The sequence below is a fragment of the Ruegeria sp. BA12 genome (assembly GCF_056539625.1).
In genome coordinates, this window is sequence record NZ_JBQFVF010000014.1 from 1 (window position 1) to 57,671 (window position 57,671).

Sequence of the window (57,671 nt, forward strand, 5' to 3'; positions counted from 1 at the left end):
TCCGCCTGGGCTCGCCCGCCGGCACCACCCGCGGCTTTGGCGAGGTCGAATTCCGCCAGATCGCCGACTGGATCATCGAAGTGGTCGACGGGCTGGCCGCCAATGGCGAAGACGGCAACAGCGCCGTCGAAGCCAAGGTCAAAGCCGAGGTCGCAGACCTCTGCGCGCGCTTCCCTCTCTATCCGAACCTGTAAGACGAAGGACCCTTACCCATGAGCTTTCATAACATCGACCAAGCCCCTGCTCGCCTGAACCGCAGCGAACTGGCCGTTCCGGGCAGCCAACCCGGAATGTTCGAAAAGGCCGCACAATCAGATGTAGATGTGATCTTCCTCGATCTGGAAGACGCGGTCGCGCCTGATGAAAAGGAACAGGCCCGCAAGAACATCATCGAGGCGCTGAACGATATCGACTGGGGCAACAAAACCATGTCGGTGCGGATCAACGGGTTGGATACGCATTATATGTATCGCGATGTGGTGGATGTGGTCGAACAGGCTGGCGAACGGCTGGACCTGATCATGATCCCCAAGGTTGGCACCGCTGCAGACGTCTATGCTGTCGATATGCTGGTAACGCAGATTGAGGACGCCAAAGGCTACAAGAAACGGATCGGGTTCGAACACATCATTGAAACCGCGCTTGGGATGCAGAATGTCAGCGAGATTGCGGCAGCTTCCAAACGCAATGAAAGCCTGCATTTCGGAGTGGCTGACTATGCGGCCTCGACCCGCGCACGAACCACGATCATCGGCGGCGTGAACCCCGATTATTCCGTGTTGACCGACGCAGATGCCGATGGTGACCGTCTGACCCATTGGGGTGACATGTGGCACTATGCGCTGGCGCGCATGGTGGTTGCGGCACGCGCCAACGGACTGCGTCCAATCGATGGGCCATTTGGCGACTTTCAGGATCCCGACGGCTATCGAGCGGCTGCCAAACGCGCGGCGGTTCTGGGATGTGAAGGCAAATGGGCCATCCACCCCAGCCAAATTGCCCTGGCCAATGAGGTCATGTCGCCATCCGAGGCCGAAGTCACCAAGGCACAGCGCATTCTTGTCGCCATGGCCGAGGCTGAATCGGCGGGCAAAGGCGCTGTGTCTCTGGATGGCCGTCTGATCGACTATGCCTCAATCCGTCAGGCCGAAGTGCTGGTCGAAAAAGCAGGCCAGATCGCAGCGGCTTGATCCGAAGGGCTTAGGCTACCTAAATAGGACAGCGCCAAACGGTTTTGTGGATCGGCCACTGGTACAGTTTGGCGCTGCGTTTTTCTGGTCACTTAGCGAGAAGACTTGAAAGTTTGTCCGCGCCCTGCCGCAGTGTTTCCAGAAACGACATCAGGCTGCCGACATCATGGCGTTGGGTCGGGGCGTGAACCGATAGCGTCCCTACCAACCTGCCCTGCCCGTCCTGAACAGGCACCGCAAGTGCGGACATTCCGGTCATGAATTCCTCATCATCGGTAGAATACTGATTGTCGGAAATGCGTTGGACTTCAGCCTTTACTGCCTTGGGGTCCGTCAGCGAACGCTCGGTCTGCGGCTGCAATTTTCCGGCCGAAAGAAACCCGTCCAGCGTTTTCTGACGCAGCGTGGACAGGTACATTTTTCCACTGGCCGTGCAGTGAAACGGAACCTGCGTGCCCACGGGCAACTGAATGCGCAGGGGCCATTTGGTTTCGACCCGGTCCAGATAGATCATCCCCTCGCGGTCGGGAATGGCGAGGTTGCATGTCTCTCCTACCTCCTCGGCCACGCTGCGCAATATGGCCAGGCGTGCAGTCCGCAAATGTTCGGCAGACATGGTGTTGACAGAAAGCAGTCGTAAACGACGGCCAGGGCCATAAGACCGGCCGTCGAGATCGCGTTGCAGAAACCCCTCGGCCTCGGCCGTTTGCAGCAGGCGGTGGACGGTGGGTTTTGCCAGACCCAATGCATCGATCAGGTCTGACGGTTTAACAGCTACCCCGCGCCGAGCCACCTCTTCAAGGATCAGCAACAGGCGCAGGTTCGTTGGGATCTGAGTTTCTTTTTCTTGTGTTTCCGTCTCGGCCATCCCGCAACATTCTAGTTATTTGGCAGCAGGATCAAGGCCAGATCGGGCACCAGCGACACCAAAATCCAGACCGACAACAGAGCCACCAGATAAGGCACCGTATACCGCAGCAGCCGGAAATAAGGCACGCCCGTCACACCCGACGCCACATACAGGTTCAGCCCGTAAGGTGGCGTGATGAACCCGATAGAAGCACCCACAAGGAAAATCACCGAGAAATGGATCGGATCAATGCCAACCGAGGCGGCAATCGGCGCCAAGATCGGGGCGAGAATGATCGTGACCGGAAGGCTTTCCAGTACCATGCCCGAGAAGAAGACGATCACCATCGAGGTGAACAGCACCGCATGATAACCACCCATCGAGGTCACAAAGTTCCCGATGGTCTCTTGCGCGCCGAGCAGCGACAAGATTTGCTGCATCACAACCGAAATTGCGATCAGCGGTGCAAGGATGCCAGTGATCTGGGCCGAGCGGATCACGATCGAGGGGATCTCGGGGATCGTGAAGCCTTCGACCACGAACATCTCAGCATAGCTTTTTTCGGTCGGCGGAATGTCATTGCGTGCGCCCATGACACGGTTGATCGGATAGCTGACCAGCCCTGCGATGACGCAGAAGCCTACGGTCACACCGGCCGCCTCGGTTGGTGAAAACTTGCCCGTGTAGATGCCCCACAACACCAATCCGATGGCGAAAAAGCCCAGCCACGCACCAAACGCGGTTTTCAGCACCCGGTTTAGTTGCAACGGGATCAAATATCCCCAGCCGTTGATCCGGCAGATTATCCAGCAGGCAAATTGCATGCCAAACACCATCAACGCGCCGGGCAGGATACCCGCCACAAACAGCTCGGAAATCGGGAGGTTCATCAGGAACCCGTAAACGATGAAGATGATCGACGGTGGGATGATGATCCCAACTGTACCACCCGCCGCTGCTGTTGCGGCGCTGAAGCGTTCATCATAACCGCCCTTGACCATCTCAGGGTGCAGCATCGACCCGATGGTCGCGGTTGTTGCCGAGTTTGACCCCGAGATCGCTGCGAAAAGCCCGCAAGCCCCCAGCGATGCCATTGCCAGCCCGCCGCGTATCCAGCCCAGACAGGCATATGCAAAATCACTAAGCCGCCGCGCGATGCCGGATTTGTTGATCAGGTCGCCAGTCAGGATAAACAGCGGCATCGCCAGCAGGGCGAAGCCTTTGTTGAACACATTCAGCAGCTCGGCCCCCATATTGTCCAGCGTCAGGCCCAGCACAAACGAACAGCCAATAACCCAATAGCCAATGACCAGAAGCACTGGCACGCCCAGCATGAACAGAAAGGTGACCCCAAGCGAGATCAGTGTGACCATGGTTCCGTCTGTCATCAGTCTGCTCCAATCACGGCCTGCTTGATAAGCGGCTCACCTGTTTTCCAGTTGTGCAGATCGTCGGCGAGGTTCTGAAACACCCGCCCAACCATCAAAAAGAACGACAGCGGCGCGGCCAACAGGAACCACCACTGCATGATGTTGTCAGTACCCAGAACGATCTGAAAGTTCGATGCCGACAGCGCCACCAACCGAGTGGTGGTCACAATGACGATCACTGCGAAGATGAACCAAAGGACAGCATCTAGGAACAGGCAAGCCAGTTGCCCGCCGCGCGGCATAGAGGTGCGAAATTCGCTAAAGCTTAGATGCGTGCGTAGCCGCACGTTATAAGACGCGCCGAACCACGCCATCACCATGAACAGCAGTGGCGGGATCGTTGTTGACCAAGGCTCCTGATCGTTGAACACGAACCGGTCAATCACGCCCCAAAAGATGATGAAGGCAATCGCAAGGTAGGAATAAACCATCACGGCACGTTCAAAGTGGCGTTCGACAAACGGCACTTTTTGGTAAATCCACATGATGAGGAGCCCACCCAGGGCCGAGACGATTGCGCCTACGACCCATGTTGCGTCGGATTCCAGCGCGGATTGAATCTCGAATGAATCGAAGGTGAGTAAAGCACTGAATATCGCGCCGACATCTGCCCAAAATGACATGAACCCCGTCCTCCCAGTCGGTGTTTAGTGGAACCGGCCCACCCGGGCCGGTTCGTATTAAGCTTAGGTTAGGCTTCGCCTCTCCACCAACGGCGTGGCTCGACGTTTTCCGCAATTGTATCAGCGGGAATCTCACGCGCGATGTCGTAGATCTCCTGATATGTGTCGATACCACCGGCCCATTTGTTAATGCGCTCGCGCCATTGTGCCCAAGGCTCGGGGTTGTAATTGGGGGCACACATTTCTTCGGCCAGTTTAATTTGGTCGTCCGCCAGGAAGGCCGGGCGTACGCCGTTTTCGGCGAAGATCGTATGCGGCAATTGCGGTTCCGAGAAACCCACGGTGTTCAACAGCGCGGCTTCGTTCGCACCTTGGATCAGCGCCTGCGTGAAGTATGAAGACTCCATCACCGCATCCTGCAACTCACCGCCCAGACTGTCGAAGACCTTCGAAGACATGGACGTATGCTCGGTACCGCAGAAGAATTTCAGGTTCACCGATTGTGACACCACAGGCGCCATGTTGGCGTAGGCCACAGCCGATGCCCAAGTTTCGGCGCCGTCGATCAGGCCGGTTTTCAGCGCGTCCAGCGTTTCCTCCCACGCGACAGGTACCGGATTCAGGTTCAGCAGTTGCATGGCGATACGGCCAAGTTGCGTACCCGTCACACGGTTCTTGGTGCCAAATAGTTCTTCCAGCTTTGTGACGGTTGGCTTGTCGGCAAAGTTCGCGCCCATTTGCAGACCGCGCAGTTCACAATGGGTGAACAGGAATTTCAGACCGTGCCGTTTTTCCAGCGGATCGCGCAGGATGCGCTGGCTCGCCGGGCTGTAGAAGAAGTGGTACTGCGCCGCGCGGCTGGGGAACATATAGGCATAATCCAGCACGTTCAGATACGGCGCACCACCGGCCGAGTTCTGGGTCGAGGCAGCATAGATATCGACAATGCCCTGCTGGGTTTTCTCTACACAGCTCAGCTGACCACAGATCTGGTTGTCGCCGATGAACTCGATGCGAATCTCGCCATCGGTGCGCTCTTCCAGGTCACGCGCAAATTCGATTGCACCCGCACGCTCGATCAGCAGGTTGCGGGTATTAAAGCCCGATGCGCCGAATTTCAACGTGTGTTTTGGCTCTTTCGAAAAGCGCTTTTCGTAGGTTGATTCGGCAGCCTGCGCCAGATTCGCCAGGCTCATCGCCCCACCGAACCCACCCGCAGCCAGCAGAGTTGAGCTCATACCGTAACGGCCTGCCACGCGGAAAAAATCCCGCCGTGAAATACCACTTAGTTTCCGTCCGATCTCCATTGCTTACCTCCCTGATCGCAAATAATGAGACGTTTTGTATCAAAAAAGGCTAGTATATTTCTCATCGTTTGGCTAGAACTTTTTGAAACCAGTTTCAGGGAGGTGATCATGGAAGTAGACTATGCAGTTGTCGGGGCCGGGTCTTCGGGCTGTGTTATCGCCAATCGCCTGAGCGCCGACCCCAACGTGACCGTTGCTTTGCTCGAGGCCGGCGGTCGCGACACCAATCCATGGATTCACATCCCGGTGGGATATTTCAAAACCATGCATAACCCCTTGGTCGATTGGTGTTATCGTACTGAACCTGATCCAGGGCTGAATGGGCGCTCTATCGACTGGCCGCGTGGCAAGGTGCTGGGCGGGTCTTCGTCGCTGAATGGGTTGCTGTACGTGCGCGGCCAGAAAGAGGATTACGACCGCTGGCGTCAGATGGGCAACGAAGGTTGGGGGTGGGACGACGTACTGCCCCTGTTCAAACGTTGCGAGGATCAGGAGCGTGGCGAGGATGAATTCCACGGCGTCGGCGGGCCATTGTCGGTGTCAAACATGCGCATCCAACGGCCAATCTGTGACGCCTGGGTCGCAGCCGCGCAGGCCGCAGGGTATCCGTTTAATCCAGACTACAATGGGGCTGAGCAAGAGGGTGTGGGGTATTTCCAGCTAACCACGCGCAATGGCCGCCGCTGTAGCGCTGCCGTGGCGTATCTCAAACCCATCCGCGACCGACAGAACCTAAACATCATTACGAAGGCCCTGGTGACACGGATCACGTTAGAGGGCAAAAAGGCAACCGGATTGGTCTATCGGGATCGTTCGGGCACCGAGCAAATCCTGAAAGTTCGTCGCGAAATCATCCTGTCCGGTGGTGCGATTAACTCGCCCCAAATCTTGATGCTGTCGGGGATCGGCGACCCGGACCACCTGAAGGAAAACGGCATCGAACCGCTGCACGCCCTTCCCGGTGTCGGCAAGGGATTGCAGGACCATTTGCAGGCAAGACTGGTGTTCAAATGCAATGAACCCACGTTGAATGATGAGGTCCGCAGCCTGTTCAATCAGGCGCGTATTGCCCTGAAATACGCTTTGTTCCGTGCTGGCCCGATGACCATGGCTGCCAGCCTGGCGACGGGGTTCATGAAGACCCGCCCCGACGTTGAAACTCCGGACATTCAGTTCCACGTCCAACCATGGTCCGCCGACAGCCCCGGCGAGGGTGTGCATCCGTTTTCGGCCTTTACCATGTCCGTCTGTCAGCTGCGGCCGGAAAGCCGGGGTGAGCTGCGCCTGAACGGGCCAGACCCTTCAAAGTACGTCAAAATAATCCCGAATTACCTGTCGACCGAAACGGATTGTCGAACCATCGTCGACGGCGTGAACATCGCCCGCGGGATTGCTAAGCAGAACCCGTTGCATTCGAAGATTTCCGAGGAATTCAGGCCCTCGGCGGATCTGAGCTGTGACGATTACGAAGGCACGCTGGATTGGGCCCGGTCAAATTCGACCTCGATCTATCACCCGACCGGCACCTGCGCGATGGGCAACTCTGAGGCATCGGTTGTCGACGCAAAGCTAAGAGTCCACGGAATTGCCAATCTGCGGGTGGCGGATTGTTCGATTATGCCCGAGATCGTCAGCGGTAATACGAACGCTCCTGCGATCATGATTGGAGAAAAGGCCAGCGATTTGTTGGCAGCGGATGCCTAGACGGCAGCACGAACTGCTTTGTAAAGCGCGCGAAACCGGCCAAGCCGGTCCGACAATGCGCCCATTTCCTCAGGATCGAACCTGACAGATCCTGCGGGCTGGATGGCAAGGTCCTCAATAGTCAGCGCTTTGTCACCGCAAGCCGCCAATCGAGCCGCGCCATAGGCTGGGCCGGAATCCGCCCCTTCGGATCGAAGGATGGGTTTGCCTGTCACCGTTGCAATCAACCCAAGCAGCAGGTCGGACCGGCTGCCGCCGCCGATAGCGGCCAAATCCGACAGGCCGTCTATCGAGTCGCCAAAACTCTGGGCGGCGTCGGCGAAACAAAACGCGATGGCCTCGACCACCGAGCGACAAATTTCTGCACGCGTTGTCGCGTCTTCCAGTCCAAAGAAACAGGCGCGTATATGCGGGTCGCCGTGAGGGCTGCGTTCGCCTGTCAGATAAGGCAGGAAAATCGGCACACGGTTTTGCGGGGCTGTTTCGGCCATTGCGATGACTTCCGTCGCGGACAATCCAAGCTGCCCGCCGATCCACGCGATTGGCCTGGCGCCGTTTAGCATTGCCGCCATCTGGAACCAGCGATCAGGGAGTGTATGCGCAAACGCATGCACATATCGTTTCGGGTTTGGCTTATATACGCGATCCGCAACGAATAGCTGACCGGAAGTGCCCAGCGAAATAAACCCTCGCCCCGGTTCGGTTGCTCCCAGCGACACTGCGCCGGTGGCCGCATCCCCACCTCCTGCTACAACAGGTACGCCGGGCTTCAGTCCGGTCTGGTTGGCCGCATCTGCCGAAATTGTGCCCACAACTTCGTGCCCATCGGAAATTTGCGGCAGCCAGTGGGTCGCAACATGGGTCGCCTCGGCGATCCCGCTGTGCCACTGCCGCGCGGTTTGATCCAGCCAAAGGGTGCCCGCCGCATCACAGGGATCCGTCGCGAGGACCCCGTGCAGGCGCAGCCCTATATAATCCTTCGGCAACAGGATATGAGCGATGCGGTCATAGTTTTCAGGCTCATGCCGCTTCAGCCATGTAATCTTAGGTGCGGTAAAACCTGGCAGCGGCAGAACACCCGCGATCTGGCCGATCTGTGGTAGCGCATCGCGAAGTTCACCGCATTCCTGCGCCGAACGGCTGTCATTCCACAAAATGGCCGGACGGATTGGGCACAAGTCCTGGTCGAGCAGTACGGCTCCGTGCATCTGACCCGACAGACCAACGGCCCGAACGTCCGCCAAAGTAATCTGTTCCCCCAGCTTGCGTAGTGCGTTGCAGGTGGCGCGCCACCAAAGATCAGGATGCTGTTCCGACCATCCAGGCTGAGGCGAAGAGGTTTGCATTTCAACCGAAGCCGTTGCCATTATCCGCGCCGTGTCGGCGCAGACAACCTTGACCGCTGATGTGCCGATGTCGATCCCGAGATACATTTACAACCCTTGCCCTGCGTCCGAGGCGCGGCACATGTCCGGCTATTGATTTTTTAGCGCGCGCAAAGAATATGTAAAGCTATGATAAGATCAAAGCGGCAAAGATCCGCAGGTAGATTGGCATGACCAAGATTAAAAACATGGAAGAGTTCGCGGCCCTCAGCGGGATATCCCGGCCGACGGTTTCGAAATATTTCCACGACCCGGACAGCGTGCGGCCCACAACGCGGGCGCGCATCGAAGAGGCGTTAGAGCGTTTTGACTATCGCCCTAATATTTACGCCATAAATCAGAACCGGAAGCTGACCAAGAATATTGGTATCGTCGTGCCCTATCTGGCTGATCCCTTTTTTGCCGAGATCGCGCGCTATCTGGAGCAATCCTGTATCGCGGCGGGGTATCGCCCGTCTCTGTTCAGCTCACATGGCGAGCAAAAACTGGAGAATGAGATACTCGACAGCTTACGGTCGCTGAAACCAGCAGGTGTTCTGTTAGCACCGCTGGGCCGCGCGTCGGATCAGTCAGCGATTGAAAAATTCTGCGCCGATGTTCCAACGGTTCTATTCGACAGTAACCTTGATGGTATGGGGGCTGCTTTCATCGGTTCGGACAATTTCAGCTTTGTGTCACAAACCGTGGAATACATGACCCGCACCGGGGAACCACCATCGTTCTTTGAAATGCGCACCCCAGCCAACCCAAATGCCAACAAGCGGCGCATAGCCTATGTCGACGTTATGGAGCGTTTGGGGTTTGAACCGCATATCATCAAGATTGACGGCACAGGATGGGCCTTTGAAGAGATCGGTCGGCAAGGTGCGCGAAAAGTGCTGGAAGAACGCAGCCTGCGGACCGACTCGGTGCTGTGCAGCAATGACCGTCTCGCCATCGGATTCCTGGCGGCCTGCTACGAACAGGGGATTCGGGTTGGGCGCAAGGAAGATTGCACATTACGATTAGCCTCAAATGACGATCATCCCTTCGCAAAATTCACATGTCCGTCCCTGACAACGGCGGCGCATGACTATGACAATGTGGCTGCCCGCAGTGTTGAAACACTGTTCGAACTTATTGAAAGCGGTGGGAAATTTGAAAAACGAACAGAAACTTTGTTTCCCGCAAGACTTGTTTTACGCGAGTCCGCCTGAACACTAAATTTAACGCGCGTAAAGTTTTTATTGACGCCGCGACAATTTATGAACTAGGCTTCCTGCACAGCATCCAAGCTCAGGGAGGACAAGGATGTATCTGAAAAACGCACTTCGTGCGGCGACGGCGTTGACATTCGTCGCCACGGCAGCGGCCCACGCGCAATCCATCACCATAGCGACCGTGAACAACGGCGACATGATCCGGATGCAGGGCTATACCGACAAATTCACCGAGGCGACCGGCATCGATGTCGAATGGGTGACGCTAGAAGAAAACGTGTTGCGCCAGCGCGTGACCACCGACATCACCACCAAAGGTGGCCAGTTCGACATCATGACCATCGGTATGTACGAAACCCCGATCTGGGGCGCCAATGGTTGGCTGGTGCCGCTGGAAGGAATGTCTGCTGAATATGATGTGGATGACATCCTGCCCGCGATGCGCAACGGGTTGAGCCATGAGGGGACGCTGTTCGCGGCTCCGTTCTATGGCGAAAGCTCGATGATCATGTATCGCACTGATCTGATGGAGAAAGCCGGTCTGGAAATGCCTGATGCGCCGACCTGGCAGTTCATCCGAGAGGCGGCTGCGGCGATGACGGATCGAGACAACGACATCAACGGTATTTGCCTGCGTGGCAAAGCCGGTTGGGGTGAAGGTGGCGCGTTCATTACCGTGACCGGAAATTCCTTTGGTGCCCGCTGGTTCGACGAAGACTGGAAGCCCCAGTTTGATCAGCCGGAATGGAACGAAGCGCTGACTTTCTTCGTCGACATGATGAGTGAATCCGGCCCCGCGGGTTACGCTACTAACGGGTTCAACGAAAACCTGTCGCTGTTCCAGCAGGGCAAGTGCGGCATGTGGATCGACGCCACTGTCGCGGCATCGTTTGTAACCAATCCTGACGACTCGACTGTGGCCGACAATGTCGGCTTCGCGTTGGCTCCGAATTCGGAAGGCGTTGACAAGCGCTCCAACTGGCTTTGGGCATGGGCGCTGGCCATCCCTGCAGGCACCGAACAGGCGGATGCTGCCAAGCAGTTCATCGAATGGGCAACCTCGAAAGACTACATTGAGCTGGTAGCCGAAAACGAAGGTTGGGCCAACGTCCCGCCGGGTGCGCGTACATCACTGTACGAGAACCCCGAGTATCAGAAGGTTCCGTTCGCCCAGATGACACTGGATTCGATCCTGTCGGCTGATCCAAATGATCCGACGGTGAAACCGGTGCCTTATGTCGGCATCCAGTTTGCTGCGATCCCTGAATTTGCAGGCATTGCTACGCAAGTAAGCCAGGAATTCTCGGCCGTCTACGCCGGACAGCAATCGGTGGAAGAGGCGCTTGAAAAAGCGCAGGCCTTCACCGCAGAAGAGATGGAAGCCGCAGGTTACTGACGTCTTCTAATTGCGGGTGGGCAGAGGTCTGCCCCCCGCCCTACCCTTCCACAATCCACGTTTTTCTCGCAGGCTGATATGCGCCTGAACAGAGAGGTCTTGCGCCATGGCAACCCAACATTCCCGATCAGTGGCCCGCCTAATGATGGCACCCGCCGTGGTCCTGCTGCTTGGCTGGATGCTCGTGCCGCTGACAATGACGCTGTATTTTTCCTTCAAAAAGTACCTGCCCCTACGCGGTGGTGATCTGGGCTGGGTCGGCTTTGACAACTACGTCCGGTTTGTGTCCTCCAGCTCGTTTTGGCCTGCCGTGCAGGCGACACTGATGATCGTTGGTGGTGTACTGGTGATCACCGTGATTTTGGGCATCCTGCTGGCCATTCTGCTGGATCAACCAATGTGGGGTCAGGGTGTTGTCCGCATCCTTGTGATTGCACCTTTCTTTGTGATGCCTACGGTCTCTGCGCTGGTCTGGAAGAACATGTTCATGGACCCGGTGAACGGTCTTCTGGCGCATCTGTGGCGCTTTTTTGGGGCCGAGCCGATTTCATGGCTGTCCGAGGCCTCGATGACGTCTATCATCATGATCGTGTCGTGGCAGTGGCTACCCTTCGCCACGCTGATCCTGCTGACTGCCATCCAGTCGCTGGACAGCGAACAGCTGGAAGCAGCTGAGATGGACGGCGCGCCAGTTCTGAAGCGCTTTTACCATATCGTCTTGCCGCATCTGAGCCGCGCAATCACGATTGTGATCCTGATCCAGACGATCTTTCTATTGTCGATCTTCGCCGAGATTTTCGTGACCACCGGCGGTGCATTCGGCACCCGCACACTCACCTACCTGATCTTCCAGCGCGTGTTGGAAAGCCAAAACGTTGGCCTTGGATCAGCCGGAGGTGTCTACGCCATCATCCTTGCCAATATCGTTGCCATCTTCCTGATGCGCATCGTTGGCAAAAACCTGGACGCGTGAGGAGATAAGACCCATGGCCCGCACCGTCACACCCCGCCGCAAATCGCTGAACACCGCCCTTGCCTGGGCCGTTGGACTGCTGATCTTTTTCCCGATCCTCTGGACCATTCTGACCAGTTTCAAGACCGAGGCACAGGCGATTGCCAGCCCGCCCCTGTTCCTGAACTTCGACTGGACACTTGAGAACTATGCCATCGTGCAAGAACGGTCAGACTATATGCGGTTCCTGTGGAATTCCGTCATCATCGCAGGCGGATCGACCATTCTTGGCGTAATCATCGCGGTCCCCGCCGCATGGGCGATGGCCTTTGTACCGTCCAAGCGCACAAAGGACATCCTGTTGTGGATGCTCTCCACCAAAATGCTACCTGCCGTTGGCGTATTGTATCCGATCTACCTGCTGTTCATCCGTCTGGGACTGCTAGACACACGCGGTGGACTGGTCGTGGTGCTGATGCTGATCAACCTGCCGATCATCGTCTGGATGCTCTACACATATTTCCGCGAAATCCCCGGTGAAATTCTGGAAGCCGCACGGATGGACGGGGCGACACTGAAAGAAGAAATCCTTTACGTATTGACGCCCATGGCCATCCCCGGCATCGCCTCGACAGTTCTCCTGAACTTCATTCTGGCGTGGAACGAAGCGTTCTGGACCCTCAACCTGACCGCCGTCGACGCGGCACCGCTAACTGCCTTCATTGCCAGCTACTCCAGCCCCGAGGGCCTGTTCTTTGCCAAGCTCAGCGCGGCCTCGACCATGGCGATCGCACCAATCCTCATCCTTGGCTGGTTCAGCCAGAAACAACTTGTCCGCGGCCTGACCTTCGGCGCTGTGAAATAAGGAAGACGACGTATGGGACGTATTCAACTTAAATCCGTGACCAAAAGCTTCGGCGACGTGCAGGTCATTCCGCCTCTGGATCTGACCATCGAGGACGGCGAGTTCACGGTCTTTGTCGGCCCTTCGGGGTGTGGCAAGTCCACCTTGCTGCGCTTGATCGCGGGGTTGGAGGATATCACCTCGGGCTCTATCGATATTGACGGGGCAGATGCCACTGACGTGCCCCCCGCCAAACGTGGCCTGGCGATGGTGTTCCAATCTTACGCTCTGTACCCGCATATGACGGTGCGCAAGAATATCGCATTCCCGCTGCGCATGGCCAAACTGGATCAGGCGGAAATCGACAAGCGCGTCGAAGGCGCTGCAGGTGTACTGAACCTTGCAGACTATCTGGATCGTCGACCTGGCCAGTTGTCTGGTGGGCAGCGTCAGCGCGTTGCCATTGGCCGCGCCATTGTGCGTGAACCTGCGGCGTTTCTGTTCGACGAACCGCTGTCCAATCTCGATGCGGCGTTGCGGGTGGGCATGCGGCTTGAGATCAGCGAGTTGCACGAACGTCTGGCCACAACAATGATCTACGTGACTCACGATCAGGTCGAGGCGATGACCATGGCCGATAAGATCGTGGTGCTTCAGGCCGGTGTCATCGAACAGGTCGGCAGCCCACTAGAGCTGTACCGCACTCCGCGCAATTTGTTTGTTGCAGGCTTCATCGGCTCGCCCAAAATGAATTTTATCGAGGGTGAAGAGGCCGCGAAACACGGGGCCCACACCATTGGTGTGCGCCCTGAACATATCACGGTATCCGAAAGCGACGGGCCATGGTCTGGTGTCGTTGGCGTATCCGAACATCTGGGGTCGGACACCTTCTTTCATATCCACGAAACCGGGTTGGCCGAAACCATCACCGTGCGCGCGGATGGAGAGGTCGGCTTCCGTCATGGAGATCGTGTCCATCTGGCCCCACGTGCAGATGTCATTCATCGGTTTGACGCACAGGGATTGCGCATCGAATGACGCGTTTGGCCGGCAAAACAACCCTAATTACGGGGGCCGCGCGTGGTATCGGCCTAGCCTTTGCCAAAGCCTATGTTGCCGAGGGCGCGCGTGTTGCGATTGCCGATGTCGACATTACCCGTGCGCGAAAGGCCGCAGCCGAAATCGGTGATCCTGCGCTAGCCATCGAGATGGACGTAACCAACCAGTCCAGCATCGACCAAGCAGTCGCGCAAACACTCGCGCATTTCGGACCCATCGACATTCTGATCAACAACGCCGCGATATTCACTGCCGCCCCGATCACCGAGATCGAGCGCGCCGATTTCAACCGCGTTTTTGACATCAACGTCGCCGGAACCCTTTTCACCATGCAGGCGGTTGCACGACACATGATCGCGCACGGGGTCAAAGGCCGCATCATAAACATGGCCTCTCAGGCCGGACGGCGTGGTGAACCTCTGGTTTCGGTCTATTGCGCCAGCAAGGCGGCGATTATCTCGCTGACGCAATCGGCAGGGCTGAACCTGATCCAACACGGGATTAACGTGAACGCCATCGCACCGGGCGTTGTTGACGGCGAACACTGGGACGGTGTTGATGCGTTCTTTGCCAAACACGAAGGCAAAGCCCCCGGGCAGAAAAAGCGCGAAGTGGCGGCGGCTGTTCCCTATGGCCGTATGGGCCGCGCCGAAGATTTGACCGGAATGGCCGTTTTTCTGGCTTCGGACGAGGCCAAATACATCGTCGCGCAAACCTATAATGTCGATGGCGGAAACTGGATGAGCTGATGGATCCTCTGGCGAACGCAAAACCTCCGGTACCGCTGGGTCGTAATGCCCTTACGGACTTGCCCGCAGCAGTCAGAAGGCCATCGTATTGCCACGCTGAATTGCGACCGGGTATCGTGCATATCGGTCTTGGCAATTTCCACCGCGCACATCAGGCCTGGTACATCCACCGTTTGATGCAGCAGGGCCTGGCAAAGGACTGGGCGATTATCGGCGCAGGGGTTCGGGCCTATGATGCCGGGATGCGGGAAAAGCTGGTCAGCCAGGATTGTCTGACAACGCTGATCGAACTTGACCCGTCCGGCATGTCCGCTGAAATCATTGCCCCGATGATTGACTATCTGCCGATCGAACCCGGGAACGCGCCGTTGATCCAACAAATGTCCGATCCAGCGATCCGCATCGTGTCCCTGACCATCACCGAAGGGGGGTATTTTCTGGACGCCAATACCGGGGCGCTAGACACTACCCACCAAGATATCCGCCACGATGCGCAAAACCCTGACCAACCTTGTACAGCTTTCGGCGCCATCGTTGCGGCGCTTGGGCAACGTCGAGCGCATGGCTTAAAACCTTTTACCGCGCTCAGCTGCGATAATCTGCAAGGCAACGGAACGATCCTGCGTAACTGTATCGTCGGATTGGCGCGGTTGTCTGACCCTGATCTGGCCAACTGGATCGAACAGAACGGGGCATTTCCGAATTCGATGGTGGATTGCATCGTGCCGGCCACAACACATCAGGTGATCTCGCAATGCCGCGCCCTGGGTATCGAAGACCGCGCCCCGGTTTCGCATGAGAATTTTCGCCAATGGGTGATCGAGGATGATTTCTGCGCTGATCGTCCCGCGCTTGAAAAGGTTGGTGTGACACTGACCCGCAATGTACATACGTACGAGGCCATGAAGCTGCGTGTTCTGAATGGCGGCCATCAACTGCTTGCGAATGTTGGGGAAATACTGAATGTCCCGACGATTGCCGACTGTATGCAGGACGACGATATCACAGCCTTTTTCAAAAAGGTTCAGGCTGAGGGTATATTACCTCATGTCGCGCCGGTGCCTGGAACACCACCTGCTGACTATCTTGAACTGGTCGCGAGACGTTTTGCGAATACTGCCATTCACGACACGACACGCCGGGTTGCCTTTGACGGCTCGTCCCGCCATCCCGGATTTTTGCTGCCATCGCTGCGTGACGCACTGGCGTCAGGATCGCCAGTAGACGGGCTCGCCCTGGCCGAGGCGTTCTGGTGCCGGATGTGCGCGGGCCTTCGCGAAGACGGAAGCGAAATCGCGGAAAATGACCCCTTTTGGACCGAATTGCATGACGCTGCTCTAGCCGCGAAATCGGACCCCTTGATCTGGATCGCACAAAGCAAATTCTACGGAGATATCGGCCAGGAAGAAGGTTTTGCAACAGCGTTTTCCCAATGGCTCAGGACCATATGGCAACGGGGAAGCCGGGCGGCAATTGCGCGATACCTCGGGTAATCCGGTGGCTGGCCTTCGGCTTTCGAGGTCAAATACTCGCGATAAATTTTGAATATCGGGCAAATTCGGGCAAAAATACTGGCAATGTCTGCAAATAGGTTTCATCGGGTAACCTATGTTGCGCTCGGAGGTTGGCTTGAAACCCACAATTTCGCAGGAAACCATCGCCAAATGGCAGCGGATCGTCGATCTGATTGCCCGGGTTGCCGATGTCCCTGCAAGTCTCGTGATGCGGACACATGCGCCTCATCATTCTGTTTTTGTCACAAGCAGAAGTAACAACAACCCCTATGAGGTGGGATGCGGTTTTACCCTGAGTGAGAAACTTTATTGCTATGGCGTTCTGAAACGCGATGGCGAACTGACGGTCGAAAATGCAACCCAAGACCCGGAATGGTGTGACAATGACGACCTAGAACACGGGATGAGTTTCTATATCGGCTATCCGCTCAAATGGCCCGACGGTACGATTTTTGGAACAATTTGCGTTTTGGATTCGCGCCGTAACCAACGCGCAATGCTGTTCCGCGAGGGCCTGCAGGAATTCGCGAGGGTCATAGAATCCGATCTTTCGTTGCTGGTTGAGATTGACCGCCGCACCGCGCTTGAGGCCGAATTGCAAACCACGCTGGATCAACTGGAACAGCGCGTGGCCAACCGGACCGCAGATCTGGAAGAGGCAAATGCCGCGTTGCGGGTTTTGCTGAGCAGTGTCGAAACTTCGCGGCAGGAATATGATGCCAAGATTCTAAGTCAGATAAAGGGGTTAGTCGTTCCGCATCTGGCAAAGCTGCGTGGCCGAATGGACAGCGACCCTGCCGGTCGGATTTATCTGGACCTTGCTGAAGAAAGCTTGAAATCCATCACCTCTGAGATGAGTGGGCAACTGACCACGATCTTTGAATCCCTGACACCAACCGAACAGGAAATCGCACAGTTGATCATGCGGGGGCAGACGACCAAGGATATTGCGAGAACGCTGTCACGCGAACCCAGCACGATCGAGTTTCACCGCAACAACATACGCGCAAAGCTTGGTTTGAAACGCAGCGGTAAGAACCTGCGCAGCCTGCTGTTGTCGATCCAGTGAACATGGGGAATCCCCCCATGTTTCCCCCGTAGATTTTCGATGCACTGTTTAATAAACCGGCTTGGTACCCTGTTTCTGTTCCGGCAAAGACCGGAACGAGAGACAACAGGGAATACCAAAAATGGAAAGAGATGACCTGGACCTTAAGCCAACGCTATTGCGTGGTGACAAGGATGAGTTGACGCCGGGCCTGTCGCGGCGGTCCTTTTTTATGGCGGCGGGTGCTGCCGGTGTTGGTGGGGCGGCCTCGCTGCTGACCACGACATCTGCCAAGGCGCAATCCACCGACTGGACACAACCCGGCAACAATAACGGCGTGATCGAATTGCAGAAAACCACAGGACAATCCGTGGATGGGACCGTCGGGATCGACTATTACGGTCACTGCGCCATCAAGATCACATCACCCGGTGGTGCCACCGTTCTGTTCGACCCCTGGCGCGATGACCCTTCGGGTGCGTGGGGGCTGTGGTTCAAGAATGAATTCCCGGAAACGCCGGTCGATATCTGCATGTCCACGCATACGCATTTCGACCATGACGCCATTCACCGTCCGGTTTCGACCATGGTTCTGGACCGGATGGTCGGGAACTTTGAATTCGCCGACATCAAAATCACCGGTTTTGCGGACAAACACGTGTGCCGCGCGCCGGGCTGGTACGACTGGACCAACGCACTGGGCGAGTTCGGAGTGCAAGCTTGCCCGCCGGACAATGTCAGCCACATGGACATGGTGGTTTATCTGATTGAAACCGGCGGCATCCGCACACTGATCTGGGGCGACAACCGGCACGATCCGCCACAGGAATTCTGGGATGCGATTGGCCAGGTTGATGTTCTGACATTGCCCGTCGACGGGTCGCAGCACATTCTGGACTATAAACAAGGCAACGACATCGTCGAACAGCTGAAGCCCAAGATCATCATTCCAACGCATTACCTGAGCGAGACCACAAGCTATACGCTGACCACGCTTCAGAATGCGGATGAATGGGTGAAATCGCAGAAAAGCTACAAGATGCTGGATTCGGCCAGCCTGTCTCTCGAATCGGGTGATGTGGCCGGAATGGATCGCGAGTTCCTGTATTTTGGGCACAACGCACACACAGCCTGACCTAGGCAGGCCGGTAGGGCGGTTACCTTCGCGCGGGCCGCCCTGCCACTAACTCACGTAAAGCTGACGCAGCCTCAGGGCGAATTCACCTTCAGCCGTTTAGCCGCCGCTGAACATCTTCGTCGTATTCACCCGCTGCCATCCGCTTGAACGCCCTTTTCCAACCATCCGCCAATTCTGGCATCACCGCCAATTCCTCGGCCTCGGCACGAGTCGCTTTTCTGAGCAACCGGGGCGACACGTTGCGCGGTTAAAACCCGATTTCGTTGTCCAGGGGCGTTTTCTTATCGAAAACAAAGATGCTCTTTTGTCAGAGCTTCGACCGTTTCAATGATGTCCTTCTCCAATTTGCGCGCGGCGGGTGACAGCGCCGATCCCGCTTTGCGCAACAGATGAATGTGGCGCTTTAAGGTCTCATCGGCCAGTGGACGGAATACAAGGTCGCTCGGCCCTGAAGAGATTGCGGCCATTTCAGGCAGGATGGTCACGCCAATACCAGCCCTGACCATCCCCAGAATGGAGGTCAGGTTATGGGCCGATAAACGCGATCTGGCGTGTATCTTTTCGGATTCTGGACCCGGAATGCCGTCGGATAAGCTATTGGCGATCAGACGTTCACTTTCCAGCGCTTTCCAGTTGACGGGGCCGGTGCCCGTGGCCAACGGATGATCTGGGGCAACCAGAACGCCGAACCGGTCGGTCAGCAAAAGCTGGCTGTGCAGACTGGACCCGTTGACGCCCAGTGTTGCGATACCGATATCAATTCGACCGCGTGACAATTCATGCAAAACCGATTTTGAATCCATATCGCGCAGGTCGATCCGGACTTTGTCATATGTGTCTATTTTACGGGCAAAAACCTGCGGAATGATTGTGCCGGCCACTGACGGTACTGTGGCAATTCGAACATGTCCCAAACTGGCGTCAGCGAAATTTTCGATGGCCCGTACAGTATTGTCGAAATGCTGAACCTCCTGCTCTGATTGTTCGAGAACAAATTCTCCTAGTGCTGTGAGCTTGTTTTTCCGGTCCGTTTCGAACAGCGGTTCCCCAAGATGGGTTTCCAGCTGTTTCATCATCATCGAAACCGCAGAAGGTGTTCGTTTCAGGACCAAAGCCGCGTCCGTCAGGTTGCCGCAACGCGCGACGGCGACAAAGCCACGAAGCAGTTCGATTTTGAGTGTCATCCGATCATTTCAACTTATCTGAAGTAATGTTCAATAATTTTAGTTTGATTGATTACCCCAAAGAGGTCCATACCTGATCGATACTTTCTGAATGAGGCGACACAGCTATGGCTGACATCCAAAAGAACCTGATCGCTGGCGAGTGGCTGGCAGGTGAAAGCGAAATCGAAAACCGCAACCCATCTGATCTGAGCGACTTGGTTGGTATGTTTGCTCAGGCCAGCGCCGATCAGCTAGAGACAACACTGGATCAGGCGCGTGTCGCACAAGCTGAATGGGCGGCTTATGGGCTTGAGCGCAAACAGGCGGTTCTGGACGCCATAGGCAATGAACTGATGTCACGTGCCGAGGAACTGGGCACCCTGCTCAGCCGCGAAGAGGGCAAACCGCTGGCCGAAGGCAAGGGCGAAGTCTATCGCGCCGGTCAATTCTTTACCTATTACGCTGCCGAATGTCTGCGCCAGATTGGTGAGAACGCTGATTCAGTACGTCCCGACATCGAGGTTGATGTGCGCCGCGAGGCCGTAGGCGTTGTTGCCATCATCAGCCCGTGGAACTTCCCCACGGCAACCGCTTCGTGGAAAATTGCTCCGGCATTGTGTTATGGCAACGCCGTTGTGTGGAAACCTGCCAACATTACGCCCGCCTCGGCGGTGGCCCTAACCGAGATCATCAATCGTCAGGATATCCCTAAGGGTCTGTTCAGTCTTGTGATGGGATCGGGCCGATCAATCGGTCAGCGTCTTGTCGAAAGCCCTAAGGTCAACGCGATTTCTTTCACCGGCTCGGTTCCGGTCGGCAAGGGTATCGCGACGGCGGCCATCCAGAACCTGACCAAGGTTCAGATGGAAATGGGGTCGAAAAACGCTCTGGCCGTTATGGACGACGCCGATCTGGATCTGGCGGTAACGCTGGCCCTTGGCGGGGCGTTCGGTGGCACAGGGCAAAAATGCACCGCCTCCTCCCGCCTCGTGGTTCACGCAGGCATTCACGACGCGTTTGTAGAAAAGCTGGTTGCGGGTGCGCAGGCGATGAAAGTCGGCCACGCGCTGGAGGAAGGGGTTCAGATGGGTCCGGTCGTCAGCCAGCAGCAGTTGGCTGAAAATTTGGCCTATGTCGATCTGGGCAAATCCGAAGGCGCGGAACTGGCTTGTGGCGGGCAACGTTTGGATATGCCGCATGAAGGCTTCTACATGTCGCCCGGCGTGTTCCTGAACACGCGCAACGATATGCGCATCAACCGCGAAGAAATGTTCGCGCCACTGACCAGCGTCATCAAGGTTGGCAGCTATGATGAAGCGCTGAGCGTCGTCAATGACACTAATTTCGGCCTGACCTCGGGCGTCGTGACCAAATCGCTGGCTCGGGCCACGCATTTCCGCCGCAACGCGCGCACCGGCGTTGTCACGGTAAACCTGCCCACCGCAGGCACCGATTATCATGTGCCGTTCGGTGGCCGCGGCGACAGCTCGTACGGCCCGCGCGAACAAGGCAAAGCCGCGGCTGAGTTCTACACAACGGTCAAGACCGCCTATATCAGCGCCGGAAAGCCGGATTGATGCTGATCGATTGCCTGCAATACGCCAACTGGTCGGAGAAAATATTTCGTCAATTGCGCAAAGGGGGCGTGGACGCGATCCACGTCACCATCGCCTATCACGAAAACTTCCGCGAAACGGTTCTGAATTTTGAGAAATGGAACCGTTGGTTCGAGAAATACCCCGACCTCATCATGAAAGGCCGCTGGGCCAGCGACATTGACGTGGCCCGAGAAACGGGGCGGACGGCGGTGTTCTTTGGCTTCCAGAACCCCTCGCCCATCGAGGACGATATCGGTCTGGTCGAAATCCTGCACGATCTGGGCGCGCGGTTCATGCAGCTGACCTATAATAACCAGTCATTGCTGGCGACGGGCTGTTACGAGGCCGAAGACACCGGCATCACCCGCATGGGCAAGCAGGTTATCAAGGAGATGAACCGCGTTGGTCTTGTGGTGGACATGAGCCATTCGGCAGATCGTTCAACCATCGAGGCGGCTGAGATTTCCGAACGTCCCATCGCCATCACCCATGCCAATCCGCATGAGTGGTCGCCTGCCCTTCGCAACAAGCGGGACATGGTTATTCGGGCCGTAACAGAAAACGGTGGGATGCTGGGCTTTTCGGTCTACCCTCATCACCTCAAGGACAAATCCGACTGCACGCTTGAGAGTTTCTGCGAAATGATCGCGCGGACTGCGGACAAATACGGCGCTCAGCATTTGGGGATCGGTACCGACCTGTGCCAGGATCAACCCGACAGCATCGTGGAATGGATGCGTGTCGGACGCTGGACCAAAGAGATCGACTATGGTGAGGGCTCTGCCTCAGCCCCCGGTTTCCCGCCCATGCCAGATTGGTTCCGGGACAATCGTGACTTTGAAAATATCAGGAATGGCTTGGGCCAGACCGGCCTGAACGCCGACGAAATCGCCGGAATAATGGGAGGCAACTGGTATCGCTTCTTTAATGACAACTTCGGGCCGCGGAAAACTGAGGAGGCATGGCCGAATGACTGACGTTTCCCAACGCGACCCAAAGCTTGTGATGCGCCTTGCGCGCCTTGGATCGATGCACCAGTCGCGCCTATCTTTCATGCGCATTCTTACACGACGTCTGGCCCGAGAGAACTGGCGGTTCGAGCAGACTGCTTTCGAGATTGATGAAAACGGCGTCGGCCATGCTGTTTATACAGCGCACGGGCCTGATGCGTCATATTCGTTGATCGCCTATGCCCATGACCTGCCGCCTGAAAAACGGTCTGATCGGGTGATTGCCGAAGCCTGGGACGCCACATTTACATTGTTCGATGGTGTGCCGACTGCGGATGACATCGAACGCCTGTCGCATAATATCCCGGTTCAGGAAGCCGGGCGCGTGACCGGCACAGAACTATCGGTCTCGCGCGCGAACCGGTCGGTGCGCCTGTGGGAGCATGTCGTCAGCGAACTGGCTGGCGGACGCCAGCCGTCCGTCGCGAAAATCGAGGACGTCGGTTACCTGATGCGCACGACAGCCGTTTACGGCTCGGGCAAACTGGGTGCCGCGGATCGTGAGATGATCGCCGACCGCCCCGAATTTCGTGCGCCTTTCCAGGTTGAGATGTTGTCGGTCTATCTGACGCGCTGGTTTGTGACCGATCTGGTGCAATACATGGCAGACTTGCGCGCGGCAAAAGGCGGAACCAGCGCGGCGCGGCTGGACCCAGGGATTGCCCGCTCGATTGGCATCGGCAACTCGACAGGTCTGGGTATGGCGCCGTTTCTGCTGAACCACCCGGTGCTGTTCAACAATTGGATGGCCGCACGCGAACGGGCCATTCAGGCCGTCCGTGCGGTTCAAAAGGCAACCGAGGCTGAAATCACCCTGTTCCGGGAAATGCTGACGCGCAACACGCAGATCGTCGAAACCTGGCATTCGGAACACCCGATCCAGATTGAGAAACTGGCGGCCCTTCGTGGGGATGTCGCCAAGGTTACCGACTATCTGGCCAGTGCCAATCTTGATGCGGATTATCCCTGGAATACGCTTTACACATGGGCCGAGACGAACCTGACCCTGGAAGGGCAGGAATGGATTGCCTCGCTTATTCTGGAACCTTACGGGGACCTGGTAGACGGGTTTGCCGAAAGTATGGCGGCAGATAACACCGCGACCTTCCGGATAGCGGGCGCGATGAAGATCGGCGATTTGCGGACGCTGCTGAAGGACATTTATGGCTGGGCGATCGAGACAGATTGGACCACTCCGGCCAGCAAGGCTCGCGCTTGGTATGTTTCCGAGGAAAAGCTGGAACCGCGCCTAGGTGAACGCTTTGAAGAACCTATAGAGGAATATGAACAGCCTCTGGCCCCCGGGCGGGATGCCGCACTGTTGTATCAGGCTCTGGCTCATTGGTCGGACGAGGCACAGGTTGCGGATTTCCTTCTGCGCCACCCTGAACACCGCCACGTCCTGCGTCGGGTCCAGATCGTAGGTCGCGCACCCTATGCTGAAATTCGGGACAATACGATCTCGGATCGAGTACTTCCCATCGACATGTTGCGCTGCAAGCTGTCCTTCTTTGGCGCGACCAAGTTTGATCCTCGCTCGGACCGCTGGGTTCGGATCTGCATGTATGGGAATGCTCCCCTGCCCTACGAATTGACTTCTGAAAACGCCGATTTCTGGGTATTCCCCGAACTTGAAGAGGCCGTGGCATGAGCCATTCGTTGAATGAAATCGAAGCCATGAGCAAACGCGCCGCGCGCGGTGCCGGCCTGTCATGGGGGCTGGCCGAAGAGGCGGCCAAAGGCACGCGCTGGCTGTCGGCTTTCGGGTTCTCGGGGGCTGGGATGTTGGCCGATCTGTTGGAGATGAACGACCGCATTCCGTCGATTGACGTGTCGCCCGTCTCTCTTAGCGCTGAAGTATGGCATGCTCCCACACGGCGTATGAGTCCGCTGATCGCCGGGGCATCGCTGAGCGATTGTGCCGTGCGGCTGATGAATCGGGGATCGATCACCATGGAGAACGTCAGCCTGCCCCTGTTGGCAGTGCCGTTCATGGGCGGTGCCGCGTTGCGTCTGGGCGTGCCGGTTTCTGCCGAATGGCAGGGGGCCCGCTTGGCCACCGACGGACGACAGGTTTGCGTACAAGCAACGCCCGATGCGCTTGAGGCGCACCACGCAAACAAGCTGGTCTTTTCCGCGCCCGCCGAAATGACCGGGCGTCGTGAACCGGTGCTGCGCGCCGATGTGTCAGAGGAAAACTGGAACAGGCTCAGCGGCTTTGCCCATCGCACGTTCGCCCCCGCAACCGAGGAAAGCCGTTTGCGCGGCGCCGGTGCGGGATTGAGCGACAACGACTGAAATGCGGCTCCTGCACCGGGGCGCTTACAACTCTTACGAACGGGAATATATGATGATCGCCACTGAAACCCTGTCACTGTCCGAGATTGAAGACCTGGCCTTTCGCGCGCTTGTCAAAGCCGGAACATCCGAGGAAAACGCGCGTCCTTTGGCGGTCGCCACTGCAATGACCGAAGCGGATGGGGTGGCGTCACACGGGTTGGCTTATATTCCGATCTACGCTCAGCATGTCGAATGTGGCAAGGTGGACGGCACTGCAAAACCGGTGGTCACACAGCCTCGCCCTGCCGTTGTCACAGTGGATGCCGCCACTGGCTTTGCCCATAGTGCTATTGATTTGGGGTTCGAGAAACTGATCCCGCTAGCGCGTGAACAAGGCGTTGCAGTTCTGGCTGTCAACAACTCGTATAATTGCGGTGTTCTGGGCGTGCATACACAGCGGTTGGCGCAGGCCGGGCTGCTTGGGATCGGATTTACCAATGCCCCTGCCTCGATTGCCCCGTCGGGTGGCGCGAAACCCGTTGTCGGCACCAATCCATTTTCGATTTCCGCCCCCGATGCCGATGGCAATGCCGCGCTGCTGATCGATCAGTCCGCCAGCACAATTGCCAAGAGCGAGGTGATGAAGCACGCCCGCGAAGGCAAATCTGTGCCCGAAGGCTGGGTGCTGGACGCCAATGGCCAACCCACCACCGACCCCGAGGCTGGTCTGAAAGGCTCGATGGTGCCATCGGGCGGTTACAAGGGTGTCGGCATTGCCCTGACCGTCGAACTGATGGCTGCTGCGATGGCGGGTGCGACGTTGGGTTCCGTAGCCAGCCCATTCTCGGGTACGGCTGGTGGCCCGCCGAAAACCGGTCAATTCTTTATTGCCATTGACCCACAGGCGACTTCGGGCGGGCTGTTTCAGGACAAGCTGGCCGCTCTTATCGAGTCGGTCCGCTCGCAAGACGGTGCCCGCCTGCCAGGCGACGGTCGCAAGACATACAGAGAAGGGGCTGCAAAGGAAGGTGTCGCAGTGAACGCTGCCCTTCTTGAAAAGATCCGTGCGCTTTTGTGACGCGAAAGGGCAATAAACGGACGGAGAATAACAAACTGATATGCGCACCCCCTATAGATTTGGCGGGAATGGCGCACTTCGAAAAATAAAAAAGGCCATTTACCGACAAGGGAGAACAGAGATGTCGATAAAGGAACCGTTTACGGACTTAGAAATAAAGACCGCGGATGATGGTTTTTATGAGAACTACAGCGTCCCGATTGCGCTGATAAGCAAGGCGATCATGGTTGCTCTGGTGCTTTGGGCTTTGGTCTTTCCGGCCAATGCCAACGGCACCCTGGGCAGCTGGAACGGCAAATTACTGGAGAGCTTCAACGGCTTTTACGTCATCATCGTGGGCTTTTTCTTTTTGTTTCTGGCGGTGGTGGCCATCCTTCCGGGCACCGGTAAGCGTGTCATGGGCACACCCGGAGAAAAGCCCGAGTTTTCGAACTTTTCGTGGTTCTCGATGATGTTCGGGGCCGGTCTTGGCGTGGGCCTGATGGTGTTTGCAACGGCCGAACCGTTGGGGTTGTGGGGCTCAAACCCCGTTGTGGTTGCCGGGGATGTTCCGGGCAATGAACCCGAGGCGATCCAATCGGCCTATCGCTATACGTTCCTGCACTATGGTTTTCACGCCTGGGCGATCTATGTGGTGACGGGCCTGTCTCTGGCCTACTACGCCTATACGCGTAACATGCCACTGACGATCCGCGCGGCGCTGACGCCGCTGTTCGGCAAGCTGATGAACGGTTTTCTTGGTCATGTGGTTGACGTTTTGGGCGTGGTTGCGACCATCCTGGGTGTTTCGGTCACCATTGGTTTTGGTGTCAGCCAGTTTATCGACGGGGTCTATGCGATCACCGGTATGCAATGGGTAATGGACCTGAGCGGAGACGTTCCGGCACCATCCAAGGTGGGCTTGATCGCGGGTCTGGTCGTTATCATGGCACTTTCGATCATTTCGGCGGTTTCGGGTGTCGGCCGCGGGGTTAAGTATCTATCAAACCTGAACCTTGTGTTGTCGATTATCCTGCTGGGAACTTTTGTGGTGTTCGGCTCGTTTGTCTTTGCAATGACCACCTATGGTTCGGCGATGGTCGACTATATCTTCCACTTCATCTCGCTGAGCTTTGGCGCCTATGGGCCGCTGTCGGCAGAAGCTTTTGCTGCAGCACTGCCCGCAGAAGCACAGGCCCATGCGGCAGACCTGATGGGGGGTGCTACCAACGCCTGGGGCAGCTTTGACGGCTTCAAGAGCGGTCTGGAAGGTGCAGCAGCTGAACTGGACGAAGCAACTCTGGCCGCAGCTTATGCAGCCGGTGAACAGGGCCGTCAGTTTGGTTGGCAGTCGGGCTGGACCACGTTCTATTGGGCTTGGTGGATCGCGTTCTCGCCGTTCGTTGGCTTGTTCCTGGCACGCATCTCAAAGGGTCGTACCGTGCGTGAGTTCATCCTGGGTTGCGTGTTCGCACCGGCATTGGTGTGCTTTGCCTGGATGACAGTCCTGGGCGGCACCGCGATCGATCTGGAACTGGCAGGCGCGGCCGAGGGCGCGATCATTGGGGCGTCGAACACCAACAAGCTGTTCGTGACTTTGTCCTACATGATCGACGGTGGGTTGTTGTCAATGCTGAACGTCATGTGCGTGATCCTGATCATGACCTTCCTGGTTACCTCTGCGGACTCCGGGATTTTGGTGATGAACACAATCATGTCGGGTGGCAGTCAGGAGACCGGCGTCAAACATCGCATCATTTGGGGTGTGATTCTGACCGCCGTAATCGGTGCGCTGATCTTGGCAGCGGGTGAGAACAACCCGATGGACGCATTGCGCAATGCGATGATCATCGGCGCGCTGCCGTTCACTATGGTGATGGGTTTGATGTGTATTTCTCTGGCCAAGGCGCTTTATCGCGACGGGCAGCGGGACAGGCACGAAGACGCCGGAACACAGGCAGCTGAATAACCTAAGCCAATAAACCAATCAGCAACGCCGCCCCCTAGGGCGGCGTTTTTTTTGCGTCTGTCCAGCTCTTATTATGGGTCTGGAACTATCGTAAATTTGCGGTGGGTTCAGTATCGACAGGGCTGCGTAGGTCGCCCGCGTGGACCTAGACGTGGTCAACCAAATCACTTTGCCCGCCCCGAAGCATGAGCTGTGCAAGCCTAGTTTGATCTCAGCTTATTCATAAATAGCTGCGGCACCTTCCGCGCGTTTTTCATGATCAGAGTGGGCGCACCGCCAACCTGATTGCGCCGGATTGCCTTATAATCTTCCGTCGATTTCCTGAAAATTCGACGGACGCTGCCGTTGCTGGCCCCGCCAAGGCGCATCTTGGCCAAAACTTCCGGAAGATAGGCTGCTGAAATGCGGCCCTGGCCGAAATAACGCAGTATGCTGTCATAATCTGCTGAAATCTGGAAGCTGTCATCATAACCACCCCACCGCGTGATGACATCGCGTTTGATAAATAAGCTCGGATGTGGTGGCATCCATCCACGTTTCAGATTGTGCGGGCCATAGGGTCCAGAAACCCAATGGCGCACCACCTTGTTGGAATCCCGCGCGGACACATATTCCAGATCACCATAGACCGCGTCTGCGCCGGTTTCCTCAAAGACCTGTGCAACACGATTCAAAACCTCTGCATGTGCAAAAAAGTCATCAGAATGCAGCAACCCGACCACATCACCGGTTGCTCGGTCCGTGGCGCGGTTCAGTGCGTCGTAAAGGCCCCGATCTGTTTCACTGACCAGCCGCATACGCGGATCGTTTCGGGCATTGAGCAGCTCTAGCGTGCCATCACTAGAGCCTCCGTCCTGAACCACATGTTCGTAGTTGTCGTAGGTTTGTGTATCCAGGCTTTGCAAGGCATCTGGAAGGGTGGCCGCACGGTTCCAAACTGCTGTAAGGATAGAAAATTTCATGCATAATTCCAAAGAATAACAAACGTGAATATCAATCTTTCACAACGTCGTAACCGCAGCGTACTTAGCCTTGCTGAGGTTCGACCAGAAAGCGAGGCTGGTTACCTTTTTGCATCCCCGCAATGATCCGTCCTGCCAGCAACGACTGAAACGTCAATCGCACGTTAAACCAAGACGTTTTGACAGCCTTAATCGCTGTAATATTTGGACGCATATCTTCCGTAGGAATATCCGTAATGCTTGGCGCTTTGGACATTGATCTGACCCAGAATAAGACCGGTTAAGCGCTGATTATCGGTGTGGAACAGGCGCATTGCCTCGGTGATGTCTTGCGCGGATGTGTCATTCCACTTGATGGTCAGCAGCACCGCATCCGCATTGCGTGCAATCAGGCGTGCGTCGGATACCAGCAATGTTGGCGGCGTGTCGATCAGTATGACGTCATAGAGCTTGCGCATGTCGTCCAGAAAAACCTTGAACCGTTCTGATGCAAATAGGTCCGCCGCATTCACCGAGGTCTCTTCACCAGCCAGAATATCGCAGTTCAGCAACGGGTCCTGAAAGATGACCTCTTGTGGCGTGGCGTCCCCGGACAGAACCGACACGATCCCTTTTTGGGGTGCGCCCTTGAGCTGCGCTGTCATGGTCAGGCGTCGGATATCGCCTTCGACCAGCAAGACCTTTTTGCCGATACCGACAAAGTTCTGGGCCAACGCCAGTGAATTTGTCGTCTTCCCCTCGCCCGGCAGCGATGAGGTCATAACCACAACTTGTGGCGGGCGGTCCACGTTGGACAGCATCAGCGAAGTTCTCAGGTTGCGCACCGCCTCGGCCGTGGCAGAGGACGGCTTGTCGGCCAGATATTCCAGAACCTTGCGGCGCCCGCGTGCAGGAAAGATCGGGATCTGACCCAAAACGCTGTAGCCGGTCTTGCGTTCCAAATCCTGCGCAGAGCGATAGCCTTTGCGTCGCGCTTCAGCCAACAAGACGAACCCGCCGCCCAGCATGAGGCCCAGTATGGCCGAGAGCATTAGCATTCGGGATTTTCGGGGCGAAGTCGGGATGCTGGGAATAACGGCGCGTGACAATTGCCGACTATCCGCCTTTTGAATCCCTTCCTGCGCCGATGTCTCTTTCAGCCGTGCCAGAAAATACTCATAAAGCAGCCGAACCGCTTCGGCCTCACGCACCAATTGCTGCAGCGTAATCAGGTCCGCATTCTGCTGCGCGATCTTTTGCCCAAGGTCTTCTGCCGATTGTGTCAGGGCCTGAACCTGCTGCGTCGACCGCCGCACTTCAAGCGCTGTGCGCGCGAGAAGGCGTTGAAAAGCGGTGTCAAAGACTGTCTCGCCCGTACCGGAATCCTCGATTTGCGTGAAAAGACGTTGCAACTGCGGGTCCTGGCTGGCTTCAGCCTGAGCCGCGCGGTTGTCTGCGGAAGACAGTGCGTCATACCGGGACTGTGCCGTGACACGGGTTGCCTCGGCAGATACACGACGTTCACGAAGATCTTTCAATTGCACTTCCTGCAACTGTAGAGCTTCGGGTGAGATCAGCGCAGTCGTCCCATTGAAGTCGCTGACTTTTGCCTCAGCCGTTTCCAATTCGACTTGCAGCTCGGCCACACGGTCGGTCAGCCACGCCGTCGCCTGTTCGGTGGCCTCAAACTTTACCTCGATCTGGTTCAGTACGTATAGTTCGACGATCGTGTCGGCTATCAGAGCTGACTTGCGTGCCGATTCCGTCTCGACCGTAACTTCGAACACCAAGCTTTGCGGCACGATTTTGACCGAGAGCTTCTTGAGCAGGGCAGTAATCACGCTGTCCCGGGTTTTCTGCTGAGTCAATTCCTCGGCCACCTGCTCGGGGTCGCTTCCGGCGCCAAGCACTAATTTGACGAACTGTTTGACTCCATCGAGTGCCGAGTCCGGCAGAAGATCGGAATTGAACTCGGGATCAGAAACGAGGTCCAGCTTGTCCACGACCTTGCCTATCAGGCCGCGGGACTGCAGCACTTCCAATTCGGAATTGACTTCAGCGGTGTCTCCGGCCAGACCGCCCACTACGCTTTGAAGGTCAACCACGCTGGCTTGATCGGTTTCCAGCATGACCACCGCAGTCGACCTGTATAGTGGCACGGCGACGACAAAGGCGTAATACCCTCCGATCAAAATGGCTATGGCGGTGGCCAGGGCAATGATCCACTTTCCACGCCATAATGTGCCTATCAAAACTCCTAAATCGACCACGTCATCTTCTGGCGCGTCACCCATTGGTGACCGGCTCGAATTGAACTGTGCTTCGTGTATTGGAGATTGCTTCATATCAAATAATTTATCCCAAATGCCGGATACACGCGAAACGCGTTTGAAGCCGCTCTCTACAAGGTTCCAGCGCATAAATAAAGGCCCGCCCGTATGCCAAACTGCCAGTTCAAAAAGCCGCGGTGAAAACCACCTTGCCCCTGCATTTCATGACTGCTGTTTGGGTCGGTTCAAACCAGGCTTCTAGCCACTTCCCCCTTATCTGACTATGGGCGCATGACTTCCGATCAACCCGTACGGTCGCCTAATTAAAAATCAATAATCTTAGAAAATTATTCCGGGTGAAGAACGATCAAGTCTCAACCCATGACTGAATGCTAACGTCATGCATCAAGTGAGAATGAGTACCCGCAAAGCCCGGGTTTCTGAACACGCAGCTACGGAAATCTGAGGGCAAATTGGCATCTCATCCAATGAAGTCGCACCAATCCAATAAGTTGGAGATCAACAGAATGTCCCGCGCAGTAATTGCCAGCAAGGCTGAACCAGCCTTTGTCAATCAACCCAGGCATCAAACAACCGATGAAGTGAAAGGGGTTGTTAATAATGATTAATCTTGGCCTTTCCATCACATCATTGGCGACGCGCAATGGTCCTGGCGGTATTAAAAACTTGAACCCGTCGCTTTGGCTCGACCCCGCCGATATGCGCTCACTGTTTCAGAACTGGGCAGGGACGATGCCCATACTGGGTCCGGGTCAACCGGTGGGGTTGATGCTGGATAAATCGAACGATCTTAAACCTGGCCCTGACGCTGTCACGGACGGGGGGTTAAACGATGGTGAGGCTCATTGGAATACGAACGGTGATGCAACCATTTCAAACGGACAAGTGCGCATCCACTCACCCGATGGGTCGTATTCAAACGTCGTGCAGACTGATATTTTAACGGTCGGAGAATGGTACCGACTAGAATATACAGTGACCGCATATGGCTTTGGTGGCCTGTCTATCAGCGGTGTGACGGGCAACCCGCCCTTGCCTACCACAATAGGCCGGCACAGCGTTATTATACAATCGAAGGTAGAATACCTTAGCATCAAGCGGCGATCGGGACCGACGGATATAACCATTGCTGATATAGCGGCCCGTAGCATTCCCGGATACCACGCCGCGCAGAAATTTAATGACGACCAGCGCCCTTTTCTTGCCCGGCACCCGATGAGTGGGATCAGGAACTTGATGGACAACTCTGCGAGTTTCGCAGGGTGGAACGATAGTGCTGGATCTCTTACTGCGACTGCACTGGGAACGCCAGAAATAGAGATGGTGAAACTGGCGGCGAAGGTCGGCCAGAGTGGTCTGACATTTGTTGCCCTGCCTTCGGCTGTCCAAGCCACACAGGCCGCGACATTCTCTGTTGTCGCCTCGGCGGCGGAATATCCAATCCTGCACTTTACTGGTGGCGACGGGTTTGCTGCGTCGCGCGGGGCCTTCGAAGTCGATTTGACGACGGGCGCAATCCTGTCCGGTTCAGCTTATGTTAAAAGCCTTGGCGGCGGTCTTTTCCGGGTATCCACACAACTGGACTACAGCGGCACGGGCAATAAAAACCTCTATCTTCGACCCCGAGAGGAAATGGGAGTCGATGTTCTGGGGGATGGTGTGAAGGGCATTCTGCTTGCACAGGCTCAGCTAGAAATCGGATCCGCACCGACACCGTACCAGAACCGTATCAATCAGTATGACGTCACTGAATCTGGACAGCGCGCTTTCTGGTATCTTTCGAATGATCAAATTGACGACGAACTTGTCGTTGAGTTCCCTGACCTGGGATCGGACGTCACTGAATTTTGGGCAGATGAGAACGGGGTCACGATCCGTGGCGGCCAGCTTATCGGGGCGGGTAACAGGGTGGTGCCGGGTGGTGCGTCTCTTTATGCCTATGGCGCAATTGGACGCGCATTGTCAGGACCGGAAACCGAGCAATTGCGGAAATTTCTTGAGCTGAGGGCGGCGGTCAGGAGTTAAAGCGCAAACTGGTACTCTTCGATGAGTGGATTTGCTTAGAAATCGCCTCTTGCGGTTGACCGCAGGAGGTATTCCGCCAAACCGAAACCAATGCGCGGGTTTAAGCTCGGGCCAAAGTTGGGCGAATTGCTGCCCGCTGATTGGTCAGGTCTGGGATCGGTCAGCGCTCTTGCTTGTCGACCGAAACAAGGCAAGTGCAGCCGAATGTCAGACGGCCGCGCCACCTGTCTATGTAATCGAGTGACCAGCCCAGAAATTCTGGACAAGTTAAATTTCGGATTTCCCATTTTTTTCAAACTGTTTTTAAATGCCCTCGAGCCTACGTTTCGAACGACCCGTTTCCCATGTCGCCACGGCTCATGCAGGAAAGTGAACTCAATGACCGAAGCCTATATCTGCGATTATATTCGAACGCCGATCGGCCGTTTTGGTGGTACTCTGGCCCCGGTACGCCCTGACGATTTGGGCGCGATTCCTATACGTGCCTTGATGGCGCGCAATCCACGCGTTGACTGGGATGCTGTCGATGACGTGATATTCGGTTGCGCCAACCAGGCCGGTGAAGACAATCGCAACGTGGCGCGCATGTCATTGCTGCTTGCGGGCATGCCTGTGGCTGTCCCCGGTACGACCATTAACCGCCTGTGTGGATCCGGTATGGATGCTGTGATCAACGCCGCGCGGGCGATCCGCTGTGGTGATGCCGACCTGGTGGTCGCTGGCGGGGTTGAGAGCATGTCGCGCGCACCCTTTGTTATGCCCAAGGCCGAAAGCGCCTTTTCACGAGCGAATGCTGTTTATGACACCACCATTGGCTGGCGCTTTATCAACCCGGTGATCAAGTCACAGTACGGTGTCGACTCCATGCCGGAAACTGCTGAGAACGTCGCCGAGGATTTTAATGTGACGCGTGACGCGCAGGACGCATTCGCGCTTCGCAGTCAAGAGCGCGCGGCCAAAGCTATCGCGTCGGGTCGGCTGGCACAGGAAATTACTCCGGTCGAACTGCCGCAGCGAAAAGGCGATCCAGTTCTGTTTGCAACCGATGAGCATCCCCGCAGCACGACGCTGGAAAAATTGACCAACCTGCCCGCGCCTTTCCGTAATGGTGGAACAGTCACGGCTGGCAATGCCTCGGGCGTCAATGACGGGGCTGCCGCGCTGATCATCGCCTCGGCTGATGCCGCCAGGACATACGGACTGACCCCGATGGCCCGCATTGTTAGCGGGGCGTCGGCGGGTGTGGCACCTCGGATTATGGGTATCGGTCCGATCCCGGCCACGCAAAAGCTGTGCGCCCGTTTGGGCCTGAAACCCGAAGACTTCGACGTGGTTGAACTGAATGAGGCTTTTGCCGCGCAAGGTATCGCAGTTCTGCGCGGCCTAGGTCTGGCCGAGGATAGCGCGCATGTGAATCCAAATGGCGGGGCCATTGCTCTGGGGCACCCGCTGGGCATGACCGGGGCCCGGATCGCTGGAACGGCGGCACTGGAGCTGTCGTTGGGTGGCCACAAACGCGCGCTGGCCACCATGTGCGTTGGTGTTGGTCAGGGTATCGCCATCGCGCTGGAAGCCGTCTGATCGATTTACGAAAGCTCGGTAGAGCTGAGGACGCAGAAAAAACTGGCCGATAGAGATTTCAATGCAGGTGTCCGGTGCGTAACTCCTTTGCCTCAACCTCGGGGCGGTCCAACACTAAATAGATGTTTCAAAATAGAATAACGCCGGAGCCTTTCGACTCCGGCGCAACCAGCTTCCAGATTATTGCGTCACTATTGGAAGCCCATAAGCATCTTCGGGAGGAACAGTGACAATTCCGGAAGGAATGTAACCAAAAGCATTCGCCGCAAGCCGATCGGACCAACGAGACGCGAACTTTCTTGACGTTCGCCAAGAATGCATAAATGTCCGCTTTCTGTCTCAGTGAACAAAGCAGAGAGTGTCAAAGTTTCGCCTCCAAGACGCCACCTCTTCTCCAACATTTTCGCCGTTGAGACCGCGTTTAATTAGCGCGGCAAGCTGACCTGCATCGGCCGTCGTAATGCCCCAACGGACCAGTTCTGGCGTGCCAATGCGCAATCCGTTCATATCGCCGTCAACCACGGCCAATGGCAGTCCGATGCCGCAAGCTAGAAACCCATTCGGGCGCAGCTTTTTCGACGCCGCCTGACCGCCTCCAAAGGGTTCGGCCAATACGGCGAACTGGTGGGAGTTCGTAAAGCCTTCGGCCCCAGCAAAGACCGGAACGCCCTCTGTGTCCAATGCGGTCGCCAATGCTTGCGACATTGCGATCATCCCCCTGGCATAGGCTTTCCCAAAGTCCCTCCAATCCAGCATGGTCACCGCAAGAGCGGCCGTCTTCGCAGCATCGAAATTGGCAGTCATCCCGGGGAACGCGATGGCATCCAGCGCCTTTGCGATCTCGGCATCGTTGGTGACGATCAGTCCCCCGGCCGGTCCCCCAAGGCTTTTGTAGGTACTCATCGTCATGAAATGCGCGCCTTCCTTCAGCGGGTTCGACCACGCCCGCCCCGCTATGATCCCGCATTGGTGGGCAGCGTCGAACATGACCTTAGCGCCGACTTCGTCCGCGATGGTACGAATGTCGGCCACAGGGTGCTCAAACAGGTTCAGACTGCCGCCGATGGTGATCAGCTTGGGTCGTTCGGCCAGGACCAATGCGCGAAGCTGATCCAGATCGACCGTGTAGCCATCCTTGTTTACGGGAGCCTCGACCGTGCGCAGGCCATAAAGCCCCGCACAGCCCGCGATATGGTGCGTCACATGCCCACCAATCGACGCGGGCGGAGCGATAATCGTGTCACCCGGTTTGCAGGTCGCCATGAAGCCATACAGGTTGGCAATCGCGCCAGAGGGCACGCGGACCTCTGCGAAACTGGCATCGAACACCTCTGCGCAAAGCTGGGCGGTGATAACCTCGATTTCTTCGATCGCCTCCAATCCCATTTCATACTTGTCACCAGGATAGCCCAAGGACGGACGCGATCCGATACCTGACGACAAGAGCGCCTCTGCCTTGGGGTTCATAACATTGGTCGCCGGATTGAGGTTGAAGCATTCTTCCTCGTGGATCACACGGTTCCGCTCAGCGAGTGTCTGAACCCGGGCCAGAAGATCGGCCGAGGACGTGGACGCAGCCTTGTTGGCAATGCCCTGAACCAGAGTTTCACTCGTTATGGGAACCCAGTTTCGTTGTGCAAGTGTCATACGCCATCCTCCTGTTTGCACCAATCTGGCGCCTTGAGCGTGACAGCGCAAAGCAGATTTGCTATTTCTGGGCGTAGAAAATCTAAGGCTAAGAAATGAGCGTCGCCCCCAAACGCCCGAAGGGCCCACCGCTGAACGCCATGCGGGCATTTGAAGCTGCTGCGCGACATGTGAGTTTTGTTGCGGCTGCGGATGAGCTTTGCGTCACTCCCGGCGCGATCTCTCAGCATATCAAGACGTTGGAAGATTGGGCAGGCATGTCACTCTTTCGCCGTAACGCTCAAGGGGTGGAGTTGACGAAGGCCGGAGCATCGCTGGTCTCAAGGTTCACATCTGCCTTTGACGCGTTGGCGGATGCAACGCGCGCCTTGCGCAACCTTGGTCCGGACGTGGATTTTCACATCGCAGCCCTTCCTTCCGTCGCTCAGCTTTGGTTGCCGAAAAGACTGAGCAAGGTCAGAGCGCAATTGCCCATGATCAACTTCTCGGTCACCGCCATGGAAACCCCGCCGAGCCTGTCGAGAGAACTGTTCGATTTGGCGATTTTCTTCGATGTGCCCGATGGATCGCCCGATCAGGTCTCAATTTGTGCCGATGAGATTGTACCGGTGTGCGCACCCGCGCTTCTTGAACGGGTCGTAGACTTCGAGACAACGACGCTTCTGCACGACCAGACATGGGCAGATGACTGGGCCGTTTGGTCAAAGGCGACATCCACGCCCACAAGCGATCCGATACACGGTCCGAAGTTTTCCCTCTACAGCCTTGCCGTGGAAGAGGCCAAAGCCGGTGCCGGCGTCTTGATCGGGCACCTGTGCCTGATCGAAGAAGCGCTCGCGAACGGTTCGCTGAAACGTACCAGCGAGCGTACCTGCCATACGGGGCGTCATTTGTGCGCTCGACTGCCCGAAGACTCGAGGCGAAGACCCGAAACTGATCAAGTCGTTTCGCTGCTTTACTAGAAGTTCCCAAGGCCCCCATTCGAGCGTGGTGCAGCATTTCGTAGGTTTGGGCTCGCACCGGCCTTTCTCTGCGATGTGTCCCAAGAGGGAGAAGAGCCCAAAGCGGACGACGAAAAGATGGCCAATCGGTAACGGGTTTCTAGTGCGTTTTCCAAACAGCGGCTACTCAATTGCCGTGCGAAATGTTGCGGTAAGCCGTTTGTTCAATCCGTGATGAGGTTCGGCTGAAAAACCGTAGTGCAACTCCGCGAGGGCAGCGATGTCATTGAATATGACTACGGAGCCGCCTTCTTCATTCGCGTAAACCAAAAGTTTTTGGCAAAAGGCATCCAAACCAATTGCCGGAAAGCCCGCCATAGCTACGCCACCGGGTGCTGGTCCGCCGAACAGTAAGAGAACTGCATCCGGCAGTTCCACCCCTAGTTGGGATGCTTCGGTCGCAAAATCGATTTCCCCAAACCAGACAGTATCGTCCTGTCCCATCACAGCTGTCCTGAGACGTTCGACTGCCTCTGGTACGCTGAGCTGAGATCGCAGTTCGATGACGCCATAGTCGGCAAACAACCCGTTGGTCGGCGCTGGTGTTGCATCCAAGTCGTTTAAAACTTCGAGCATCTTGCTCTGAAATACACGCACCGAAGACGCGTCCGTGAGCCCATGCCGGATTTTGAGAAACTGGGAGTCCGTGTAGGTAATCTGCGGGCGATCATCCTGATCGAAGGAAAGAACGCGAAAAGGAAGGTCCAAACCTGCTCGCACGGTCTCTTTCAGAATGGGTGTGTTTATCTCAGGATCAGAGAAAATGAGCACACGAGACGCGGGCATTTCTACACCTTCGGCTTTAGCCAGACGCGAGTGGTCTATCGATGCGATTGGAGTAGGCCCCGCCTCGTCAACGGCAGTCTCAAGTTCTAAAAAATTTTTGTCCACCGCAGTCTGGACAGATGACGATTGTGCCAGACCGGATGTCGAAACCGACGCAGTTGTAATCATCGAGAGAACAAAGAAAAACCTCAGCACTTTGACACTTCCTGTTTCATTGTACTTTTCTCAGGGAAACCGCCGCAAGAGCTGCAAAAGCTATCTCGGCCGCAAGATAAAATAGAAGTAACCCGTTTGGAACTCCATCGATAAGAATGCTTAGCATGCGTCCAACGGCCAGTCCCGACATAAACAAAAAAAGTACCCACAGCGCGGGGCGTTGTAATTCTGGTTTCGAAGCGGCCGCCAACCAAAACAACGCGTTTGCCAGGTAAAGACCCATAATCGCGCGGAACACGTGGGTTTGGTTGGTCCCTTCCACCGGAAATCCCAGCAAAGCTGGGACCGAACTGCCGGGCATCAGACCGTATGATAACGCGATTGGCACGAGGCCAACGGCCGCAAGCAGAAGGACTAATCTAGCACTCATGGAGGACTCCTTCTCGTAGAGGTTTCGCTTTTTTGCAAAATTCCTAATCGGTTTTCTGGGGCATCCGATGATCCGAGCCGGATGCCCACGCCGCAGTGAGAAAGGCGTATTGGTTGCCTCGCTTCCTCTACTGAGAGATGCCGCCTTCGGTTGATGTCTGTTCTTCAACATGGTCTTGATTGGCGACCGGCTTCCCGCGCGGAGGGAACTCCTCGAAGGTAGCGAGATGTGCCTGCACTAGTCGGGCGGCTGGGCCGAATGCCCACATTTTCTCACCCATCCAGCGGACGTACATCCCGCTTTCCTCCGCTGCTTTCTCGTAAGGATCGCGGCGAAGGTTGAAAAGCAAGGGGGCGACCAACTCTTCCTTCGGGCCTGACCAGCCGTGGTTTTGAACGACAAAGTGCGCTTTCCAATCGTTGTAGCGTACGGCTTGGAGGTCCGTACCCTGATAGTAAATCAGCTCGCGGCGATTGCTCTCTTCGTCCTCACCTGTCAGGTAAGATAGTTGGTTGTAGCCATCGAGATGCACTTTATAGCCTTCATATCCCTCTAGGAGCTTTTCTCTTAGATCTGTCGGACCTCCAGCCGCAGCTACAAATGTTGGCATCCAGTCCATTCCGCTGAAGATGCCGTTCAAAACCTGTCCTTCAGGAATTTTGCCCGGCCAGCGAATAATAGCAGGAACTCTAAAGCCACCTTCCCAGGTAGTACCCTTTTCCCCATGAAACGGTGTCGTACCACCATCAGGCCACGTCAGTGTTTCCGGGCCATTGTCGGCAGTGAACATCACTATGGTATTATCGGCGACTCCCAGATCTTCAAGGTGGCTGAGAACGTTACCAACGTTGTTATCCAACTCCTTCATGACAACATCCTGAAGTCCGCGCCCATTGCCCAACATAGCTTCGTATTCGGGGCTGAGGTGGGTCCAGACGTGTGCACGGGCTGGAGCCATCCAGACAAAAAACGGAGTGTCCGACTCAACTGCACGAGAAATGAAGTCCTTCGTGTAAGATGTCACTTCGTCATCCAAAGTCTTTTGGCGTTCCGGCGGCGCAGGTCCGTCATCAATGATGCGCTGCTTCCCGACTTTTCCAAATCGCGGATCGACTGTTTCGTCCTCCTCGTCTGTGGCAAAAGAATGAATGATGTTGCGCGGTGCGAATTGCGCGTTGAATTCTGGATCGTCTGGCCAATCCGGATCAGACGTATATTCCATGGCATTCAAGTGATAGAGCCAGCCCCAATACTCGTCGAAACCTTTTGTAGTCGGTAGGAACTCGTTGAGATCGCCCAAGTGGTTCTTACCAAACTGCCCCGTCGTGTACCCTAATTTTTTCAGGAACATTGGAAGCGTCGGATCATCTGGGTTTAACCCTATCGGATCCCCCGGCAGCCCTACCGTGTGCATACCAGTCCGAATAGGCAACTGTCCGGTCATGAAAGCTGATCGACCGGCAGTACAACTTGGCTCGGCATAATAATCTGTGAGACGAGCGCCCTCAGACGAGAGGCGATCCAAGTTCGGCGTCTCGATGCTTTTGACACCTCCGTGGTAAACGCCGACGCTCGCCCAACCCAGGTCATCTGCCATGATGACAAGAATGTTGGGCGGGGTATGCTCGTCGGCCCAAGCTCCAGTGAAAGCAAAGCAGACCGCACCCGCTACTGAGATAAGCTTGTTCATTAAGACCTCCCGACACGCAATTTCTCACCAACGATAGGAAAAACATCGGCTTGGAGGAACAGTTTAATTCGTTAACTTTTCAGGCCAAACATATTTTGTGTTAAAACATCTTCGGCCGCAAAGTCTGCAAACATACACTCGTCGCGATTTAGCGAACAACGGGTTCGAGCCCAATACAGACCTTCCTTTTGTGTCAAGTTTGGCGCCTACCAAAAGAGCCAGAATTGTGAGTTAGGCCAAGCCATCAGTAGTAAACTCTCGGAAAAACCGAAAAAAATAGGTATCTAGCTGCTTTGGGCGCTTCCAGTTTTCATAAAATACGTCAGATATCCTATCTATGCCGCCGTCTCCGGCGGGCATCTCCTTCCGAAAGTTCTGGTGTATAGCTTTTTTGCACCGTGCGGAGAGGGTGTTTCGAAGCTGGCACCGCAGATTAAGCTTGGTCGAGTGTAACTATACTTTCGGATACCCAACCTATACCGATGAACGCCTAGCGCATCCTGTCATTCTGTAGTTATTTCGCCTTGCACAGTCCCATAATTGTGCTGCCACCTCCTACTAACCATCCCCCTGTAGGAGAGTTGTTTGCCAGCTTCGCAATGCAAGTGTGTGAGTGGATCCGCATTGTGAAGCTGGCCTTTTTTACCTTCAACAAAAAAGGCCCCGCACAATGGCGAGGCCGTAACTCGTTACCCCCTCACAAATCACTATTGGATTGGGTTAAGCTTAATACGGCAAGGACCGCCGCTTGGATTTAAAGTTCCCCGCGTCACCCTAATCTGGGATGATTGGCAACGCGGGGATAGTCTGGTCATGGGACAGACCAGTCTATTTGTCTGTTCGGGACTTTACGCCCGCGCAGGAACACAGCCGATATAAAGATATTCCGCAAAACGGCTTGTGATTTTACGCCAAAATTCACAACACCGTTCAGAAAGTTAGTAAATGCAAAAAGCTCTGATCATGAGACGAGGTTTTCCGGCTTAAATTGACGGCCGTGTAAGAGGCGGCTTAGTCCCGCGTTATCGTCATTCTAGAGTGCTTCAGCTACGGCATGCATCGTGCCCAAAACGGAAGCTTGAATGGACCTGCCGCCCGAAAGACTCTTGCCATCGAAAAAGATCATTCCCGTTTAGCGCCCGCAATTGCGCAGAAATGTCGACACAATCGAATAGTTGATTTTGTAGCGCATCTTTGACCAAATGTTAGGCAGAACCAACGAGGGAACAAGAATGAAGAGATTTATGACCCCCACAGCTGTACTAATTGGGTCTCTAACCGTTGCAGCATGTGAAGATACTGGCAGCTCTACTGCGTCCTCAGAACTGACTCCTGCCCAGCAGGCATGTCTGCGAGATGTCGCCAATACGACGAACAATTCGCAAGTCGTGGTGCTATCGTCTGCGTTTAGCGAGGCGGGAACACAAGTAACCGTCGGCGTTGGTGAGGACCGTGCTCCTTGGAATTGTATTGCTTACAGTGATGGCGCGACAGCTGGTATCGAGTTCCTTGGCGACGAAGGCGCTCTGTGACCAGTTTGGTGCGTAGCTGAGTACGGTTGCGCAGCACTGACTCGTTCTGTGTAAAGCTCGACTTGGTTTGTAGAATAACCACCATCGTATTCGCTGCCCTTTACCTGTTGGCGTTGTTTGCGTTTTTGACGGGTACATATGGCTGGTTGGGACAAGCCGGACCTGCCAGACCTGTGTGTAACGATTAAAACCAGGAAGAAACCCATTATCGCCACGATAGCAGGTCCCGCGATGGGCGGCGCGCTGGAGATCGCACTTGCCTGTGATTACCGTGTCGCCACGCCGGATGCATTGATGGGGCTGCCAGAGATCAAGCTGGGGCTGCTGCCAGGCGCCGGGGGCACCTAAAGGCTGCCACGGATTGCCGGGCTGGAAGCGGCAACGCAAATGATCCAAACGTTTTCGACCAATCTGAACATGCCTATATGCCGATGCTGATGACGGCGGAAAATGTGGCGCGGACCTATGGGATCAGTCGTGACGCCCAGGATGAATACGCTGCACTTTCCCGAGGTCGGACCGCCCGGGCTCAGGCCGCTGGCGCCTTTGGTGACGAGATCGTTCCGATCACTGCGATAAAGCGGGTCAAGAACCGCGAAACCGGAGAGGAAACCCTGGACGAGGTGACCTTGTCAAAAGACGGAGGCAACCGGCCGGGCACGACGGCTGAAACACTTGGGGCATTGAACCCGGTTGTCGAAGGAGGCGTGATTACTGCCGGAAACGCAAGCCAACTCTCTGACGGTGCCTCGGCTTGCGTGCTCATGGAAGGCAAAGTGGCTGAGCAGCAGGGCCTCACACCGCTAGGTATCTATCGCGGCATGGCTGTTGCAGGAAACGCACCGGAAGAGATGGGGGTTGGCCCGATCTTTGCAATTCCAAAGCTGCTTAAGAATGCAGGTCTTCGCATTGAAGACATCGGCCTTTGGGAGCTTAACCAAGTCTTTGCCTGCCAGGTTCTGTATTGCCGTGACCATCTTGGGATCAATCCCGAAATCTACAACGTGAACGGCGGTGCACTATCGATTGGCCACCCCTACGGCATGACAGGTGCGAGACAAGTCGGGCATGCTCTGATTGAGGGGAGGCGTCGTGGCGTGAAATACGTGGTGACCTCCATGTGTGTCGGCGGAGGCATGGGCGCCGCAGCACTGTTCGAAGTCGCCTGACCACACTGAAATGAGTTCAAGCAGAGCGTTATCTGGTTGAGTCATTGACATTCTGTCATCTGCGAAAGCCGCCATCTGCAAGCCTGCATTTCATGTCGACCGGAATTGGTGATACCTCCTGAGGCGTTATGACCAATGTCACGCCAACGATCCTCTCCACGGTTTCCAGCCAGTTTGTCGATGACTGGCTGGCGGCGCTGCGTGCCCTGTGCCCAGAGGCGCAGATGGCGTCGCTGCTTAGCCGGTCCGGTCTGAACGCGGATACGCGCTCGCCGAATGGTCGCGTCACGCTGGATCAGATCGTTTGCCTCTATCAACTTGCCGCAGTCGAGACCGGTGATGAGATGATGGGGCTTTGGAGCAGACCCGTCCGGCCGAGGGCCCTGCAACATCTTCTGACCACTGTCAGGGAAGCCACGTCTCTTGCATCGGCGCTCTACCGGTTTTCAACGTTCTGGAACTTGTTGCTGGATGATTATCAGTTTGATCTGGAGGACGCCGACAACGCGTTGGTGCTTACCCTGAAACCACAAGGCGAAGTGCCGCTTCAGCGGTTTGGACATATGCTGATCCTCAAACTTGCCCACGGGCTCATGTCTTGGCTGGCAGGGCATGAGGTTCCGGTTAAGGCCGTTGATTTCGCGTTTGATCGCCCGGACTTTGATCAGGATTACGCGATTATCTTTCCTGCACCGCTGCGGTTTGGCCAACCCGCCACCGCCATCGCGTTTGATCCGAATGTAATGGGCCCTGTGCAGACTCGAAGCACAGCTGATCTTGACCGGTTTTTGCAAAACGCGCCGCGAGACTGGATTTTTACCTCTTCCCGCGAACACACCCAATCGCTGCGGGTGCGCACGTATCTGGGTCAGACAGGTTGGGATTCGGCGACCTTAACACAGACAGCATCCGCAATGCACATGACCCCGCGCACCCTGATCCGCAGGCTACACGCGGATGGCACGTCGTTTCAGGCCATAAAGGATGCCCTGCGGCGCGACATCGCAATCCGTGATCTTCAGGCGGGGCGCAAAAGCGTTGAAGCCATCGCACATGATGTCGGATTTTCGTCGGCGGCCAATTTCCACCGGGCCTTTCAACGCTGGACCGGAAGCACGCCCAGCTCATACCGCAAATCACAAACATAAGCGGCCATTTGTCACTTTTGGACAATTATCTGTCAGCGCACGAGATAGAGCTTAACGGGCTGGCTCGCTAAATCTTGCCGCAGAGAAGCATTTTCAACTGAAGTTTCGCCTTCATAGCTCATCAGTCTGGCCATCCACGATTGCCGGGTTGTGGCGTCATCTGAGAACAATCGCCCTTGAAAGGATCCACCAATGTCAGACAAACTCGCCACCATACTCCAGGCCGCACGCGACCACGCCGAGCAGGTCATCCTGCCAAATGTGGACGCCTGGAACGCCACGAAGACATGGCCCCGTGATGCGTCGGACAAGGCCGGGGCCGCTGGCCTGACTGGGCTGTACGCCCCCGAAGAGTTTGGCGGCCAGGGCTTGCCACTTTCAGAGGGCATTCAGGTCTACGAACAACTGGGGCTCGGAGATGGCGCTTATGCCTTTGCCCTGTCGATGCATAACATCTGCACCTTCGCGGGCTGCGGCTATGGCACAGATGCCTTCAAGGAAAAGTGGGCGCGGGATCTGACCTCTGGCCGCAAACTGGCGAACTTTGCGCTGACCGAACCGCAATCGGGATCGGATGCCACAAACATGTATTCGCGAGCCGTGATCAATGATGACGGCACATGGACGATCAGCGGTGCGAAGGCATGGGTCAGCTTGGCGACCGAGGCTGATATCTATTTCACCGTGGTCAAAACCAGTGATGCACCCGGCCACAAGGATATGGCGATGATCGCCATTCCCGCCGACGCTCCGGGCCTCAGTTTTGGCCCGCTCTACGACACCCCGTCCTACAACTTCCTGCCTCTGGCCGAGATGTACATGGACAATGTCGTGGTGAGCGAAGACAATATCATCCTGCCCATTGGCCAGGGCCTGCAAGGCTCACTCATGGCGATCGATATTGCCCGCGTTTCGATTGCGTCAGGATGCTGTGGATTGATGCAAGCTGCATTAGATACGGCGCTGTCCTATTCCAAGAACCGCAAGATGTTTGGTGGCAGGAACCTCGATCTGGACGGGATCCAGTGGATGCTGGGCGAGGTTGCGACCGATCTTGAAGCCTCGAAGCTACTGTACCGCAAGGCGGCAGAGGCCCTTGGCACGCCCGAGGGCCCACTGATGGCCGCCCATGCCAAACGGTTTGTGCCAGATGCCGCAGTGAAGGCTGCAAATACCTGCACGCAAGTGCTGGGCGGCATGGGTCTGCTGCAGCCTTATGGTCTGGATCGTTTGTCCCGCCTCGCGCAAATGCTGCGGATTGTGGACGGGACAACCGAAATCAGCCGTGTAGTTATCGGGCGGGCCCTGCAAAAACGAGCGGCGTCCTTGCCTGATCTGCCAGTACCGAAAGGATTTGGTGAGACTGTCTGAACATTCCAACCCGCCGGAGAAACGGAACCGACCTGAAAATCTCCTCAGAGAGCGGTAAAATTGAAAGACCAGCCGCGCATATGCGGCCGGTTACTCGATATTGCAGACCTTGGTGCAACCGCAGCGAATTCAACCTTTGTCCGCTTCTCTGCCTCTAACTAAGCCACTCAGACTGTCCGCATATTGCGGTTCGTGGCTTGCTGCATGAGCAAAAGTTATTGGAATGGGAGAAGGCCTGGTAAGGGCTCAAAGCCTCTAACGACGCTCTGAACTAAGAACAGTTACATCAAACTTTTTGCCGACCATTGAGTGTTGAGGTAAACGTTCCCAACGGTGGCATAGCGTACTGCGCTCATGCTTTTGTTTTGTGAGACAACGGGATTTGGACAAGCCAAACGCCCCTGGCCATCAGGGGTAAGACACTGCCTTCCCCCTCGGGCAACCCTATTAGACAACACCGTGTCCTCGGCTGCGCCTGCGGGCCGCACCACTATTGTCGAATAGCGTTGCCTCGCCCCCTCCCGCGATCGCCACGTGGCAGATTAGCAGGCACAGGCAGCTTCGCTGTCTGACCTGCAAATCAGCTCTGATTTTCCGAAAGGGAAGTCAGATCAAATTCAACTGATGTCCAACATTGGGGGGGTGCCTTCTGATGTCGAACGTTCACCTAGTATCTAGTCCAACTATGACGGTTGGGTCAGGTTCGTGTGACGTCCAACAGGAAATGTGGAACGCCACTGATATTTGACTCAATCGACAGATAAAACTTTAATAAATCGGTAATTTACGTCACTCATTAGCGACCCAAACGTCAATCATTTGTGACCCAAAACGAATTGAGGCCATTCAACCATATTAAGGAGGGGTTTTGTCTATATGGACGGGTTATGAACAAAACCTCCATTCGTGCCCTCAGCACCAAAGACGGGTTGGCATGACTTTTGACAGCAGTGGAAAACACCCAAGTTTGGCAGTTAGACAAATCTGTTCACATAATTCTCTAGTATTTCCTGGCGTCCAGATTGCGGCTCTGGGTTTATTCCTTCATTTAAAACGCGAGCGGAAATTTCATCCAGACTACTGCCTAACATGGACTCCGCTTTGGGAGACTTCCAACCGGAGTAGCGTTGCGAAAGCGCGTTTTCCAAACCTCCATCTTCAATCATTGCAGCCGCTGCTTTCAAACCACGTGCGCATATATCCATTCCGCCGATATGAGCCGCCGCCAGATCGACAGCGTCAATCGATTGCCTGCGAATTTTGGCGTCGAAATTTGTGCCCCCGGTGGTAAAACCACCAGCTTTCAGGATGTAATAGTAAGCTAGGGCAACTTCCGGTGTATTGTTCGGGAACTGGTCTGTATCCCATCCGGATTGGTAGTCGTTGCGGTTCATATCAATCGAACCCAGCATCCCTTCAGCAGCCGCAACCGCAATTTCATGCTCAAAGCTATGCCCGGCAAGGATCGCGTGGCCCTGCTCGAGATTTAGTTTCACTTCGTTCTCCAACCCATACTTCCTGAGAAAACCGATGCAAGTAGCTGCGTCATAGTCGTATTGGTGCTTGGAAGGCTCCTGAGGTTTCGGCTCCACAAGAATGGTGCCTTTGAACCCGATCTTATGTTTGTACTCTACGACCATGTTCAGAAAACGGCCCATGTGGTCCAATTCAGTTTTCAGGTCCGTGTTCAGAAGGGTTTCGTAGCCCTCACGACCTCCCCACAGAACATAGTTTTCACCGCCTAGTTTGTGAGTTGCATCCATACAGGATTTTACTGTCGCTGCAGCGAACGCAAAAACGTCGGGATCAGGATTGGTACTGGCGCCAGACATCCAGCGACGATGACTGAACATATTGGCCGTACCCCAAAGCAGTTTCGTGCCAGAAACTTGCATCTTTTCACCGATATAATCGGTGATTTCTTCCAATGTGCGCAGGTTATCGGCAAAATTTCCCTGTTCAGGCCGGATATCAGCGTCGTGCCAGCAAAAGAATGGCTGCCCCAAAAGCTCAAACAATTCGAATGCAATATCTGCCTTCTGGCGGGCCCGGCCCATATCGTCCTGAGGATACCATGGGCGTTCGAACGTAGGTCCACCAAAGGGGTCTCCACCCTCCCACGCGAATGAATGCCACCAGGCCACCGCAAACCGCAGATGGTCCTCCATACGCTTGCCCATGATGATTTCATCCGGGTCGTAGTGACGAAAGGCCAACGGGTTCTTGCTGTCCACGCCTTCAAACTGGACCTTCTCGATCCCTTCAAAAAATCCACTTGGCATTTCTGCCCCCTACTCTGCTTTTTGTGCTGGCTGCTTGCCGAGAATGATCATCGACAATAGATCGTCATCAGTTACGTCTGCGATATCGACCGTCCCAACCAGTTTTCCGTTCTTCATGACCGAGGCGCGGTCGCACAGTTCCATGACGGCATGCACGTCGTGATCGATCAGAAATATCCCGATGCCTTGCGCCTTTAGCTGGTGGATCAGATCCGCCACCATCTGAGTTTCATGCGGCCCGAGCGCTGCTGTCGGCTCATCCATGATCAGAATACGTGCGTTGAAGTAGACAGCCCGAGCGATCGCCACTGATTGTCTTTGCCCGCCCGACAAGGCGGAGACCGGGTCATTGAACTTCTGAAAGTTCGGGTTGAGCTGAGCCATGATCTTTCGGCACTCGGCCTCCATGGCTGCGTCGTTGACCAAACCAAAAGGCGTCGTCATCTCACGCCCCAGGAACAGGTTCGATGTCGCGTCCAGATTGTCGGCCAAGGCGAGCGTCTGATATATCGTTTCGATGTTATTCGCCCGGGCGTCACGGGGATTGCCAATCTCGACTGGCTTGCCATCAATCAGGATCTCACCGTGATCCATCTGATAGGCGCCGGACAGAACCTTGATCAGAGTGGACTTCCCGGCCCCGTTATGGCCAAGCAGGCCAACGACTTCACCCGGATAGAGATCGACCGACACATGGTCGACGGCCTTGATCCCACCGAAGGAAATCGAAATATCGCGCATCTCGACCAATGGCGGCGCGCCTGACCCACGCCCAGTGCCGGAAGTTTTTTTCTGAGTATCCTGAGCTTGCATCACTTGGCCCCCAGTCGCTTGCGGTAAACGATGTCGATATAGACGGCCAACACGAGGACGCTGCCGACGACGATGTTCTGAAACGGCGCGTCAACGCCAACCATTGCCATGCCCGATTGCAGCGCCTGCATGATCAATGCACCAAGGATCGCGCCATAGATGGTACCGATGCCGCCCGACAATGCGGTTCCTCCGATCACTGCAGCGGCGATGACCCGAAGTTCGTCCAGCGTACCAATGTCGTTCGAGTGGTTTGCCAAGCGGGCCGAGGCGACCACCGCGGACACGGCGCACAAGAAACCCATCAAAGCAAAGATTTTCACGGTCAGCAGCCGAGTGTTGATACCTGAAAGCTCTGCCGCATCCGGGTTGCCACCAGTGGCAAAGATGTATCGACCAAACCGGGTTTTCCGTGCCACGATCGTCAGGGTAACCGCTACTATGATTAGTATGAGGACAGAAATCGGTATGCCGTATCCTACAACCAGCCCTTCTGGCATTGTCTCGCCGCGCGCTTCGAACATACGTTGCAGCCGGCGCGTCGGAATGGCGTAGCTGTTTACGATGTAAACGTACCCAAGGATAGCAATTGCGATTATCCCCGCCAGAGTGGCCTCGGCCCAAACAGGTTTTACCGGGAAACCATGTGACGCTTTTGCGCGTCGCCCACTCCACAAAGCCCAGATGGCAATCGCAGTAGCAAACAAGCCGAACAGCCAGCTTGTCGTCGTTCCCAATGTCCCGTTGGTCCCGCCAAACATCAGGAATGTACTATCCAGAGGACCAATCGTCTGGCCGCTGGTCAAATACCACGCCACGTTTCGCCAAACCAGAAATCCACCAAGCGTAACGATGAACGCTGGTATCGTCAGATAACCAACCATCCAGCCATGAAACGCACCAATCAGTGTGCCGACAAACAACCCGACAACGATTGTGATCGCCCAGGTTGCCGGGTTGTTCAAACCCATACCAAGTACCTGCGGCAAAAGCTCGGTTTGCGTCATTGCCATCACAGCCGAGGTTGTTGCCAATAGTGCGCCAACCGACAAGTCGATGTGTCGCGTGACGATAATGAACACCATTCCGCAAGCCATAATGGCCACTGAAACCGTCTGGATGGACAGGTTGAATAGATTGCGCGGCGTCAGGAACCTTCCATCTGTGAAGATGTTGAATCCGATGCACAGGATGACAAACGCGCCGATCATTCCCAAAAGTCGCATGTCCAGTTCCAGTTGCTGGAACAGGCTGGGTTTCGCTTTTTCAGGTATCGGCTGAGACGAAGTTTCGGTCATTTCCGATCTTTCATATTCAGCATTTGCCCCAGGCCCAGACTAAGAGGCCCAGGGCTGAGTGGTTTAGTTACAAGGCGCAGGTCCGTTTTCAACGCCTTGGCAAAGATCTTCCAGCGGAATCCATCCGGCATCCACAACCACGGACAAGTTGTCCTTAGTGATTGGAACAGGCGCTAGGAAAACCGAGTTCATCTCGGTCCCACCCGGTGATGTCCAGCTAACTGCGCCTTCGACATCAGCAGGGCTTGTCCCACCGCTCAATGCGACAGCGATTTCGCCAGCGGCCTTTCCAAGTTCGCGAGCATCCTTCCAAACCGAAACCGTCTGCGTTCCCAGTGCGACACGGTTCAATGCTGCGTGGTCGCCGTCCTGACCGGAAACCGGAATGCCTTCCATGCCCTGTGCGGTCAGCGCAGCAACAACACCGCCTGCAGTACCGTCATTTGACGCAACAACCGCATCCACGTTGTTCTCATTCGCGGTCAGGATCTGCTCCATGTTTCGCTGCGCGTTCGCCGGCAACCAGCCATCCGTATAGGCCTCACCAACGATTACGATGTCACCGCTGTCGACGGCTGCTCCGATGATCTCTTGCTGACCACCGCGCAGGAAATCTGCGTTCGGATCAGTAGGAGAGCCTTTGATCATCACGTAGTTGCCCTTGGGCATGGCTTCAAAAACAGCCCGGGCCTGCATTCTGCCGACTTCCACATTGTCAAAGGTCAGATAGAACGCACGGTCGTCCTCAATCAGGCGATCATAGGCAATGACTGGAATACCTTCGTCCGCTGCAGCCTGAACAGCCGGTCCGATTGCCTGCGCGTCCTGGGCCAGAATAATAAGCGCGTCTACACCCTGGGCGATCAGGCTTTCAATGTCCGAAAGCTGCTTTGCGGAAGACGACTGCGCGTCTGCCGAGATGTACTCGGCACCCCCTGCTTCAAGCGCCGATTTGATGGCCGCTTCGTCTGTTTTCCAACGCTCTTCCTGAAAGTTGGACCAGCTTACGCCGACCACTGGCTCTGCGAATGCGGTCGAAGCCAACAAAGTGGCCACAGCCGAAAAGCTGAGAATTCTCTTCATGATTTCCTCCCATTTGCCGAGCCATCGCATTTCGATTCGCGGCTCTCACAAATTTGAATACCATATTTATTTCAGTCAGTAAAATATTTACTCTACAAGACGCAGCCAAATTCAAATAGATTGGATCAACAGCAAGATTCGCGAGGACAAGATGCTGAAAAGCAAAGCCTCTCCGGTTTCTTTGGAACAAAGAAATACGACCCGCTTACGGGTATTGGAGCACATCAGAGCCAAGGGGTCCGTCTCACGGATCGATATTGCATCCGCCTTGCAAACCAGCCCTGCGACTGTCACCGCCGCCACGGCTGATCTCATCTCGGCCGGGCTGGTGAAGGAGACTGAAAGCCAAGCACAGTCAAAGTCGGGGAAGAGAGGCAGACCCAGAGTATTGCTGCAATTGGACGGCCAGATGCACCTTGTGGCCGGCCTCAAGGTGGCTCGGCAAGTAATCTCCGTTATCTTGGTCGACTTTGAAGGTAACGAAGTCGCATCCCATAAATATGCTCTGGATCACGCCAGAATGTCGCCGCAAGTATTTGTTTCGGCGATCCGCGAAGCTCTTGAAGAAACCTGCAGTCAGATCGATCGTACTGTCGCTCATTTGGCAGGTGTTTCTATCGGGGTGGCTGGACTGGTCGATGCAAACAAGAATTTTGTCCACTGGTCATCCTCAATTACTGAGAGAAATATTGATTTCAGCCACTTGCTTTCAAATGAGCTGCCCTGCCCCGCATTCGTCGACAACGACGCCAATCTTGTCGCCAAGGCCGAACAGCTTTTTGGCTTGTGTAAGGGATTAAAGAACTTCCTCGTTGTTACGATCGAACACGGTGTTGGCCTTGGCATCGTATTGGATGGCAAACTATACCGTGGAGAACGAGGCTGCGGCGCTGAGTTTGGGCATACCAAAGTTCAACTTGACGGAGCCCTTTGCCAATGCGGTCAACGCGGATGTCTAGAAGCCTATGTGGGCGACTATGCTTTGATCCGCGAGATGACAGTCACCGGTCATACCAACGACATGGAAACCGTTTCCGACATACATGACCGCGCCAACTCAGGTGACGACAGAGCTTCATCAGTGCTTGCCCGCGCAGGTCAGATGTTTGGCCTCGGGATTTCCAACCTGATCAACTTGTATGACCCAGAGTGCATTATCGTCTCGGGGGCACAAATGAGCTTTGAGCATTTGTGTTCCAACGAAGTTATGACCCGCATTCAAAACGGCGTTGTGAATGTCGATGCACCTTTGCCCCAGATCAAAGTTCATCACTGGGGTGACATGATGTGGGCCAAGGGGGCGGCAGCCTATGGAATTGAACAAATCTCAATTCTCAAGGTCAAGGAGCTGACGGCGAATGCGTCTTGAGTTTGCGATATTTGCGACTTTGGGCACAGTTGCGAATGCGGACACTGTTATTCCCCAGTTTACAAATGTGGATGTACCAAAACATGTCTATGATGGCGGGTGGGAGCATTTTGTCGGCGGTGGTGTGGCCGTTTTCGATTGCAATGGGGACTCGCTGCCAGAACTCTTTTTGGCTGGCGGTTCCAACCGGTCTCAACTGTTCATCAATACCTCGAAGGAACAGATAGCATTTCAGGCAAAGACGCCTGAAGATCTTTCGCTGGCCGGTGTGACCGGCGCCTACCCTCTCGACGTTGATAGCGACGGCATAGTGGATTTGGCGATTTTGCGTGTTGGCCCAGACCTGCTTCTTCGGGGCGATACCGACTGCCAATTCAGCCCTTTCACTGAACTCAGGTTTCAGTCCGAGGATCACTGGACCACAGGCTTCTCGGCAACATGGGAAAGCGGGCAAACTTTACCGACCTTGGCGTTTGGCACTTATGTTGATCGATTTGATCCCGAAGGTCCTTTTGAATCCTGCGGGCCAATCCTTTTGTACCGCCCAGAAGGCGACTTGTATCACGAGCCATTGCATCTTGAACCCGGCTACTGCTCACTTTCTATTTTGTTTTCGGACTGGGCCCGAACTGGCCGCGCTGATCTTCGCGTCAGCAACGACCGTCACTACTATGTTCGTGGCGGTCACGAGCAGTTATGGGCGATGGAACCCGAGCCTCGGCAATACTCGGAAGACGAAGGCTGGCTTCCATTTTCGATCTGGGGAATGGGGATCGCCTCTCGCGACCTTACAGGAGACGGATTTCCCGAAGTTTATCTGACCTCGATGGGTGACCAGAAACTCCAGATTTTTGACCCAGTGACAAACGGCCCGACCTGGCTCGATGCGACTTACGAAAAGGGTACGACCGCTCATAGACCGCATATCGGCGGAGACGGAAGGCCATCCACCGGGTGGCACGCACAGTTTGGCGACGTCAACAACGACGGCCGGGACGATATATTCGTGGCCAAGGGAAACGTAGAACAGATGCCCGATGCAGCTCTGAACGACCCCAATAACCTACTACTACAGAACTCCGACGGACAGTTTATTGAAGCTGCAGCAGATGCCGGTGCTGCCTCGATGGCTAAGTCTCGTGGTGCGGCGATTGCTGACCTGAACAACGATGGGAAGCTGGATCTGGTGGTCGTCAACCGAGGTTCTGAGCTAGAAGTCAGCCAGAACACTTCTCAAGGTGGCAACTGGCTATTGCTGGATGTCACTCAGGATCAATCCAATCACGTAGCGATTGGTGGATTTGTTGAAGTCAAAACCTCGCTGGGTGTTCAGACCCGAGAGCTAACAATCGGCGGCGGTCACGCTGGTGGCATCGCTGGGTTTCAGCATTTTGGGCTCGGGAGTGAGGACCAGGTGCAGGTTCGTATGATCTGGCCGGATGGTTCGAAAGACGAGTGGTTGGACTATCAGCCCAACCAAATCATACGTCTTCACCGCTGATTACTTTTCAACCGGTAACCCACTTGGAACTTGGTCGGGCACACCTAACCGCTCTGCCGGGTCTTCAAGGCTTGCCAGAAATCTGAGAAGAGCGTCGATTTCCTGATCCGTCAGGCTTACTTTCGACAAGCTGTTGCTTTGGGCAATCGCACCCAAGTGCTGATTATCCGACATTGCCCTTTGGTCGTCAGAGCCGGGGAAGTCCGGCAAGGTGGCCATCTCGATCGAGTAGTTTCGCAAGGACGCCACCGGGTCCAGATGATGGCGTACTATGTCCTCAAGTTCAGCATAGGCTCCGTTGTGTCCGTATGGCGCAGTCAGGGTCACGTTGCGCAGAGATGGCGTACGAAAAGCAAACGCGTCTTCGGAATCGCCGGTTACGCGAAGACGCCCATCGTCCCTGACATGGTTTTCAAATCGCGCCGCCTTTCCCGGACCGATCTGCGGCAGTGCAATCGAATGAAACTTGTGATCGGTCTGAAACCAGCCCGAATGGCAGTTGCTGCAGCCAGCTTTTCCGTAGAACAGGCCCATGCCAACTTCGGCCTCTTCTGGCAATTCAGCCTCACCTCGCATCGCGCGATCGAAGAGGCTGTTATCCGCGCGCCACTCGAACGCGATAAAGTCCGCGATTACGTTGGCAATTGCCGTGAACGTAATTTCATCATCCGGCGCTAAGTCCTCAAACCTCTGCTCGTACTCTGGAATGGCCGCAACACGTTCTGCAATCAAATCCCACGCACCGCCTTGCTGTGTCAGAAATCCGAGGCGAACCGCTTTGCTCACGTCATTCTCAGAATAGTGACCCGCCATTTCGTCTGGCGACAAAACCGGGAACATCGCCTGTGCGGCCAGCGCGGACTTGAAACCAGACCGCATATGAGTACCCAACGGGGTTCTGATACCATCAGGTTGCGTTGTGTCTACCTCTAGTCGCCCATCATGAAAAAACGTCGTGAACTCAGTGGCTCCAAGATTCCAAAGCCCCGGTGAGTTTCGAGGAATACGTTGTTCCGGGGTATTCTCTGGGTCCAATGTCCGCTCTGGACCCAACCCAATTCCCCCTTCCCCTATACCAAGGGAAACACCGTCGGACGTGCCAAGCCTGGGATGATGACAGGTCGCGCAGCTGATATTCTTGTTGCCAGACAAAATCGGGTCATAGAACAGCAAACGCCCCAGCTCAGCACTTACAAAGTCAGGATCGAGGAACTCTGGCAAAGGACCAAGCGATTGGGCACGCGCACCGTCCACCATTGAGATTGTTGAGCCTATAATCAAGAATAGCGAAACTGCTCTCATGTCATTCCTTAGAAACTTCTAGAATAAGTTCCTGCCGATACGGGTTCTCCGGAGTATAGATTATTGAGGGAAACGAAGAGATATTCGGTGCGTTGGGATAACCCGATGGCTCGATACACACACCACGCGAAGCGCGACGTGGTTTCGTCAGCTCATAACCCGAATAAACCTGTGCTCCGGGCTGGTCAGAGTAGACTGTCAACGCAAGGCCAGAGGGTGAAGTGAGTTCCGCCACCGGAGCCTTTGGGCCGCGATCATGATCAAAGCAGAAATAGTGATCAATCCCATCAGGCACACTTCCAATCATATTGGGCGTTGAAAAATCCAACCCGTTTTCGTTGGTCGCAAGCACTCTGCCCGACGGAATACCCTGATCGTCGATGTCCAGATACCGATTTGAAGTTAGTTTAAGCGTATGCTGGTCTACGCCTTCTGCGGCACCCAAAGTGTAGTAGTTGTGTTGCGCAATGCTTATCGGCGTCGGCCGGTCAGGTTGTGCAGCTACTGAATAGACCAAGCGTGAACCCTGTAGGCAGATCCTGACCTCGAACCTGATTTCCCCTGGAAAGCCGCTCTCCCCATCGCGAGAAACGTAACTCAACAGGGCCTCATTCTGTGCAATCTGTTCGAATTCCCAGAACTGTTTAGACAGCCCATCGTCGCCGCCATGCAGGGTGTTTTTGCCCTCATTGGCGTTCAGTTCAAAACTGGCACCATCCAATTCAAACGTCGCGCCTCTGATCCGGTTGGCAACGCGCCCAACAATAGCGCCCAGGTAACGCGTATCGGCGAGATACTCATTTGGGTCCTCGAACCCAAGGATGAGCGGGACGTCCTTGTACCACCAACCCTGCGTAATAGCCCCATAGTTCAGGATCGAAACACGCATGTTTCCATCGATGAGAATAGCATTTTCAATGCCAGAGGCTTTACCCGTTTCTGGTTTCATCTTACTGCCAGCGGCGCAAGCGCCTGATAGAATTGCTTGTATCTCCGGTATTCGTTTTCGTAGGCGTCAATCAGATCGCCGCGTGGTTCAATGCGTTCCTGAATTTCCGGCGGCGTCATGACTTGCGCCGGTTCAGCGCCGTTGGCAGCACATATCGCGAGTCGTGCAGCGCCCATTGCGGCACCGAATTCGCTGCCTTTTGGCAATTCCAGCGGAACTTGCAAAACAGTAGCCAAGGTTTCCAGCCAGAACCGAGATCGAGCACCTCCTCCAACTGCCATAAGGCTATTTGGCTGGGTTCCGGTGCTCTTCAGTGCTTCCAGGCAATCTCTCATTCCGAAAGAAACACCCTCCATTACGGACTGGGTCAACTCAGCGGATTCCGACGAGATGTCCACGCCCAAAAACGCGCCTCGAATATGGCTATTGTTATGCGGCGTCCGTTCTCCTGACAGATATGGCAGGAAGGTGATCGCAGAAGGTCCATTTAATTCTCCTGGCATAGCTGCAGCAAGTCTTTCCACGGGTTCGCCTAGATTGCGAGCAAGCCAGTTCATGCTGTTCGTTGCAGAAAGCATGACACCCATTTGTATCCACCGATCAGGAACCGCATGACAAAAACAGTGTACGGCTGTTTCCGGATCAGGAGCATAGGCTTCCCGCGCAACAAGCAACACGCCAGACGTTCCGAGTGAGACAAAACCGATGCCGTCGTTGATGCTCCCGATCCCGCAAGCTGCGGCAGCATTGTCGCCAGCACCTCCAGCCACGACAACCGGATTCGAAAGCCCCCACTCCTGCCTCAAACGGACCTTCAACTCTCCACCCGGATCACTACCTTCGACCAAGCGCGGCATCTGCTCGACACGCATGTGACCTATGGCCAGCGCCCTTTCGGACCACTGCCGAGTGTCAACGTCAAGCCAGGATGTTCCTGCGCTGTCAGACATGTCTGAGATATATTCGCCAGTAAGCCAAAACCGCAAATAATCTTTCGGCAGCAGCACCTTGTCTACCTTTGAAAACACATCCGGCTCGTGGCTGCGCAACCACTCGAGTTTCGGCGCCGTAAACCCGGGGAATACGATGTTTCCCGATATTGCGCGCATCTCTGGCGATTGATCCAGTATCCTCGCCTCATCAGCTGACCGTGTATCGTTCCAAAGAATACAGGGCCTCAATATTTCGCCATCAGAATCCAGTAGTGTAGCGCCGTGCATGTGTCCGCTTAGGCCAATACCTCGCAATTTTGAGAATGCTTGCTGCTTGCCGACGCGAAGCTTCCCAACAACCTCGTCGCAAGCGTTGGTCCAATCCAAAGGATCCTGCTCAGACCAGCCAGGCTTGGGCGTCGAGGTGGAAATGCTGACTTCGGCATCACCGACAACGTGTCCTGAGTCATCTACCAGAATCCCGCGGAGACCTGACGTTCCCAAATCTAAGCCCAGATACATTGAGCACCACCTGTCTAAATATTTTAATGACTAAAATTATTTGAAACAGAGATCTTGTCAAGGCTCCGTCAAAGGAGTGCCTTCCAATCGTTTCTGGATCAGAACGCTCGAACGCGACGTCCTTCGATACCCCGGATAGCCAAAAGAAAGTCAGAGCAAGAGTTGAGTTTAATCGTCTGACCGAACATGGCTCAAACCTCTTAGAAAAGCCACTTTGGCAGGAGGCAAGGTTTAAGCGAGTATTTTCCCGGTTTGACCGACCGTTAGCGTTCCACCACTAACCACTTCGACATAGACGCCCATATCCATATGGCCCATCAATTTCCGAATAAGGTAGGGTAATTTCAAGTCGCGCTCGGCCGTTTTCGGGTTCACTTCAGTTGC

At 55.5% G+C, this 57,671-nt stretch carries 46 protein-coding genes and 2 pseudogenes (1 of these 48 running past the window's edge); 27 read left to right on the top strand and 21 right to left on the bottom strand.

Annotated features, from left to right (window positions below; translation table 11 throughout):
- Positions 1 to 194, top strand: a pseudogene (glyA, locus tag ACR0B0_RS19625) (serine hydroxymethyltransferase); the annotation flags it as partial.
- Positions 195 to 212: 18 nt separating this feature from the next.
- Entirely contained in the window at positions 213 to 1,190 is a 978-nt protein-coding gene (locus ACR0B0_RS19630) for an HpcH/HpaI aldolase/citrate lyase family protein (RefSeq protein ID WP_170351950.1), read from the top strand.
- Positions 1,191 to 1,278: 88 nt separating this feature from the next.
- Here the strand turns inward: ACR0B0_RS19630 and ACR0B0_RS19635 are convergent, their stop codons facing one another.
- From ACR0B0_RS19635 to ACR0B0_RS19650, 4 genes are all read right to left on the bottom strand, one after another.
- Positions 1,279 to 2,058: an IclR family transcriptional regulator gene (locus tag ACR0B0_RS19635; protein ID WP_480649225.1), complete on the bottom strand. Its 780-nt coding sequence runs from the start codon at positions 2,056 to 2,058 to the stop codon at positions 1,279 to 1,281.
- 11 nt (positions 2,059 to 2,069) lie between these two features.
- Positions 2,070 to 3,428 (bottom strand): TRAP transporter large permease, encoded by a 1,359-nt coding sequence (locus ACR0B0_RS19640; RefSeq protein WP_170351952.1) that lies wholly within the window; start codon positions 3,426 to 3,428, stop codon positions 2,070 to 2,072.
- The gene (locus ACR0B0_RS19645) at positions 3,428 to 4,093 is read right to left on the bottom strand and encodes a TRAP transporter small permease (protein ID WP_170351953.1); all 666 of its coding nucleotides are present in this window, start codon (positions 4,091 to 4,093) and stop codon (positions 3,428 to 3,430) included. The genes ACR0B0_RS19640 and ACR0B0_RS19645 overlap by 1 nt, the downstream gene beginning before the upstream one ends.
- 68 nt (positions 4,094 to 4,161) lie before the next feature.
- On the bottom strand, positions 4,162 to 5,400 hold the full coding sequence (locus ACR0B0_RS19650) for a TRAP transporter substrate-binding protein (RefSeq protein ID WP_170351954.1): 1,239 nt from the start codon (positions 5,398 to 5,400) through the stop codon (positions 4,162 to 4,164).
- Positions 5,401 to 5,508: 108 nt separating this feature from the next.
- Between ACR0B0_RS19650 and ACR0B0_RS19655 the strand changes: the two genes are divergently transcribed.
- On the top strand, positions 5,509 to 7,104 hold the full coding sequence (locus ACR0B0_RS19655; protein WP_480649227.1) for a GMC family oxidoreductase: 1,596 nt from the start codon (positions 5,509 to 5,511) through the stop codon (positions 7,102 to 7,104).
- On the opposite strand, the gene xylB (ACR0B0_RS19660) is transcribed toward ACR0B0_RS19655, so the two are convergent.
- The gene (gene xylB / locus ACR0B0_RS19660; protein ID WP_480649229.1) at positions 7,101 to 8,537 is read right to left on the bottom strand and encodes a xylulokinase; all 1,437 of its coding nucleotides are present in this window, start codon (positions 8,535 to 8,537) and stop codon (positions 7,101 to 7,103) included. The two genes, ACR0B0_RS19655 and xylB (ACR0B0_RS19660), sit on opposite strands and share 4 nt — an antisense overlap.
- 122 nt (positions 8,538 to 8,659) lie before the next feature.
- Here xylB (ACR0B0_RS19660) and ACR0B0_RS19665 point away from each other — a divergent pair, with 122 nt between their 5' ends.
- The 9 genes from ACR0B0_RS19665 (at position 8,660) to ACR0B0_RS19705 (ending at position 18,385) form a co-directional block, all read left to right on the top strand.
- Positions 8,660 to 9,685, top strand: coding sequence for a LacI family DNA-binding transcriptional regulator (locus tag ACR0B0_RS19665; protein ID WP_170351957.1), 1,026 nt, complete (start codon positions 8,660 to 8,662; stop codon positions 9,683 to 9,685).
- 94 nt (positions 9,686 to 9,779) lie between these two features.
- Complete coding sequence (locus ACR0B0_RS19670; protein ID WP_480649230.1) at positions 9,780 to 11,084, top strand: ABC transporter substrate-binding protein; 1,305 nt, start codon at positions 9,780 to 9,782, stop codon at positions 11,082 to 11,084.
- 106 nt (positions 11,085 to 11,190) lie between these two features.
- Entirely contained in the window at positions 11,191 to 12,057 is an 867-nt protein-coding gene (locus ACR0B0_RS19675) for a carbohydrate ABC transporter permease (RefSeq protein WP_170351959.1), read from the top strand.
- Positions 12,058 to 12,070: 13 nt separating this feature from the next.
- Positions 12,071 to 12,901 carry a carbohydrate ABC transporter permease gene (locus ACR0B0_RS19680; RefSeq protein WP_170351960.1) on the top strand — a complete coding sequence of 277 codons (831 nt, stop codon included), beginning with the start codon at positions 12,071 to 12,073 and terminating at the stop codon, positions 12,899 to 12,901.
- 12 nt (positions 12,902 to 12,913) lie between these two features.
- Complete coding sequence (locus tag ACR0B0_RS19685; RefSeq protein WP_480649232.1) at positions 12,914 to 13,918, top strand: ABC transporter ATP-binding protein; 1,005 nt, start codon at positions 12,914 to 12,916, stop codon at positions 13,916 to 13,918.
- The gene (locus tag ACR0B0_RS19690) at positions 13,915 to 14,688 is read left to right on the top strand and encodes an L-iditol 2-dehydrogenase (protein WP_170351962.1); all 774 of its coding nucleotides are present in this window, start codon (positions 13,915 to 13,917) and stop codon (positions 14,686 to 14,688) included. Before ACR0B0_RS19685 ends, ACR0B0_RS19690 begins: the two co-directional genes overlap by 4 nt.
- A complete protein-coding gene (locus ACR0B0_RS19695) occupies positions 14,688 to 16,181 on the top strand; it encodes a mannitol dehydrogenase family protein (protein ID WP_480649234.1) in 1,494 nt (497 codons plus the stop codon). The genes ACR0B0_RS19690 and ACR0B0_RS19695 overlap by 1 nt, the downstream gene beginning before the upstream one ends.
- 136 nt (positions 16,182 to 16,317) lie before the next feature.
- On the top strand, positions 16,318 to 17,271 hold the full coding sequence (locus tag ACR0B0_RS19700) for a LuxR C-terminal-related transcriptional regulator (RefSeq protein WP_480649236.1): 954 nt from the start codon (positions 16,318 to 16,320) through the stop codon (positions 17,269 to 17,271).
- 121 nt (positions 17,272 to 17,392) lie between these two features.
- Entirely contained in the window at positions 17,393 to 18,385 is a 993-nt protein-coding gene (locus ACR0B0_RS19705; protein ID WP_480649238.1) for an MBL fold metallo-hydrolase, read from the top strand.
- 91 nt (positions 18,386 to 18,476) lie between these two features.
- On the opposite strand, the gene ACR0B0_RS19710 is transcribed toward ACR0B0_RS19705, so the two are convergent.
- Together ACR0B0_RS19710 and ACR0B0_RS19715 are read right to left on the bottom strand one after the other, a co-directional pair.
- On the bottom strand, positions 18,477 to 18,614 hold the full coding sequence (locus ACR0B0_RS19710; RefSeq protein WP_170351966.1) for a hypothetical protein: 138 nt from the start codon (positions 18,612 to 18,614) through the stop codon (positions 18,477 to 18,479).
- A gap of 55 nt (positions 18,615 to 18,669) precedes the next feature.
- Positions 18,670 to 19,572, bottom strand: a complete 903-nt coding sequence (locus ACR0B0_RS19715) for a LysR family transcriptional regulator (RefSeq protein WP_480649240.1) — start codon at positions 19,570 to 19,572, stop codon at positions 18,670 to 18,672.
- A 107-nt stretch (positions 19,573 to 19,679) separates the two neighbouring features.
- Here ACR0B0_RS19715 and ACR0B0_RS19720 point away from each other — a divergent pair, with 107 nt between their 5' ends.
- From ACR0B0_RS19720 to ACR0B0_RS19745, 6 genes are all read left to right on the top strand, one after another.
- Positions 19,680 to 21,131 (top strand): aldehyde dehydrogenase family protein, encoded by a 1,452-nt coding sequence (locus tag ACR0B0_RS19720; RefSeq protein ID WP_480649242.1) that lies wholly within the window; start codon positions 19,680 to 19,682, stop codon positions 21,129 to 21,131.
- Positions 21,131 to 22,129 (top strand): membrane dipeptidase, encoded by a 999-nt coding sequence (locus tag ACR0B0_RS19725; RefSeq protein ID WP_480649244.1) that lies wholly within the window; start codon positions 21,131 to 21,133, stop codon positions 22,127 to 22,129. The genes ACR0B0_RS19720 and ACR0B0_RS19725 overlap by 1 nt, the downstream gene beginning before the upstream one ends.
- The gene (locus ACR0B0_RS19730) at positions 22,122 to 23,813 is read left to right on the top strand and encodes a hypothetical protein (protein ID WP_480649245.1); all 1,692 of its coding nucleotides are present in this window, start codon (positions 22,122 to 22,124) and stop codon (positions 23,811 to 23,813) included. The genes ACR0B0_RS19725 and ACR0B0_RS19730 overlap by 8 nt, the downstream gene beginning before the upstream one ends.
- Entirely contained in the window at positions 23,810 to 24,460 is a 651-nt protein-coding gene (locus ACR0B0_RS19735) for a DUF3726 domain-containing protein (protein WP_480649247.1), read from the top strand. Before ACR0B0_RS19730 ends, ACR0B0_RS19735 begins: the two co-directional genes overlap by 4 nt.
- A gap of 52 nt (positions 24,461 to 24,512) precedes the next feature.
- Positions 24,513 to 25,520 carry an Ldh family oxidoreductase gene (locus ACR0B0_RS19740; protein ID WP_170352002.1) on the top strand — a complete coding sequence of 336 codons (1,008 nt, stop codon included), beginning with the start codon at positions 24,513 to 24,515 and terminating at the stop codon, positions 25,518 to 25,520.
- Positions 25,521 to 25,641: 121 nt separating this feature from the next.
- Entirely contained in the window at positions 25,642 to 27,468 is a 1,827-nt protein-coding gene (locus tag ACR0B0_RS19745) for a BCCT family transporter (protein ID WP_170351972.1), read from the top strand.
- A 200-nt stretch (positions 27,469 to 27,668) separates the two neighbouring features.
- Here ACR0B0_RS19745 and ACR0B0_RS19750 read toward each other — a convergent pair whose 3' ends face one another.
- Entirely contained in the window at positions 27,669 to 28,430 is a 762-nt protein-coding gene (locus tag ACR0B0_RS19750) for a glycosyltransferase family 2 protein (protein ID WP_480649249.1), read from the bottom strand.
- 188 nt (positions 28,431 to 28,618) lie between these two features.
- A complete protein-coding gene (locus ACR0B0_RS19755; RefSeq protein WP_480649251.1) occupies positions 28,619 to 30,703 on the bottom strand; it encodes a GumC family protein in 2,085 nt (694 codons plus the stop codon).
- A gap of 597 nt (positions 30,704 to 31,300) precedes the next feature.
- On the opposite strand from ACR0B0_RS19755, the gene ACR0B0_RS19760 reads away from it, so the two are divergent.
- Together ACR0B0_RS19760 and pcaF are read left to right on the top strand one after the other, a co-directional pair.
- Positions 31,301 to 32,725 carry a phage head spike fiber domain-containing protein gene (locus ACR0B0_RS19760; protein WP_480649253.1) on the top strand — a complete coding sequence of 475 codons (1,425 nt, stop codon included), beginning with the start codon at positions 31,301 to 31,303 and terminating at the stop codon, positions 32,723 to 32,725.
- A gap of 378 nt (positions 32,726 to 33,103) precedes the next feature.
- On the top strand, positions 33,104 to 34,306 hold the full coding sequence (pcaF, locus tag ACR0B0_RS19765; protein WP_170362754.1) for a 3-oxoadipyl-CoA thiolase: 1,203 nt from the start codon (positions 33,104 to 33,106) through the stop codon (positions 34,304 to 34,306).
- A gap of 339 nt (positions 34,307 to 34,645) precedes the next feature.
- On the opposite strand, the gene ACR0B0_RS19770 is transcribed toward pcaF, so the two are convergent.
- The gene (locus ACR0B0_RS19770) at positions 34,646 to 35,953 is read right to left on the bottom strand and encodes an aminotransferase class I/II-fold pyridoxal phosphate-dependent enzyme (RefSeq protein ID WP_480649255.1); all 1,308 of its coding nucleotides are present in this window, start codon (positions 35,951 to 35,953) and stop codon (positions 34,646 to 34,648) included.
- Between the two features lie 95 nt (positions 35,954 to 36,048).
- Here ACR0B0_RS19770 and ACR0B0_RS19775 point away from each other — a divergent pair, with 95 nt between their 5' ends.
- Entirely contained in the window at positions 36,049 to 36,915 is an 867-nt protein-coding gene (locus ACR0B0_RS19775) for a LysR family transcriptional regulator (RefSeq protein WP_170351978.1), read from the top strand.
- A gap of 162 nt (positions 36,916 to 37,077) precedes the next feature.
- On the opposite strand, the gene ACR0B0_RS19780 is transcribed toward ACR0B0_RS19775, so the two are convergent.
- The 3 genes from ACR0B0_RS19780 to ACR0B0_RS19790 form a co-directional block, all read right to left on the bottom strand.
- The gene (locus ACR0B0_RS19780; RefSeq protein WP_170414467.1) at positions 37,078 to 37,935 is read right to left on the bottom strand and encodes a DUF302 domain-containing protein; all 858 of its coding nucleotides are present in this window, start codon (positions 37,933 to 37,935) and stop codon (positions 37,078 to 37,080) included.
- A 16-nt stretch (positions 37,936 to 37,951) separates the two neighbouring features.
- The gene (locus ACR0B0_RS19785) at positions 37,952 to 38,326 is read right to left on the bottom strand and encodes a DUF4345 domain-containing protein (RefSeq protein ID WP_480649257.1); all 375 of its coding nucleotides are present in this window, start codon (positions 38,324 to 38,326) and stop codon (positions 37,952 to 37,954) included.
- 127 nt (positions 38,327 to 38,453) lie between these two features.
- A complete protein-coding gene (locus ACR0B0_RS19790) occupies positions 38,454 to 40,016 on the bottom strand; it encodes an arylsulfatase (protein ID WP_480649259.1) in 1,563 nt (520 codons plus the stop codon).
- Positions 40,017 to 41,686: 1,670 nt separating this feature from the next.
- Here ACR0B0_RS19790 and ACR0B0_RS19795 point away from each other — a divergent pair.
- The 4 genes and pseudogenes from ACR0B0_RS19795 to ACR0B0_RS19810 all read left to right on the top strand — a co-directional run bounded on the left by ACR0B0_RS19795 (position 41,687) and on the right by ACR0B0_RS19810 (position 45,236).
- Positions 41,687 to 41,896, top strand: a complete 210-nt coding sequence (locus ACR0B0_RS19795; RefSeq protein WP_254440287.1) for an enoyl-CoA hydratase/isomerase family protein — start codon at positions 41,687 to 41,689, stop codon at positions 41,894 to 41,896.
- A gap of 35 nt (positions 41,897 to 41,931) precedes the next feature.
- Positions 41,932 to 42,717 (top strand): annotated as a pseudogene (locus ACR0B0_RS19800) (acetyl-CoA C-acyltransferase); the annotation flags it as partial.
- Between the two features lie 128 nt (positions 42,718 to 42,845).
- Positions 42,846 to 43,865 (top strand): AraC family transcriptional regulator, encoded by a 1,020-nt coding sequence (locus tag ACR0B0_RS19805; protein WP_170351982.1) that lies wholly within the window; start codon positions 42,846 to 42,848, stop codon positions 43,863 to 43,865.
- 192 nt (positions 43,866 to 44,057) lie between these two features.
- Positions 44,058 to 45,236: an acyl-CoA dehydrogenase family protein gene (locus ACR0B0_RS19810; RefSeq protein WP_480649261.1), complete on the top strand. Its 1,179-nt coding sequence runs from the start codon at positions 44,058 to 44,060 to the stop codon at positions 45,234 to 45,236.
- Positions 45,237 to 46,210: 974 nt separating this feature from the next.
- Here ACR0B0_RS19810 and xylA read toward each other — a convergent pair.
- The 4 genes from xylA to xylF form a co-directional block, all read right to left on the bottom strand.
- Positions 46,211 to 47,518 carry a xylose isomerase gene (gene xylA, locus ACR0B0_RS19815; protein ID WP_170379767.1) on the bottom strand — a complete coding sequence of 436 codons (1,308 nt, stop codon included), beginning with the start codon at positions 47,516 to 47,518 and terminating at the stop codon, positions 46,211 to 46,213.
- Between the two features lie 9 nt (positions 47,519 to 47,527).
- Entirely contained in the window at positions 47,528 to 48,331 is an 804-nt protein-coding gene (locus tag ACR0B0_RS19820; RefSeq protein ID WP_170351985.1) for an ATP-binding cassette domain-containing protein, read from the bottom strand.
- The gene (locus tag ACR0B0_RS19825) at positions 48,331 to 49,629 is read right to left on the bottom strand and encodes a sugar ABC transporter permease (RefSeq protein ID WP_480649263.1); all 1,299 of its coding nucleotides are present in this window, start codon (positions 49,627 to 49,629) and stop codon (positions 48,331 to 48,333) included. The genes ACR0B0_RS19820 and ACR0B0_RS19825 overlap by 1 nt, the downstream gene beginning before the upstream one ends.
- 63 nt (positions 49,630 to 49,692) lie before the next feature.
- The gene (gene xylF / locus ACR0B0_RS19830) at positions 49,693 to 50,712 is read right to left on the bottom strand and encodes a D-xylose ABC transporter substrate-binding protein (RefSeq protein ID WP_155150139.1); all 1,020 of its coding nucleotides are present in this window, start codon (positions 50,710 to 50,712) and stop codon (positions 49,693 to 49,695) included.
- 151 nt (positions 50,713 to 50,863) lie between these two features.
- Here xylF and ACR0B0_RS19835 point away from each other — a divergent pair, with 151 nt between their 5' ends.
- Both ACR0B0_RS19835 and ACR0B0_RS19840 read left to right on the top strand, forming a co-directional pair.
- Complete coding sequence (locus ACR0B0_RS19835; RefSeq protein WP_480637876.1) at positions 50,864 to 52,081, top strand: ROK family protein; 1,218 nt, start codon at positions 50,864 to 50,866, stop codon at positions 52,079 to 52,081.
- Entirely contained in the window at positions 52,071 to 53,582 is a 1,512-nt protein-coding gene (locus tag ACR0B0_RS19840) for a CRTAC1 family protein (protein WP_480649265.1), read from the top strand. Before ACR0B0_RS19835 ends, ACR0B0_RS19840 begins: the two co-directional genes overlap by 11 nt.
- Here the strand turns inward: ACR0B0_RS19840 and ACR0B0_RS19845 are convergent, their stop codons facing one another.
- The 4 genes from ACR0B0_RS19845 to ACR0B0_RS19860 form a co-directional block, all read right to left on the bottom strand.
- Positions 53,583 to 54,884, bottom strand: coding sequence for a cytochrome-c peroxidase (locus ACR0B0_RS19845; protein ID WP_480649267.1), 1,302 nt, complete (start codon positions 54,882 to 54,884; stop codon positions 53,583 to 53,585). It abuts the gene before it with no gap.
- A 1-nt stretch (position 54,885) separates the two neighbouring features.
- Complete coding sequence (locus ACR0B0_RS19850; RefSeq protein ID WP_480649269.1) at positions 54,886 to 55,833, bottom strand: aldose epimerase family protein; 948 nt, start codon at positions 55,831 to 55,833, stop codon at positions 54,886 to 54,888.
- Positions 55,830 to 57,287: a xylulokinase gene (gene xylB / locus ACR0B0_RS19855; protein WP_480649271.1), complete on the bottom strand. Its 1,458-nt coding sequence runs from the start codon at positions 57,285 to 57,287 to the stop codon at positions 55,830 to 55,832. Before xylB (ACR0B0_RS19855) ends, ACR0B0_RS19850 begins: the two co-directional genes overlap by 4 nt.
- Before the next feature lie 231 nt (positions 57,288 to 57,518).
- A protein-coding gene (locus ACR0B0_RS19860) for an MOSC domain-containing protein (protein WP_170351993.1) crosses the window boundary here: on the bottom strand, positions 57,519 to 57,671 show its final stretch. 627 nt of this gene lie beyond the right edge of the window; 153 of the gene's 780 nt are visible here — the last part of the coding sequence; the start codon falls outside the window, past its right edge; its stop codon occupies positions 57,519 to 57,521.

Bases quoted from the DNA above. Each gene is read 5' to 3' on its own strand.
- ACR0B0_RS19630 (WP_170351950.1), top strand. From the start codon at position 213: ATGAGCTTTCATAACATCGACCAAGCCCCTGCTCGCCTGAACCGCAGC.
- ACR0B0_RS19635 (WP_480649225.1), bottom strand. From the start codon at position 2,058: ATGGCCGAGACGGAAACACAAGAAAAAGAAACTCAGATCCCAACGAAC.
- ACR0B0_RS19640 (WP_170351952.1), bottom strand. From the start codon at position 3,428: ATGACAGACGGAACCATGGTCACACTGATCTCGCTTGGGGTCACCTTT.
- ACR0B0_RS19645 (WP_170351953.1), bottom strand. From the start codon at position 4,093: ATGTCATTTTGGGCAGATGTCGGCGCGATATTCAGTGCTTTACTCACC.
- ACR0B0_RS19650 (WP_170351954.1), bottom strand. From the start codon at position 5,400: ATGGAGATCGGACGGAAACTAAGTGGTATTTCACGGCGGGATTTTTTC.
- ACR0B0_RS19655 (WP_480649227.1), top strand. From the start codon at position 5,509: ATGGAAGTAGACTATGCAGTTGTCGGGGCCGGGTCTTCGGGCTGTGTT.
- xylB (WP_480649229.1), bottom strand. From the start codon at position 8,537: ATGTATCTCGGGATCGACATCGGCACATCAGCGGTCAAGGTTGTCTGC.
- ACR0B0_RS19665 (WP_170351957.1), top strand. From the start codon at position 8,660: ATGACCAAGATTAAAAACATGGAAGAGTTCGCGGCCCTCAGCGGGATA.
- ACR0B0_RS19670 (WP_480649230.1), top strand. From the start codon at position 9,780: ATGTATCTGAAAAACGCACTTCGTGCGGCGACGGCGTTGACATTCGTC.
- ACR0B0_RS19675 (WP_170351959.1), top strand. From the start codon at position 11,191: ATGGCAACCCAACATTCCCGATCAGTGGCCCGCCTAATGATGGCACCC.
- ACR0B0_RS19680 (WP_170351960.1), top strand. From the start codon at position 12,071: ATGGCCCGCACCGTCACACCCCGCCGCAAATCGCTGAACACCGCCCTT.
- ACR0B0_RS19685 (WP_480649232.1), top strand. From the start codon at position 12,914: ATGGGACGTATTCAACTTAAATCCGTGACCAAAAGCTTCGGCGACGTG.
- ACR0B0_RS19690 (WP_170351962.1), top strand. From the start codon at position 13,915: ATGACGCGTTTGGCCGGCAAAACAACCCTAATTACGGGGGCCGCGCGT.
- ACR0B0_RS19695 (WP_480649234.1), top strand. From the start codon at position 14,688: ATGGATCCTCTGGCGAACGCAAAACCTCCGGTACCGCTGGGTCGTAAT.
- ACR0B0_RS19705 (WP_480649238.1), top strand. From the start codon at position 17,393: ATGGAAAGAGATGACCTGGACCTTAAGCCAACGCTATTGCGTGGTGAC.
- ACR0B0_RS19715 (WP_480649240.1), bottom strand. From the start codon at position 19,572: ATGACACTCAAAATCGAACTGCTTCGTGGCTTTGTCGCCGTCGCGCGT.
- ACR0B0_RS19720 (WP_480649242.1), top strand. From the start codon at position 19,680: ATGGCTGACATCCAAAAGAACCTGATCGCTGGCGAGTGGCTGGCAGGT.
- ACR0B0_RS19725 (WP_480649244.1), top strand. From the start codon at position 21,131: ATGCTGATCGATTGCCTGCAATACGCCAACTGGTCGGAGAAAATATTT.
- ACR0B0_RS19730 (WP_480649245.1), top strand. From the start codon at position 22,122: ATGACTGACGTTTCCCAACGCGACCCAAAGCTTGTGATGCGCCTTGCG.
- ACR0B0_RS19735 (WP_480649247.1), top strand. From the start codon at position 23,810: ATGAGCCATTCGTTGAATGAAATCGAAGCCATGAGCAAACGCGCCGCG.
- ACR0B0_RS19740 (WP_170352002.1), top strand. From the start codon at position 24,513: ATGATCGCCACTGAAACCCTGTCACTGTCCGAGATTGAAGACCTGGCC.
- ACR0B0_RS19745 (WP_170351972.1), top strand. From the start codon at position 25,642: ATGTCGATAAAGGAACCGTTTACGGACTTAGAAATAAAGACCGCGGAT.
- ACR0B0_RS19750 (WP_480649249.1), bottom strand. From the start codon at position 28,430: ATGAAATTTTCTATCCTTACAGCAGTTTGGAACCGTGCGGCCACCCTT.
- ACR0B0_RS19755 (WP_480649251.1), bottom strand. From the start codon at position 30,703: ATGGGTGACGCGCCAGAAGATGACGTGGTCGATTTAGGAGTTTTGATA.
- ACR0B0_RS19760 (WP_480649253.1), top strand. From the start codon at position 31,301: ATGATTAATCTTGGCCTTTCCATCACATCATTGGCGACGCGCAATGGT.
- pcaF (WP_170362754.1), top strand. From the start codon at position 33,104: ATGACCGAAGCCTATATCTGCGATTATATTCGAACGCCGATCGGCCGT.
- ACR0B0_RS19770 (WP_480649255.1), bottom strand. From the start codon at position 35,953: ATGACACTTGCACAACGAAACTGGGTTCCCATAACGAGTGAAACTCTG.
- ACR0B0_RS19775 (WP_170351978.1), top strand. From the start codon at position 36,049: ATGAGCGTCGCCCCCAAACGCCCGAAGGGCCCACCGCTGAACGCCATG.
- ACR0B0_RS19785 (WP_480649257.1), bottom strand. From the start codon at position 38,326: ATGAGTGCTAGATTAGTCCTTCTGCTTGCGGCCGTTGGCCTCGTGCCA.
- ACR0B0_RS19790 (WP_480649259.1), bottom strand. From the start codon at position 40,016: ATGAACAAGCTTATCTCAGTAGCGGGTGCGGTCTGCTTTGCTTTCACT.
- ACR0B0_RS19795 (WP_254440287.1), top strand. From the start codon at position 41,687: ATGGCTGGTTGGGACAAGCCGGACCTGCCAGACCTGTGTGTAACGATT.
- ACR0B0_RS19805 (WP_170351982.1), top strand. From the start codon at position 42,846: ATGACCAATGTCACGCCAACGATCCTCTCCACGGTTTCCAGCCAGTTT.
- ACR0B0_RS19810 (WP_480649261.1), top strand. From the start codon at position 44,058: ATGTCAGACAAACTCGCCACCATACTCCAGGCCGCACGCGACCACGCC.
- xylA (WP_170379767.1), bottom strand. From the start codon at position 47,518: ATGCCAAGTGGATTTTTTGAAGGGATCGAGAAGGTCCAGTTTGAAGGC.
- ACR0B0_RS19820 (WP_170351985.1), bottom strand. From the start codon at position 48,331: ATGCAAGCTCAGGATACTCAGAAAAAAACTTCCGGCACTGGGCGTGGG.
- ACR0B0_RS19825 (WP_480649263.1), bottom strand. From the start codon at position 49,629: ATGACCGAAACTTCGTCTCAGCCGATACCTGAAAAAGCGAAACCCAGC.
- xylF (WP_155150139.1), bottom strand. From the start codon at position 50,712: ATGAAGAGAATTCTCAGCTTTTCGGCTGTGGCCACTTTGTTGGCTTCG.
- ACR0B0_RS19835 (WP_480637876.1), top strand. From the start codon at position 50,864: ATGCTGAAAAGCAAAGCCTCTCCGGTTTCTTTGGAACAAAGAAATACG.
- ACR0B0_RS19840 (WP_480649265.1), top strand. From the start codon at position 52,071: ATGCGTCTTGAGTTTGCGATATTTGCGACTTTGGGCACAGTTGCGAAT.
- ACR0B0_RS19845 (WP_480649267.1), bottom strand. From the start codon at position 54,884: ATGAGAGCAGTTTCGCTATTCTTGATTATAGGCTCAACAATCTCAATG.
- ACR0B0_RS19850 (WP_480649269.1), bottom strand. From the start codon at position 55,833: ATGAAACCAGAAACGGGTAAAGCCTCTGGCATTGAAAATGCTATTCTC.
- xylB (WP_480649271.1), bottom strand. From the start codon at position 57,287: ATGTATCTGGGCTTAGATTTGGGAACGTCAGGTCTCCGCGGGATTCTG.